Source organism: Kitasatospora sp. NPDC023120, from assembly GCF_055560835.1.
In genome coordinates this window covers 138,151-193,395 of sequence record NZ_JBVHHY010000018.1, presented here as the reverse complement: position 1 = coordinate 193,395, position 55,245 = coordinate 138,151, and the positions used below count along the sequence as shown (strand labels likewise).

Sequence of the window (55,245 nt, the reverse complement as noted above, 5' to 3'; positions counted from 1 at the left end):
GCGTTGACCTCGGCGGTGCCCTCGTCGCCCGCGAGGTAGGCGGTCACCCGCTCCCGGTCCAGGCCGACCGACACGGCGACGTCGGCCAGCGCGGTGCGGTCGCCGACGTCGACGCCGTCGGTGAAGTGCGCCTTGAGCAGAGCCTCCTTCAGCCGCCCCTGGACGGCCGCGCCGTACTCGGACTCGGCGAGGTGCAGCAGCCGGTGCCCCAGGAAGGTGTTGGCGTGCAGCGCGGCGTCGAAGTCGTACCTGATGTCCTCGGCGAGGCCCAGCTCGGCCACCCGGGCGTCCATCGCCACGGACTGCGGGCCGTAGCGCTCGGCCAGCCAGGCGCGGTGCGGGCTCGCCGTCTCGGGGGCGTCCGGGACCAGCTGGTACGGACGGTAGACGACCTCGACCTGCTCCCGGCCCGGGAAGTCCGCGAGGGCCTGCTCGAAGCGGCGCTTGCCGATGTAGCACCAGGGGCAGGCGATGTCGGACCAGATCTCGACCTTCATGCGGGGGTCTCCAGGGGGCGTCTTGTCAGATGCGTACGAGATGGGTGAACGATGAACCATCTCGGTACATTCCCGACAGGCCTCTGGCCTGGTGTTTCAGCCCGCGGGCGGCGCCGGGACCACCAGCACCGGGCAGGCCGCATGGTGCACTACCGCCGAACTCACCGAGCCCAGCAGCAGCCGGGAGAAGCCGCCGTTGCCCCGGGTGCCGACCACCAGCGTGTGCTGCCGGGTCGCCGCCTCCAGCAACACCTCGATGACGTTGCCCAGCACCACGTGCAGCGACATCTTCCCGGTGTACGGGGTCGGGCGCTGCCGCTGCACGGCACTCACCGAACGGCGCAGCCCGTCCGCCGTGCTCTCGACCAGCGTCTCCACGCTCTCCTGCACCAGCTCCGCCATCCCCGGCGGGTAGCCGGCCGGCGCCGGGTTCACCACGGCGAGCACGTACAGCGGCAGGCCGAACAGCTCCGCCTCCGTCATCGCCCGGTCCAGCGCCCACAGCGACCCGTCCGACCCGTCGCACGCCGCCAGCACCCCCGCCGACCGCCCCGTCGGCGGCCGCCCGAGCACCGACAGCACCACGGGCACGTCCCGCCCCGCGCTCCCACCGGCCACCGCACGCCCTCCTCGCCCCGGATCCACACCTCCGCCATCATGACCCGCCCGCACGACGCCGTCCCCGCAACCGCGCCGAGAGGAGGAGCCGGGCGCGGGCGGCCCGCCGGGAAGGACCTGCGGAGGCCGGGGCCGGAGGGTTGTCGGCGGACCGTTCGGCGGGGGAGCTGGCGGAGGGACGGCGCGCGGGCCCCGGGGTGGGGGCCTGGAGGCGGCCCTCTACGGGTGGTCAGGGGGTGAGGGCGGGGGGTTGGGGGTGGGGGAGGCCGGTCCAGCAGGCGCCGTGGCGGCGGGCGCGGACGCGGCGGAGCCAGAGTTCGGTGGACACGAGGTCGGCGAGGCCGGCGAGGGCGGAGGGGGAGAGGGGGTCGGCGGAGGGGGCGAGGTCGGCGCGGAGGGCGGGGAGGTCGATGAGGCCGGCTTCGGCGAGGAGGGGGGCGTCGAGGAGTTCGGCGAGGCCGTCGGCGGCGAGGCGCAGGCCGGCTCGGGCGGGGGCGGTGCGGTCGGGGCGGGGGCCGCGGCCCCAGTCGGGGGGCAGGTCGGTGCGGCCGGCGCCGGTGAGGACTGCGTGCAGGAGGGCGTGCCGGGCTCCGGGCTGGAGGCGGACGTCGTCGGGGAGTAGCCGGGCGGCGCGGACGACCTGGTTGTCGAGGAAGGGCGCGTGCAGGCGTTGGCCGGGCTGTTCGGCGGCGTGGACGAGCGTGCGGAAGGAGCGCGCCTGGCGGTAGAGGGCGTGCCGGGCGCGGTGTGCGCCGGGGTGTTCGTCGGGCGCCGGTTTGCGCGCCGCCAGGCGCAGCCGCAGGGCGACCGAGGAGAGCGCCTCGTCGGAGAGCCAGCGGGCGGCCGGTCCGGGGACGCACCAGGCGAGGTCGACGGCGGAGCGGGCACCGGCCGTCCCGCCGCCGTCCGGGACGTGGCGGGCGGTCAGTTTGGCGGCGGCCTCGTCCAGCGCCTCGGCGTAGCGGACCCGGGAGAGCCGGTGGGCGGCCCGGACCACGGTGAGCGGGGTGCGCAGCGCGCCGGTCAGGACGCCGGCGACGGCCCGGTCGGCCCCGGCCAGTGCGGCGACCGGGGGCAGGAGTTCGCGCGGGCGGCCGGCCCGGATGAGGTCGGCGAGCCGGGCCGGGTGGCCGTCGAGGACCTGCCGGGCGCCGTAGCCGGTGAGGTGGTCGGTGCCGCCGGCGTCGAAGCGGGCCTCGGCGCGGGCGGCGGCGACGAGTTCGGGCCCTGGCTCGTCGGTGAGCCGGCCGGCCTGCGGGTCGGTGCGCAGTCCGGCGTACGGGAGGGTGTCGGGGCCGGGGTCGAGCACGGTGTGCCGCAGGCGCGGGGTGTCGGGGGCGAGCGCGAGGGTGGCCGGGGGCTCGGTCTCGCCGAGCGTGACGGCGGCCAACTGCTCGGGGGCGGCGGGTTCCCGGACGGCGGTGCGGGCCCAGGAGCCCTTGACCGCGCCGTTCCTGGCCGCGCCGGTGCCGGTGCCCGTGGCGTCCGGGGCGGTGGTGGCGGCCGCGGTCACGGGGCTCGGCACCGGCGGCAGGGGTACGGCGGCGGCGAGCAGGGCGACGGTGGCGGAGGCCGTGCCGTACGAGAGGTCGACGCCGAGCCGGGCGCGTCCGGCGGGGTCGGGGGCGGGGGCGGTGGTGCGGACCCGGGAGCGGACGGACTCCAGCAGGGCGCGGGTGAGTTCGCGGACGGCGGGCGCCTCGTCGCGGGGCTGCTCGGCGCCGACCGGGTCGTCGTAGGAGGACTGGTACGGGCGGCCGCCGCGGATCGCGAGCACGTGGCCGGGCGGCACCTGCCGGACGCCCAGGTACGGGGTGCCGGTGCCGAGCGCCTCGGGGGACTCGGGGCAGGCGAGGCGGGCGGCGAGGTGGCCGGTGTCCAGGGCGGCGCCGACCAGGTCGGCCAGCGGGAGGGCGGCGGTGGCGTACGCGGTGCCGCCGCCCCAGGGGGTGTGGAAGACGGGCTGGGCGCCGGCGAGGTCGGTGAGCAACAGGGTGGAGCGGGTGCCGGAGCGCAGCACGACGGTGTAGCTGCCGGGCCAGGCGGTCAGGTGGCGGACGGCGCCGCCGCGGGCGGCGGCGAGGCCGGCGGCGAGCTCGGCGTCGGTGGCGCCGCAGTGGCCGAGGACGGCGAGCCGGGTGGTGGCGGGGGTGTCCTCGACGGGGTCGGGGGCGGTGGGTCCGGTGCTGACCACGGCGGGGGCGCCGGGGCGGAGGGTGACCAGGCGGATCTCCTCGGGCCGCCAGTCGCCGACGGCCCAGAGCGGGTCGGGCCCGGTCCACAGGGGGCGTGCGGCGATCGGGGCGACCGTGCCGAGCGCCTCGTGGGCGGGCGTGCCCGCCCTGGACGCGGCGCCCGTGCACCAGCCCGTCAGCCACCGCATCGCGCCTCCACCGGACGAGGACCTGCACCCGGGCGGCGCGTTCGCCACCGGGCGGGCGGCCGGGTGGGGTGTGCCGTGGCGGTCCGCGCGCGCGTCCGGACGTGGCCCCGCAGCTCGACGCGCCGTCAGGGGACATCGTGCCACCGCTCGGCGCCGCTGTGGCCGGTGTTGCGGGTTCCGCTTCGGCGGCGAGCGCGCGGGCGGCTCCGGGGGTTGCGCGTGCGGGCGGCTCCGGGGACGCGCGTGCGGGCGGCTCGGGAGGGGGCGACGGGCCCGCGGTGGACGGGGCCGGGCGGGCCGGGCCTTCCCCTCCTTGGCCCGGACCGCCCGCGGGCCGCCTTTGGCATGGGCATCGCGAGATGGCCGAAAGGCGTCGCCCGGCCCGGGAGGGCATCCGCATGCCCTCCCGGACCTCACCGCCGCCCGCGGGGATTGAGGCGGCGGCATCCCCCGGCCCGCCGGGTCCTCGACGGCGGGCCGACCCACGACCACCAGCGAATCGCCGACCAGCCGGTCGGGCCAGGGGGCACGGCCGGGCGCACGTGAACACGGGACCGGAGCACGACGCTCCGGCGCGCGGCGCGATCGGCCGGATCCGAGTGGTCCGGACCAACCCCCGTGCGGCACCGCCGAGCGCGCGATCCCGCCATCCGGAATGCGACCTCTTAACCGTCGGAACGCGTCCGACTACTCTAGGTACAGCAGCTACGGCCCGGTGCCGCCCGGGCCCCGCGCACAAGGCCGCAGGAGGTGCCGCCGCCACCATGACCGTCAGCCCACGAGGACCGAACGAACGGCTCGGCACGCTCCTGACCCTCGCCCAGATCAGCAACGCCGGACTGGCCCGCCGGGTCAACGACCTCGGCGCCCAGCGCGGGCTGACCCTGCGGTACGACAAGACCTCGGTGGCCCGCTGGGTCAGCAAGGGCATGGTGCCGCAGGGGCCCGTCCCGCACCTGATCGCCACCGCGATCGGCGGCAAGCTCGGCCGGCCCGTCCCGCTGGAGGAGATCGGGCTGGGCGACACCGACCCGGCGCCCGAACTCGGCCTGGCCTTCCCGCGCGACGTCGCCGAGGCCGTCCGCTCCGCCACCGACCTCTGGCGGGTCGACCTCGACCTGCGCCGGGGCCCCGGCGGCGGCCGGTGGAGCGACAGCCTGGCCGGCACCTTCTCGGTCGCCGCCTACGCGACGCCCGTCTCCCGCTGGCTGATCACCCCGGCGGACGGCACGGTGGCCCGCGAGGTGCCGCGCTCCCCCAGCGACACGTCCTCCTACCGGGTCGGCCACTCGGACGCCGCCAAGCTCCGCGAGGCCGCCCAGGAGGCCCGCCGCTGGGACTCCAAGTACGGCGGCGGGGACTGGCGTTCGTCGATGGTCCCGGAGTGCCTGCGGGTGGAGGCGGCACCGCTGCTGCTGGCCTCGTACAGCGACGCGGTCGGCCGGGCGCTGTTCGGCGCGACCGCCGAACTGACCAGGCTGGCCGGGTGGATGGCCTTCGACACCGGACAGCACGAGGCCGCCCAGCGGTACTACATCCAGGCCCTGCGGCTCGCCCGGGCCGCCGCCGACGTGCCGCTCGGCGGCTACGTGCTGGCCTCGATGAGCCTGCAGGCCGGCTACCGGGGCTTCGCCGAGGAGGCGGTCGACCTCGCGCAGGCCGCCCTGGAGCGCAACCGGGGCCTGGCCACCGCCCGCACCATGAGCTTCTTCCACCTGGTGGAGGCGCGCGCCCAGGCCAAGGCCCGCAACGCGGCGGCGTGCGCGACGGCGCTCGGGGCGGCGGAGAGCGCACTCGAACGGGCGCGCGCCGGGGATCCCGATCCGGCGTGGATCGACTTCTACGCCTACGACCGGCTCGCCGCCGACGCCGCCGAGTGCTTCCGCGACCTCGGAGTGCCCTCCAAGGTCCGGCAGTTCACCCGTGAGGCGCTGGCCAAGCCCACCGAGGGCTTCGTCCGCTCGCACGGCCTGCGGCTGGTGGTCTCGGCGATGGCCGAGGCGGAGGCGGGCAACCTGGACGCCGCGGTCGCCGCCGGCGAGCGTGCCGTCGAGGTGGCCGGCCGGATCTCCTCGCAGCGCAGCCGGGAGTACGTGGTGGAGATGCTGCGCCGACTGGAGCCGTTCCAGGGCGAACGGCGGGTGCGGGAGCTGGCCGAGCGGGCGCGGGCGGTGATCGTCGCTCCGGCGTGAGCCCTGCGGCCGACGCGACCTGACGGTAAATGAGGTGCACCCGCGAGAGCGGCCTGGCTATGGTCTCTCTCGTCCAGGTGCGCAGGCAGAGGTTACTTCCACTTCCAATGGGCAGGTCGCGGGTTCGAATCCCGTCACCGGTTTCGGACCGGTGTAGCTCAGTGGCCAGAGCAGCTTCGTCACCTCAGCCGCCTTCGACCTCTGGACACCCATACCTGAATAGTCTTTCCGCACCTCCCGGTGCGACGGCAGCGGTTACTTCTGGTAGACGCCGGTTCTCCGGCGTAGCGGTTCGAGCCCGCGAAACACCGCCGCCACCATGATCTCGGGAGGCAGTGCGCTTCGGAGTGCCCGGTGCGCAGGCGGGGGTTACTTCGGATCTTGCTGTTCCGGGTTCAAATCCCGGGCGGTCGCACGCGAGTGCGGCCGGTAGCTCAATCCGGTAGAGCACAAGGCATATACCTCCGCCGACGTCGGCCGTCCCACGGCCGGCACGATCTCGGGCACCCCTCACCGCGGCACGCTTCCCTCCCACTGACACCAACAGGCCGAGGGGGGCTGTCGCATGTCCAGGTTCAACGTCCGCAAGGCCAAGACGGGTCCGAGTTCGCCCGTGACCACGACCGGGCAGCTCACCCGCAACCACAACGGCGGCGCCGGCCACGTCCGGGACCGCAGGTCCGAGCTGTTCCTGCTCGCGGTCGCCAACATGGTCGGCAAGGACACCTACTACGAGCGCGGCGGCGACCGCGACGACCGCTACACCGCGCTGGTGCGCGAACTCGCCGTCGCCGAGCCGGAGTGGACCCTCGGGCTGCTGCGCTGGCTGCGCCACGGCGCCCACATGCGCACCGCCGCCCTGGTCGGCGCCGCCGAGTTCACCCGCGCCCGGCTGGACGCGGGCGCCCACGGGTACTCCCGGCAGGCCGTTGCGGCGGTACTGCGGCGCGCCGACGAGCCCGGCGAGCTGCTCGCGTACTGGACCTCGCGCTACGGCCGGGCCCTGCCCAAACCGCTCAAGCGCGGCGTCGCGGACGCCGTCGCCCGCCTCTACGACGCCCGCTCGCTGCTCAAGTACGACACCGCGGGCAAGGGCTACCGCTTCGGCGACGTGATCGAGCTGACCCACCCCTCGCCGGCCCCGGACAAGCCGTGGCAGGGCGCGCTGTTCGCGTACGCGCTGGACCGCCGGCACCGGCCGGAGGAGGCGGCCCCGCCCGCGTCCGACCGGCTGCTGACCGCCAACCGCGAACTGCTCGCGCTGCCCGTCGAAGAGCGCCGGGCTGCGGTGACCGCCGAGGACGGCACCGCGCGGCTGGCCGCCGCCGGGCTGACCTGGGAGGCGCTGGCCGGCTGGCTGCAGGGGCCGCTGGACGCGCCGGTCTGGGAGGCGGTCATCCCGTCGATGGGACCGATGGCGCTGGTGCGGAACCTGCGCAACTTCGACCAGGCCGGGGTGTCGGACGCGGTCGCGGCCGAGGTGTGCCGGCGGATCTCCGACCGGGGCGAGGTCCGGCGCTCGCGCCAGTTCCCGTTCCGCTACCTGTCCGCGTACCGGCACGCGCCCTCGCTGCGGTGGGGGCACGCGCTGGAGACCGCGCTCGGCCACTCGCTGGCCAACGTGCCGGAGCTGCCCGGCCGCACGCTGATCCTGGTGGACCGCTCCGGCTCGATGTTCGACCGCTCCGGCGGCCCGACCGAGCTCAACCGGGCCGACTCGGCAGCGATCTTCGGCACCGCGCTGAAGGTCCGCGCGGCCGGGGCGGACCTGGTCGAGTTCGGCACCACCAGCCGGGTGGTCGAGGTCGGCCGGGGCGAGGCGGTGCTGCGCGTGCTGGACCGTTTCTCCAGTCTCGGCGGCACCAACACCGCCGAAGCCGTCCGCACCCACTACCGCGGCCACGACCGGGTGGTGATCGTCACCGACGAGCAGACCGGCCCCAACCACTGGGGCGGCGACCCGCTCGCCGCCGTCCCGGCCCACGTCCCCGTCTACACCTGGAACCTGGCCGGCTACGCCACGGGCCACGGCCCCAGCGGCGGCGCCCACCGCCACACCTTCGGCGGTCTGAGCGACGCGGCCTTCCGCCTCATCCCCCTCCTGGAAGCCGGGGCGGACGCCCGCTGGCCCTGGGAGGAGTGAGGGAGCGGCGGCACTGCGCCGCGGACGACGCCGGTCGGGGGGCCGGGGGTCGGCCCGGCGTGGTGTCGGCGTACGGGCGTCATGCCGTCAGGCGTACGGAATGGTCCGTGCGCGGGGCGTGTTCGCCGGGGGGCGGGGTGAGCGGCCGGGAAGGGATCCACGGGGGTGGTTCCTTCCCGGCCGCTCGCCGTATGCCGTTCGCCGTTCGCCGTCTGCCGACCACCGTCAGCCGTCAGCCGTTCCGGAGCCGGCCCCACGCGGTCTCGACCCGTCCGGGGTGCCGTGGCAGCATCGGCGGGTGCGGGGGCAGCCGGGCGAGGCGAGGAGCTGGCGGTGGCGGACGAGGTCGACGTGCTGGTGGTGGGTGGCGGGATCGTCGGGTTGGCCACGGCGTACGCGCTGACCAGGGAGCGCCCGGGGCTGCGGGTCGCGCTGCTGGAGAAGGAGGCCGGCTTCGCGGCGCACCAGACCGGGCGCAACAGCGGAGTGATCCACAGCGGCATCTACTACCGCCCCGGCTCGTACAAGGCCCGCTATGCCGTCGCGGGCGCCGCCGAGCTGGTGGAGTTCTGCCGGGAGCACGGCATCCCGTACGAGGTGACCGGCAAGCTGATCGTGGCCACCGGCTCCGCCGAGCTGCCCCGGCTGGCGGCACTGGCGGAGCGCGGGCGGGCGAACGGCATCCCGGTCACCGAGCTGGACCGGGCCGGGATCGCCCGGTACGAGCCGGAGGTGACCGGCCTGGCCGGGCTGCACGTCGGCACCACCGGCATCTGCGACTTCCCGGCGGTCGCCACCACCTATGCCCGGCTGGCCCGGGAGGCCGGCGCCGAGCTGCGGCCCGGCAGCGAGGTGCGGACGGTGGCGCGGCGCCGGGACGGCGTGACGGTCGGCACCGCCCGCGGCGAGCTGCGCTGCCGGGTGCTGGTGAACTGCGCCGGGCTGCACAGCGACCGGATCGCCCGGCTGGCCGGGGACGAGACCGGGGTGCGGATCGTGCCGTTCCGCGGCGAGTACTACGAACTGACGGAGAAACGCCGGGACTTGGTGCGCGGCCTGGTCTACCCGGTGCCCGACCCGGCCTTCCCCTTCCTCGGCGTGCACCTCACCCGGGGCATCCACGGGGACGTCCACGTCGGCCCGAACGCGGTGCCCGCGCTGGCCCGCGAGGGGTACGACTGGCGCACCGTCCGCCCGCGCGACCTGGCCGGGACGCTGGCCTTCCCCGGCACCTGGCGGGTCGCCCGCCGGCACTGGCGGTACGAACTGGGCGAGTTGCACCGCTCGCTGTCCAAGCGGGCGTTCACCACGGCCGTCCGGCGGCTGCTGCCGGGCGTCTCCGCCGACGACCTGGTCCCGGCCACCGCCGGGGTACGGGCCCAGGCGGTGGCCCGGGACGGCTCGCTGCTGGACGACTTCGCCTTCGCCGGCTTCGACCCGGAGGACCCGCGCTCCCCGCGCCGCGCGGTGCACGTGCTGAACGCCCCCTCCCCCGCCGCGACGGCCTCGCTGCCGATCGGCCGGGAGGTGGCCCGCCGGGCGCTGGCCGCGCTGGAGGCGGGTGGCTGAGCCGCGTGTCCGGGGTCCCGACCGGCCGGCGTGTCCGGGATCCCGACCGGCACCCCTCCAGGGCCCGGATGAGCCCCGTCACACACCCCGACGGGTGCCCCGCGCCGCCCCGTAGACTCGGGTGATTGTGACTGCCACCGCCCCGATCCCCCAGCCTTCGCCGTCCGCCCGGCTGTCCGCCGCGCCGGCCGCCTACCCCGCGCCGATGTACCCGCACAAGGCCACCGAGGCCCAGCACCGGGAGCGTCGCATCCGCAGCTTCCAGCCGCGCCGGGGCCGGATGACCAACGCCCAGGCGAGCGCGCTGGACCGGAGCTGGGAGACGTACGGCATCCCGATCGACGGCACCCCGCTCGACCTGGGGGAACTGTTCGGCGGGCTGCCGGTGACCCTGGAGATCGGCTTCGGCATGGGCGAGACCACCGCCGCGATGGCCGCCGCCGACCCGGCGATGGGCATCCTCGCCGCCGACGTGCACACCCCGGGGCACGGCAACCTGCTCGGCCTGCTGGAGCGCGACGGCTCCGAGAACGTGCGGCCGGCCGCCGGCGACGCGATCATCCTGCTGCGCGACATGCTGCCGGACGCCTCGCTGGCCGGACTGCGGGTCTTCTTCGCCGACCCGTGGCCCAAGCCCAAGCACCACAAGCGCCGGCTGGTCCAGGCCGCCTTCCTCGACCTGGTGCTGCCCCGGCTCGCCCCCGGCGCCCTGGTGCACTGCGCCACCGACTGGGAGCCGTACGCGGAGCAGATGCTGACCGTGCTGTCGGCCTCGCCGGAGCTGGAGAACCTGCACCCCGAGGGTGACGGGACCGGCTGGCTGGAGCCCGCGGACCACCCGGACGGCAGCGTCCCCGGTTACGCACCGCGCCCGGAGTGGCGTCCGGTGACCAAGTTCGAACGGGCCGGGATCGCCAAGGGCCACGTGGTCCACGACCTGCTGTTCCGCCGCCGCTGACGCACCGGCCGCCGTTCGAGCGGCGGCCGCGCGGTGACCGTACGGGCGCGCCCCGGACGGACGGTTCGTCCCGAGTCCTCCCGACGGACGGCTGCCGTGGCCTACCCTGTGCCGCATGGGCAGCCCGTCCGGCGGCGGGTCCCGGCCGACCGTTCGGACGACTGTTCGGACGGTTGTTCAGGTCGCCGCCGACGCACCTGAGACGGTCCCGCGCACCGGCGACACCCGGACCATCCCGGGGCCCCGGAAGCGCCGGGCCCGTCGCCTGCTGCCCCGGCCGGGCGGTCCGTCGGCGCCCGCCTCGACCTCCACCGCCGCGCCCTCCGTTCCCGGCGGGGCGCCGAGCCCCCGCAGCCGCTCGGTGGTGCTCTCCTCGGTCACCACGACCGCCGTCCTGACCATGGCCGGCTGCGGGGTGCTGATCCTGCACCTGGTCCAGCGGCAGACCGGCACCGTCGGGCTGCTGGTCGGCCTGGGCCTGGCGATGGTGCCGCTGCCGTTCGTGCTCGGCGCCCTGGCCTGGCTCAACCTCACCGCCCGGGTGCCGCTGCGGCACACCGTGTTCTGCCTCGGCTGGGGTGCCTGCGCCGCCACCAGCGTCGCCATCCTCGCCAACAACTGGACCGCCAGCTACCTGACCAGGCACCGGGGCCCGCTCGGCGAACTGCTCGGCGGCGGGATCGCCACCCCGGTGATCGAGGAGACCGCCAAGGCCACCGCCCTGCTGGTGCTGCTGCTGCCGCTCGGCCGGCGGCTGCGCTGCCACGGCCGCCGCACCGGACGCCCCTGCGCGCCGCTGCTGCACCGGTCGCCCGAGCCCCGGCGCCCCCGCCCGTACCAGCGCCGCCCGGCCGGGCCGCACGCCCGGGGCAGGCTGCGGCTGCGCCCGTACCTGCGGCCGCTGCCCTACCTCTGCCCGGCCCCGCCGTCCGGCGGCGCCCCGCACCGCCGCTCCCGGCCGCGCACCCTGGCCGCCGGGGTGGTGCTCGGCGGGATGACCGCGTGCGGCTTCGCCTTCACCGAGAACGCCCTCTACCTGGGCCGGGCCTTCACCAGCGACCAGCGCCAGCGGCTGGACAGCATCGGCCTCGGCGATCCGCCCAGCCTGCGCGACTTCGACAGCACCGTGCAGACCTTCGTGCTGCGCGCCCTGCTCTCCCCCTTCGCCCACCCGCTGTTCACCGCGCTCACCGGGATCGGCTTGGCCGTCGCCCTCACCACCGGGCGGCGCTGGCTGGCCCGACTGGCCGCGCCGACCGGGCTGCTGCTGGCGATGGTGCTGCACGGCACCTGGAACGCCGCCGCCGACCTCGGTACGGACGGTTTCCTGGTGGTGTACGGGGCGCTGATGGTGCCCTGCTTCATCGCCCTGGTCTGCTTCGCGGCCTGGGCGAGAGCCCGCTCGGCCCGGCACGCGCCCCGGGGCGGACGGCGGCCCGCCGGGCACTCCGCCGAGGCGGTCTGAGGCCCACGGCGAGGGGTTCTCGAAGAACCGATTTCCCATCTCGGCGACTTCCACGTATTGTTGTGTTCACCGACGCGGGGTGGAGCAGCTCGGTAGCTCGCTGGGCTCATAACCCAGAGGTCGCAGGTTCAAATCCTGTCCCCGCTACTCAGTAGCCGAAAGGCCCGGAGGATCTTCCTCCGGGCCTTTCGCGTTCCCGGGTACATGGAGAGCACGGTCCTGCCACGAACCTGTAACAGCGGCCGGATGGAAGATCCGCTGCGAGGCGCCTGACAGATACTGAGGAAAAATTCATCCAGTTGGGGGAGGCCCGGGGCCACCCCCGGGACAAGGAAGCACCACATGCTCTCGAAGCGCCTGGTCAGCACCGCCGCGATCTGCCTCCTCCTGGCAGCCGGCACCGCCGCTTGCGGCGACAACAAGGGCGACGGCAAGGGCGGCGACGCCAAGGCGGCCGCGCCGCAGAAGCTCGACACCGACAAGCTCAGCGCGCAGGACATCGAGAAGCAGGCCAAGGACGCACTGGCCGGCGCCACCTCCCTCAAGATCAGCGGCAACATGGTCGACGAGGACGGGAAGATGGAGATGAACCTGTCCCTCGACAACAAGAGCCAGTGCACCGGCACCATGTCGATGCCCGGCATGGGCAAGTTCGAGATCATCAGCGACGGCAAGACCTCGTACATCAAGCCGGACGCGGCCTTCTGGACCGCCATGGGCGGCCCGAACGGCGCCAAGGCCGCCGAGCTGTTCAAGGGCCGCTACCTGACCGGCTTCGACAGCGACCCGGAGATGAAGAGCCTCAGCAGCGTCTGCAACCTGGCCGACTTCAGCAAGAAGCTGACCGACGGCGACGGCACCGGCAACGACAAGAAGGTCGAGAAGGGCTCCGCCGGCAACGTCAACGGCACCAAGACCTTCACCCTCAAGGCCACCGACGACAAGGGCGAGGTGTCGACCATCCACGTCGCCACCGAGGGCAAGCCCTACCCGGTCCGAATCGAGCACGCCGGCACCAAGGGCGGCAACGGCCAGATCGACTTCTCGGACTTCGACAAGCCGCTGACCATCCAGGCCCCGTCGGCCGACAACGTCATCGACTTCGCCAAGTTCAAGGACCAGGTCAAGACCGCCTGAGCAACCGGCTCGAATAATCCGTTGCCCTCCGGCCGGTGGGCTGCCTATGGTGGCGGCACACTGAAAGGAGGTGATCCTGAATTGAGTTCCATCAGGATGCGTGAGGTGGCTGCTCGCTAGAGCCGCCCCTGCCTGCGCAGGGTGAGGCCCCTGGCCTCCGGCAGGCGAAATCCATAGCAGTCACCCGGCCCGCGGGCTCACCGGTACATCCCCGGTGCCTCGGCGCCTGGCCAGTGCACGGGCCGGCGCGGAGGAGCAGCCCGCGGGCCGTCTGCGTTTTCCCGGACGGTATTCCGGGGCAGCTTTCCGGAGGGTTTCCGACGCGGTTTTCCGGCACGGTTTTCCGGACGGTTTCCGGCACGGTCTCCCGGCACGGAAGTCGCTAGAGTCTGCGCCGGGTTCCGGAGCGGAGCGGCGCGGGCGCAGGGGGTAGGCGATGGCGATGGCGAAGGCGCGACGGCTGGGCGGCGGTTCGGCGCTGCGGACGGTGCAGTGGGGTGTCGCCGGCGTGTCAGCCGGGACGGGCCTGATCGGACTGCTGCTGTTCGCGCTCGGCCGGGAGCAGACCTGGCAGGCGCTCGGCGGCGGACTGGTGGTCGCCGGGGCCTCGGTGGTGCTCGGCGGCGGGCTGGGCTTCCTGTTCGGGGTGCCCCGGGTGCGCAGCGGCTCGGACGAGCCGCAGGGCTCGTACGCGCCGAACACCAATCTGGAGCAGGTCTCGGACTGGCTGACCAAGGTGCTGCTGGGCGTCGGGCTGACCCAGCTCGGCTCGCTCGGCGCGCGGTTGCACGAGCTCGGGACGGCGGTGGCGCCGGTGCTCGGCGGGGGCGACGCCGCGGTGCCCTTCGCGGCGGCGCTGGTGCTCCACTTCCTGGTCTTCGGCTTCCTGGCGGGCTGGCTGGTGACCAGGCTCGCGCTGCCGCGGGTACTGAACGACGCCGACCAGGCCCTCGACCTCTTCCTCGCCGGGCAGGACCGCGACCGGCACGGCGACAAGGTCGGCGCCGACGACCTGCGGGTCCGCGCGATGCAGCAGCTCGGGCTGCTCGGCGGCAGCGCCGAGCACCCCGCCGCGCTGGCCGGGCAGCTGCCGCCCGCCGCGGGCTCACCGGGCGGGCCGGAGGGCGTGGTGGCCGAGGTCCGCTCGACCGCGAGGCGCTCGGCGCTGACCGCCGACCAGGTGCGGGACCTCTTCGCGGACGGCTCCGAGGGGCGGCGGATCCAGGCGCTCGCGCTGATGCAGGGCGATCCGGCCCTGGCGGACCTGGCGAGCGTGCTGGCCGCGATCGAGCACCCGCGCTCGGGCTTCGAGCAGTACCACGCGCTGCTGGCCGCCCGGGGCCTGCTCTCCCGGCTGCCGGTCGCCGAGGCGCAGCGGCTGCGGGACGCGGTGGCGGCGCAGCTGGTCGATCCGCGGGGCATCCCGTACGGGTCGGACCGCAGCTGGCTGGCGGAGAAGATCCTCTCCCGGCTGCAGGTGACGGCCTTTGTGCCGGCGCAGCCGACGGGACCCGTCGCCGCCGCCCCGGTGACGTCGCCTACCGCGGACGGCTCCTGACTCCTGGTTCCCAGGCCCCGGCGTCTGGTTCCTAGGCCCCGGCGTCGCGCGCCCGGCGGGAATTGTCGGACACGCCTTGGACGGTGAAGCGCAGTTCGGGCTGCTCCCAGGGAGTCTTGAGCCGCGGCGGCCGGGTGCCGGTGCGCTCGGCGCCCACCCGCAGGTAGAAGCGCTCGGCGGGCGGGTGGGACACGACCTTCACCGAGGCGATCCCGCCCGCCCGGGCGCGGTCGAGCATGTCGGCGATCAACCGCCGTCCGATGCCCAGGCCTTGGGCTTCGTCGGCGACGAACATCAGGTCCAGCTCGGCGGGTTCGCGGATCAGCGCGTAGAAGCCGAGCAGGCGGTCGTCGGCACTGTCCACGGCCAGCCGCACCTCGTGCCGCGCGAGGTAGTCGGGTGTCACCCGGTAGCCGTCGATCATCGCGAAGTACGCGCCGCGGTAGGCGGAGGAGGCCTGGATCAGTGCGGTGAGCCGGTCGGCGTCGTTCGCCTCGGCGCACCGGATCGTCGTCTCGGTCATACCGCGAGTATAGGAGTGAAATGGGGTAGTGACCATTACATACTTCTCGCCCGCGCCGCCCGGCGGCTGCGGTCGGCGGCCCGCAGCACCAGGATGCGGCGGCTGCGGCCGTCCCCCGCCCGGTGGAAGCGGTGGACCTCGCTGGCTATCCGGCGCTCGCCGAGCGCGTACCGCAGCCGGTCAAGGTGCTCGCAGCGCCGGCCCCGCCCGTCGTGCAGCGGCTGGACACGGACCTCGCCGTCCGGGGAGGTGACCCGGACCAGCTCGGTCAGGGCGGCCAACTGGTGCTCGGGGCCGAACAGTTCGGGGTAGGCGAAGATCAGGTAGCCGCTCAGGGTGAGGGCGAAGGCGCTGTCCGCGAAGGGCAGCTCGGGCAGTGCGGCGGCCACGTACCGCTGCGGGTGCGCGGCCGAGTCGGCGGCGAACAGCCGCCGGGCGCGGTCCCAGCTGCGCAGGTAGCGCTCGGGGCGGTCGGGTCGGGGTGCGGGGTAGAGGTGCGGGCGGTCCGCCATCGCGACGGCCATCGCCGCCCGGGCGGCCCGGGCGCGTCCGGCGACCACCGGCGGCGGCAGCGCGTACGCCGGGTCGGCGGCGATCACCCGGCAGCCCAGCTCGCGGGCCTCGGCGGCCAGGCCGGCCGCGCCGGCGGGGCAGTCCAGCAGCGGCCCGGACAGGGCGGCGAGCCGGGCCCGGGTGAGGTCGAACTGGGCGCAGTACTCGTCCAGCGGACGGGAGGTGACCAGGACCTCCGGGGGTTCGGGGGGAATGCCTGCGGCGGCCACCCGGCCATCCGAACACGGAGCGGCCCCGTCCGCACCCGGAGGGCGGACGGGGCCGGAGGGCCGGGCGGGGCAGGGCAGAGCCAGGGGGCCTGCAGGGCCGGCAGTCGGCTCAGCGGCCGAGCAGGCCCTGGGCGGCGGCCCGGTTGACGTTGGTCAGGCCGCGGACCAGCTGCGCGGTGAGGAACACCAGCGCCACCCCGGCCAGCGAGAACGCGGCGATCTGCCAGGTGCCCTCGATGTAGTAGGCGTGGCGGACGTGGTGGCTGTCGGTGAAGTCGAACACCCGGTACCCGCGCCAGTCGGTGTAGGTCGGGAAGACCCAGTGGTAGACCGGGTAGAACGCCATCGCCCAGCCGAGCAGCAGGAACACCAGCGTCATGGTGAAGCTGAAGATCGCCCAGGGGAACATCACCATCTGGTACAGCGCGGCCTTCCAGCCCGCCCCGTCCGCCAGCCGCGCGGTGATCGCGCCCCAGCTGCCCGGACGGACCTGGCGCACCGGCTCCGGGCCGGGGACGTCCAGGGCCAGCATGCCGCGTGCCCGGGCCCGCTCCAGCCGGCCGAAGCCGCGGCCGGCGGTGGTCAGGGCGGCCAGCACGGGCAGGCCGAGGACGGTGACGAAGGTGCCGAGGCCGAGGCAGAGCAGGGTGATCGCGACGGCGAAGCCGGCGATCGCCACCGGCAGGCCGCTGAGCACGTAGCCGACCTCGCGGTAGTAGTGCGCGGAGAACGGCGCCAGCCAGAACGCCGGCGGGCGCTCGGTCGGATGGGCCCGGTCGGTCCGGTGGGCCCGGTCGGGGCGCGGCTCGGCGCCGTAGCCGTCCAGGACGTCCCACTCGTGGCCCTGCGTGCTTCGGCTGCTGCTCATGTCCCGGCCCCCGGCCCCTCGTTCTGACGGTCGTTCGTGCTCGCTGGCGTCGTCCAGTCTGGTCGAAGGGCCGGTCCCGGGGCATCCGGAGACCTGGCGGATCGGGGGTGGGGTTAACCCCCCTCCCCCGCCCTGCCAGGCCGGTCGAGCGGGCCCGGCCACTCGTCGACGAGCAGCGCGTAGAGGTACGAGTCGGACCAGACGCCGTCCTTGAGCCGGTCGTGACGTGCCCGCCCCTCCAGCCGGAAGCCGAGCCCGGTGAGCACCTTGGCGGCGGCCGCGTTGTCCACGTCCGACCTGGCCGTCAGCCGGTGCAGGCCCAGGGTGCGGAAGGCGAGGTCGCAGAGCAGGCTGGTGATCTCGCCCGCGTAGCCGCGGCCCCAGTGCTCGCGGCCGAGGACGCAGCCGAGGTCGGCGGCGCGGTGCCGGCCCAGGGTGAGCGAGGCCTGTCCGATCGGGGTGGCGTCCTGCGGGTCCTCGGCGTCGGCGAGCCTGGTGACGGCGAGCCGGTAGGTGTCCCGCTCCTCGGCCATCGCCTCCTCCAGGTAGAGCTCGATCTGGTCGGCGCAGGTCTCGCGGTCGTGCGGCTCGAGGTCCAGGTGGCGGGTGACCCCGGGTCGCCGAGCAGGGCGTGCAGCGCGTCCACGTCACCGTCGGTGTGGTGGTACTCGCGGATCGCGAGCCGGGGGCCGGTGAGTCGTACGGGGACCATGGCTGCCGACCCTACCGGCCCCCGGCGACTACCGTTCGGACTATGAACGACGAAGACCTGCGGCTCGCCCCGCGCACCAGGGCCGCCGACCTGCTCGCCTGGGCGGCCGAGCAGGGCCGCACGCCGGTGGCCGAGGAGCCACTGCGCGCGGTGCTGGCGCTGCTGGAGCTGGGCGAGAGCAGGATGCACGACGGCTGGCCCGAACTGACCTCCGACGCGGTGGAGCACCTGCTGTACGAGCGGCTCCACCTGTACGTCCAACCCGCGCCCGAGGAGGACCCGCTCGCGTACGGCGACGCCGTCCGGCTGCTGATCGACCACCAGCGGGCGGCCCGGCGGCTCAACGCCAAGCGGCAGGAGCGACTGCACGCGGAGGCCGAGTGGCAGGGCGAGGTCGCGGCCGGGCTGCTGCGCCGCGCCGACCTGGTGACCTGGCCCCGGCTGTACGCGCTGCTGCTGCACGCGCACGGGGTGGACGTCGCGGACGAGGCGGCGGTGCGGGACTGGCTGGCCGGCTTCGGCGAGCTCGCGGAGGAGGAGCGGCTGGCCGCGTACGAGGCGCTGGTGCCCGCCGGCTGGCTGGACGAGCCGGACGAGCAGGGCTGGGGGCCCGGCCGGGTGCTGTCGGTCGGCATGGCCACGGACGGCGCGCGCCGGCTGCTGGAGCAGGGCCTGATGCGGCGCAGCTACCGCAACCTGGCCGAGCTGACCGCGCTCGGGCGCCCGATGCCGGACGAACTGGCGGGGGACTTCGGGCAGTTCGAGAAGGCGGCGGCCGACGCGGCACTCGACCTGTTCGGGACGTGGACGGTCCCGGGGCTGCCGCGGCTGCTGGTGGAGGAGTTCCCGGAGCTGGCACCGGAGCCGGGCCAGGAGGAGATCGACGCGTACCTGGCGCAGCTGCCCGCGGAGGACTGAGACGCCGCACCGCGAAAAGCCCCCGGCCACGTGCGGCCGGGGGCTTTCGGGTGTTCGTTCGGGGTGCCCGCCACGGGCAGGCCGTTACGGGCAGGGCGTTACGGGCAGGCCGTTACGGGCAGGGCGTTACGGGTTGAGGCCGCGCTGCTGGAGCCAGGGCTCCGGGTCGACCGGGGCGCCGCCGCCGGGGCGGACTTCCAGGTGCAGGTGCGGGCCGGTGACGTTGCCGGTCGCGCCCACCTTGCCGATCTGCTGGCCGGCGGTCACCTTGCCGGAGCCCTTGATGATCGAGGAGAGGTGGCAGTACCAGATCTCGGTGCCGTCGGGCAGGGTCTCGACGATCCGGTAGCCGTACGAGCCGGACCAGCCGGCCGAGGTGATGGTGCCCTGGCCGAGCGCCAGCACCGGGGTGCCGGTGTCGGCGGCGAAGTCCAGGCCGGTGTGCAGGTTGGCCCAATAGCGGGCGCTCTGGCCGTAGTGGGCGGAGAGCCGGTAGTCCGTCACCGGGAGGGTGAGGGCGGTGGCGCGCTTGGCCTCGGCCTCCGCGGTGGCACGCTTGGCCTCCGCCTCCTTGGCGGCGGCCTTGGCTTCGGCCTCCTGCGCGGCCTGCACGCGGGCGCTCTCCTCGGCGGCGGTGCGCTGGCTGTCGGCCTGCTGCTGGATGCGGGCGGCGAGCGCGAGGCCGGGGTCGGCGGAGAGGGCGACCGGGGTCTCGTCCGGGGCCTCGATGGCGGGCGCGGCGGCCGGGGTGGCCGAGGTGAAGCCGGTGGCACCCAGGGTGGCGGCGACGGCGGTGACGCCGAGCAGCGGGGAGGCTCCGCGCGTCTGACGCGGCATCCGGTGGCGGTTGGTCTCGGCCTCGGGGCCGAGGACATCGGGTCCCAGGGCTTCGGGGCCGTCCGCACCGGGGTGGTCGAGCAGCTGGGTACCGGCCGCGGGGCCGGCCGGGTGTGCCGGAGTGTGCGTCGACGCCACGGAGGCGCGCTCCTTTCCTTCCTTCGCGCCTACCGGGTTAGCTGACGGGTTCGGAGCAGGAAGGTCTCCTACGGCCGGGCCGGAGCCCCGCCGATTCACCCCAAGGAACGTGGTTCCCCGGCTCCCTGACCTGCCCGGAGGCCGGTCGGTGGGATTAGGCGACGGCGCACGGTGCCGTCTGGGTACGGCGTTGACGACCGCGCTGCGTTATCAAACGTTAATCCCAGGACGCTCTGATTCCAAGCCATCCGTCCGGGGCCGCTGTGGAGCGGGTGATCGGACGTCAACGAACGACCCCTCATCCGGGCGCCCGATCCGAGTACCGGCTCGCACCCCGATCCGAGCACCCCATCTGAGTACTCCTACTCATGTGCGTCCCGACCGGGCATCGCATCCTGACGCCATGACCGCACCGATGCAGAACCGCACCACGTCCGCCTACTACATCCAGGCCATCCTCTCCTTCGCCCTGTCGGGCGTCTCCCTCGCCGCCGGGATCGCCTACCTGCCGGTCGGGGGATGGGTCCGGGCGTTCCTCGGGGTCGGCCTCCTCTACACCGTCACCTCCGCGTTCACCCTGGCGAAGGTGATCCGGGACCGGCAGGAGTCGAACGAGATCGTCAGCCGGGTCGACCAGGCGCGACTGGAGAAGCTGCTCAGCGAGCACGACCCGTTCAAGGTCGAGGGAGTCTGAGGCCCCTCCGCCCCCCTCTCTTCGGGCGAACGCTTGACGGCTAAGGCTATTAGCCTTAGCTTTATGGCTATCAGCAGCACGGAGATGGCCCGCGGCAGCGGACCGAGGAGGCCCACCATGAACGCCACCAGCACCCCGGACACCCAGTACCTGACCGTCCCCGGCGGGCGGATCGCCTTCGACGACACCCGGCAGGGCGACGGCACGCCCGTCGTCCTGCTCCCCGGGATGCTCGACAGCCGGACCGCGTACCGGCACCTCCGCCCGCTGCTCACCGCCGCCGGCCACCGGGTCGTCACCATGGACCTGCGCGGCTTCGGCGAGTCCTCCATCGCCTGGGACGACTACGGCCCGGCCGCCATCGCCGACGACGTCCTCGCCCTGCTCGACCACCTCGGCATCGAGCGCGCCGTCCTCGCCGGGAACTCGTACACCGGCGCGACCGTCGTCAAGGTCGCCGGGGACGCGCCGGAACGGGTCGCCGGGATCGTCCTGATCGACGCCTTCGTGGAGAACCCGGAGCCCGGCGCCCTGATGCGCGGCGTCCTGAGCCTGATGGGCGCGGCACTCGTCCACTGGCCGGCCTTCTGGGGCTTCTACCTGCGTCGGATGGCCTTCCCCGGCGCCAAGCCCGCCGACTTCGACGAGTACGTGAACGGGCTGGTCGCCGCACTGCGCACCCCCGGCCGGAAGACCGCCACCCGCGGATACGCCACCGGGGACTCGGCGCCGACGGGCTGGACGGCCGCGGTGCGGTGCCCGGCGCTGGTGGTCATGGGCAGCAAGGACCCCGACTTCCCGAAGCCCGAGGTCGTCGCCGACCGGCAGGTCGCGGCGCTGGGCGCGCGGAAGGCGATGATCGAAGGGTCCGGGCACTACCCGATGGCCGACAACCCGCAGGCCACCGCGGACGCCCTGCTGCCCTTCCTCGCCGACCTCGCCTGACCGACTGCCCACACGGAGACCCGAACCATGCCCCGCATAGGACTGACCCCCGACCAGGTCGTCGACCACGCCCTCGCCCTCATCGACGAACAGGGCGCCGAAGCCCTCACCCTGGCCGCCGTCGCCGCCCGGGCCGGGGTGGCCACCCCCTCGCTGTACAAGCACGTCAGCGGCGGCCTCGCCGAACTGCGGCGGCTGATCGCCGTCCGGGTCACCGAGGAACTCGCCGACCGCCTCGCGGACGCCGCGGTCGGCCGCAGCGGGGACGACGCCGTCGCCGCCGTCCTGCGCAGCTACCACGCGTACGCCACCGAGCACCCGCACCGCTACAACGCCCTCCCCCAGGCCCCGCAGGCCGACGACGACCTGAGCCGAGCGGCCGGCCGGCTCGTCGGCGTCATCGTCGCCGTCCTGCGCGAGTACGGCCTCGACGGCTCCGAGGCGATCCACGCCGCCCGCCTCGTCCGCTCCCTCGCCCACGGCTTCGCCTCCCTCACCACCATCGGCGCCTTCCGACTCGCCGAGGACCTCACCACCACCCAGGACCGCCTCATCACCACCCTCACCACCGGCCTCCGCTCCTGGCCCGCCTAGCCGCGGGCCGGCTGCCGGCCGCCGCCGAGCCGGTGGTGCGCACGCACCGGACGCAACAGCAGCCGGACCGGGGCGCGGCGCGGCGGCCGGCGCACGCGGTCGCGGAGGACGTCGCGGACGACCGGACCCTGGTGCTGCTGCGGCGGCTCGGCCATCGTCCACCGGCCGGGGAAATGGGGTATTAAGAATCAGTGCCCCCCGCCGACGAGTACCGGACGCCGCTCAGCAGTACGACCACGCGCAGTGCGATGCGCTGCGTGCGTCTGCTGCTCGGCTGCACCAGTGCCGCCGAACTGCTCGGCACCGTCCTGGCCGAGGGCCCGGGGTGGATCACCGGCGAGGGTTCCGCGCTCTACCTGCTGGATTCCGCCGGGATGCTGCGGCTGACCGCCTCGCACGGGCTGCCGGAGTGGGCGCACGAGCGCTACGGCGTGGTCGATCCGGCCGGTGAGCTGCCCGCGGCGATGGCCCTGCGGCTGCGCCGCCCGTACCTGCTGAGCCCGGAGCACACCAGCGTCGACTACCCGAACCGGAACGTCGGGCTGGGCACCGGGATGGTCGCGGTGATCGCCCTGCCGATGGCCGTGGACGAGCGGCCGGTCGGCGTCCTCGCGCTGGCGCTGGCGCACCGGGGGACCGTCCCGCGGCGCGACCTGGACGTCCTGGAGACGATCGCCGAGGCGTGCGCGCACCGGATCGACCACCTGCTGGGCCACGCCGACGTCCGGTTATCCGGCGGCCCGGCGCCGGAAGGGGAGGACGGCCGCCCGACCGGGCCGGCCCCTCCGCTGCTGTCGCTCGCGGTCCGGGCCGCCGGGCACGGCGCCTTCGAGCGGGACCTGGTCACCGGGGAGAGCTTCTGGGACGCCGAGGCGTTCCGGGTGGTCGGCCGGCCGGTGTCCGCGGACGGCTCCGCCCCCGAGCTGGACCGGCTGCTCCACCCCGAGGACCTACCGGACGTGCAGGCCGCGCTCGCCGAGGCGCTGGCCGCCGGCGGGCGCTACCGGATCGGCTACCGGGTGCTGCGCCAGGGCGGCGGGGTGGCGCGGGTGGAGGAGTCCGGCGAGGTGCTGCTGGACGTGCACGGCCGGCCGGTGCGGATCGCCGGGCTGCTCGCGGACGTCGGGCACCGGGAGCGCCCGCCGACCGACGAGGGCGGTTCGCCCGCCGCCGCCCGGACGGCGCTGCTGCTGACGCTGACCCGGGCGCTGTCGCGGGCGGTGACCGTCCGGGACGTCACCACCGCGGTCACCGACATCGTCCGTCCGGCGCTGGGCGCCGCGGGCATCGTCCTCGACCTGGTGGACGAGGGCCGGCTGCTGCCCGTCTCGCACACCGTGTACGGGGGGCCGCGCCGCACCGAGCTCACCCGGCTGGCGGACCTGTCGGAGGACGTGATGCGGCATTCGCTGACCCGTTCCGCCCCGCTGTTCAGCGAGCCCTCCGCCGCCCGCACCCGGCGCGACCCGCTCGCCCCGGCCGCCTGGGCGGTGCTGCCGCTGGTTGCCTCGGGGCAGCAGGTCGGCTCCTGCCTGATCACCTTCGCCGCCGAGCGGGCCTTCAGCCGCGAGGACCGCACCCTGTACTCGGCCTTCGCCGGGATCCTCGCGCAGTCCCTGGAGCGGGCCCGGCTGTACGACACCCACCACCAGCGGGCCACCGAGCTGCAGCGGGCGATGCTGCCGCGCACCCTGCCCCGGCTGCCCGGGATCGCCAGTGCCGCCCGCTACCTGCCGAGCACCGAGGGCATGCAGATCGGCGGCGACTGGTACGACCTGCTGCGACTGCCGGACCGCCGGATCGGGCTGGTGATCGGCGACGTCCAGGGGCACAACGCCGAGGCGACCGCCGTGATGGGCCAGCTGCGCAGCGGACTGCGGGCGTACGCGACGGACGGGCACGACCCGGCCGCCACACTGACCCGCACCAGCCGGCTGCTGGCGGAGCTGGACACCGAGCTGTTCGCGACCTGCCTCTTCCTGGCCCTGGACCCGGCCGACGGCACGCTGACCGCGGCCCGGGCCGGGCACCCGGCGCCGGTGCGGATCACCACCGGGGCCCGGGCCGTCGAGCTGGACCTGCCGGGAGGGCCGCCGCTGGGCGTGGCCCCGGAGCAGCCGTACCCGCTGGCGGTGGACCGGCTGGCGGTCGACGAGACGCTGCTGGCCTACACCGACGGGCTGGTCGAGGACCGCGAGGAGGACTACGACGAGTCGGTGCAGCGGATGCTGGGCGGGCTGGAGCTGTGGGCCCGGCAGGCCGGGCCCGAGCGGATCGGTCCGGGGCCCGCGCTGGAGCGGCTGGCCGACCTGCTGACCCTGAACGTGACCGAGCGGCGGTCCCGGCCGGACGACGTAGCGCTGCTGCTCCTGCACCGGACGTCGCCCCTTCCGCAACACCCTGCACACATGCCCCACACATCCCGGGACGCGATTCGGCCATCAGGTGCACCGGAGTCGGAGTGCGGTCGGCCCAGCGGCGCCGGTCCGAGGCCGCGCCAGGCGGGGTGGTCGGGGGCGAACGAGGCCGGATTGAGGCCGGATTGACTCGATTTTGACGAGATCCGGTCACCTGGCGAGATTCGTTCACACCTTCGTAGGATCATCACCCTAGAATTCGCCGCGTGACGATGACTCAGTGGTCCGTAACGGCAACCGGCGTACTCGCCGTCCTCGCCCTCGTGGCCGCCGCGCGCTACCACGCCGTCTCCGTCACCCAGCGCCGCCGCGGCGACCGGCTGCAGCGCGAACTCGCCCGGCTCCAGGAGCAGCTCGGCGCCGAACTCTCCCGCCGCGGCGCCGAACTGGCCGTCGTCCAGCAGGAACAGGAGCTCACCGCCTCCACCCAGCGGGCCTTCCTCAGCGTCGCCCGCCGGATCCTGGTGATGGCCCACGACCAGCAGGCGCTGCTGGACGAGATGGAGCGCACCCACGACGACCCGGCGCTGCTGGAGGGCCTGCTCAAGGCCGACCACGCGGCGGCCCAACAGGCCCGGCTGGCCCAGACCCTGGCCGTGCTGTGCGGCGCCCGGGCCGGACGGCACTGGCCGGAACCGGTCACCCTGGAGGACGTCGTCCGCGGCGCCCAGTCGCGCATCCTGCCGTTCCAGCGGGTGGTCGTCCGCAGCCGGATCGAGACCGCGGTGGTCGGCGCCGCGGCCGAGGCTCTGATCCACGCGGTCGCCGAGCTGCTGGACAACGCCACCCGCTACTCCCCGCCCAGCACCCAGGTGTTCGTCACCCTCATGCCGGTGCACAACGGCGCCGTCATCGAGATCGACGACGGCGGTGTCGGCATGCCCGAGCAGGCCGTCGGAAAGGCCGCCGCCGCGCTGGCCGGGGGCAGCACCCTGGAAGTCTCCCGGCTGGGCGAGGTACCGCAGTTGGGCCTGGCGGCGGTCGGCCGGCTCGCCGAGCAGTACGGCTTCCGGGTCACCCTCAGCTCGGCGCCCTCGCCGTACGGCGGGGTGCGGGTGGTCGTCCTGCTGCCGAACGCGCTGCTCACCGAACCGCTGCCGCCCACCGTCCCCGGTCTCGGGCCGCACGACCCGGCGTTCCACCCCGACCCCCGGCCCGCCTCCCCCGCCAGCCACCCCCTGGTGGAGACCCCACCGCCCGGCCTCGCCCCCGCCGCCGGCGACACCCCGCCGCCGCTGCCCCGCCGGAGCCACCGACGCAACCGCGCGGGCCGCCCCGCCCAGCACGCCGCTCCCCAGCCGCCGCCCGCACCGCCGTACCGCTCGGCCCTGGACGCACAGGCGTTCATGGCGATGTTCCAGGCCGGCACCGCCAGCGGCCGATCGGCCGCCCAGGCCCAGGCGCAGCACCCGCCCGGCCAGCACTGACCCTTCCCCGCCCGCTTCCCCCGAGTTTCCCCCGACTTCCCCAGCGCTCCGGAGAGTTCCATGACCACCACCCCTGACCTCGGCTGGCTGCTCGCCGACATCATCGCCGTCCCGCAGGTCCAGCACGCCGTCGTCGTCTCCAACGACGGCCTGGAGATCGGCCGCAGCGCGGGCATCGCCCGCGAGGACGCCGAACGGCTCGCCGCCGCCTGCTCCGGGCTGCAGTCACTGGCCCGCGGCGTCGCGACCGGCTTCGGCGGACCGGGCAGCGCCACCCGCCAGATCATCATCGAGTACGGCGGCGGCTACCTCTTCATCGTCGCCGCCGGAGCCGGGGCGCACCTGGCCGTGGTGACCAGCGAGGCCGTGGACGCGGGCCTGGTCGCCTACCAGATGCAGGTCCTGGTCGAGCGGATCGGCACCCACCTCACCAGCCCGCCGCGCGTCGACCACGCGGCGGGGGGCCACCGGTGAGCGGGCCGGTCCGGCCGTACGTCATCACCGGTGGGCGCAGCCGCTCCACCCGGGCCGAGCTGGCCGTGGAGAGCCTGGTCAGCGCCTTACCCGGACGACCGGAACTGCCCGAGCCGCCGGAACTGCCCGAGCACGCCCTGCTGAACCGCGAGCACCGGCGCATCCTCGGGCTCTGCCACAGCCTGCTGTCCATCGCGGAGGTGGCGGCCCACCTGGGGCTGCCGCTCGGCGTCGTCAAGGTGCTGGTCGGGGACCTGTGGGACCTCGGCGCCGTGCAGGTGCTCCCGCCCGTCCCGCAGGCCGAACGCCTGCCCACAACCCTCCTGGAAGAGGTGCTCGTTGGCCTCCGCCAACTCCGCTGAAGCCGCCCCCGACGCCCCCGACGCCGCCGGGTCCGCCGGTGGGCCGCAGTACCTGCCGTCCTCGGTGCAGGGTGCGGTCAAGATCCTGGTCACCGGCCCGTTCGGGGTCGGCAAGACCACCCTGGTCGGCTCGTTGAGCGAGATCACCCCGCTGCGCACCGAGGAGACCATGACCGCCGCCAGCAGCGGCGTCGACGACCTCACCGGGCGCGGCACCAAGACGACCACCACGGTCGCGCTGGACTTCGGGCGGATCACGCTCAACCCGCGGCTCGCGCTGTACCTGTTCGGCACGCCCGGGCAGCAGCGGTTCTGGCCGCTCTGGGACGACCTGTCGCGCGGCGCGCTCGGCGCCATCGCCATGGTCGACCTGCGCCGCCCGGACGAGAGCTTCGACGTCCTCGGCCGGCTGGAGGAGCAGCGCATCCCGTTCGCCGTGGCGGTCAACACCTTCCCGGACACACCGAGTTACCCGGAGGAGGAGCTGCGCTCGGCGCTGGACCTGCTGCCGGAGGTGCCGATCCTGTTCTGCGACGCCCGCGACCGGCGGCAGTCGTACGACCTGCTGATCGACTTCGTCGACCACCTGCACCGCAGCTCGATCCTGGAGCTGCAGGGATGAGCGCCCCCGAACCCGGCGGCGGACTGCCCGGCGCCGCACCCGCCCACGGCTGTCCCGTCGCGCACGGCGGACTGTCCGGCGGTCTGCCCGTGGGTGTACCTCTGACCCCGCTGTACGGACCGGCCGTCGCCGAGGACCCGCACGGCCTGTACGCCCGGCTGCGCGAGCGCTACGGCCCGGTCGCTCCGATCGAGCTGGAGCCCGGGGTCGAGGCCTGGCTCGTCCTCGGCTACGCGGAACTGCTCGAACTCACCCGCAACGAGGCGCTGTTCTCCAAGGACTCGCGCCGCTGGCGGGTACCCGCCGAGGGCCGGCTGGCCCCCGACTCCCGGCTGCTGACGATGACCTCCTGGCGGCCGACCCTGCTCAACCTGGACGGAGCCGAGCACCAGCGGCTGCGCTCCGCCGTCTCGGACACCCTCGCCCAGATCGACCACCACCAGCTGCGCGAGACCACCGAGGCCGCCGCCAACGGCCTGATCGACAGCTGGGGTCCGGACGGCACCGCCGACCTGATCGCCCAGTACGCGCGGCGGCTGCCGCTGCTGGTCTTCACCCAGCTGATCGGCCTGCCGGTCGAGGCCGGGCCCCGCCTGGTCGAACTGATCAGCCACTTCGTGGACAGCAGCGCGGAGTCGCAGCGGGCCGGAGCCGAGTTCCAGTCGATCCTGGTCGACCTCGTCCGGCGCCGCCGGGCCGCGCCCAGCGCCGACCTCACCTCCTGGCTGCTCGCCCACCCGGCCGGGCTGACCGACGAGGAGGCGGTGCACCACCTGGTGGTGCTGATGGTCGCGGGCAACGAGACCTCGATCAACTGGACCGGCAACACCCTGCGGCTGCTGCTCACCGACCGGCGCTTCCGGGCCACCCTGACCGGGGGCCGGCTCACCGTCTCCGACGCGCTGGAGGAGGTGCTCTGGCGCGACCCGCCGACGCAGAACTTCCCCGGCCGCTGGGCCACCGGCGACACCGTGCTCGGCGGCCAGTACATCACCGCCGGCGACATGCTCGTCCTCGGCCTCGCCGCGGCCAACGGCGACCCGGCCGCCCAGGGCGTCTCCGCCGCCGCGCAGGGCTCTCTCGGCGGCAACCGGGCGCACCTCGCGTGGGGTGCGGGCCGGCACGTCTGCCCGGCCCAGCAGCCGGCCCGGATCATCGTCGAGACCGCCGTCGAGACCCTGCTGCACCGCCTGCCGGACCTCCAACTCGCCGTCCCGGCGGGCGAACTGACCTGGCGCCCGTCTCCGTGGTCGCGTGCCCTGACCGCCCTGCCGGTGCTGTACAGCGCCTTCACCCCGCCCCGCCCGCCAGCCCCCGAGAGGCCCGCATGGACACCGCCGCCGGCTCCGCAGGAACCCGCCCCGAGCCCGTCAGACTCGACCCCTACGGAGGCGACCAGCACGCAGAGAACGCCCGCCTCCGAGCGGCCGGCCCCGCGGTCCTGGTGGAGCTCCCTGGCGGGGTGGTGGTCTGGGCGATAACCCACCACGACACCCTCCAGTCGCTGCTCACCGACCCCCGCGTCGGCAAGAACGCCCGACTGTGGACGACCTTCCGGGAAGGACGGCTCCCCGAAGGCTGGCCGCTGACCAACTTCATCTCCGTCCCCGGCATGGTCACCGCCGACGGCGAGGACCACCGGCGGCTGCGCGGACTGGTCTCGCAGGCCTTCACCCCGCGCCGGATCGCCGACCTGGCCCCCGCGATCGAGGCCAGGACCATCGCGCTGCTCGACGACGTCGCCGAGCTGGACGGCGAGTTCGACCTGCGCGAGCACTTCGCCTACCCGCTGCCGATGCAGGTGATCGGCGAGCTGCTCGGCCTCGCGCTGGAGCAGCAGGACGAACTGCACGCGCTGTCCGACACCCTGGTCTCCAGCTCGGCCACCCCGGCCGCGGCCATCGCCGCCCAGAGGGACCTGAACGCGCTGCTGGCCTCGGTGGTGGCGGCCAAGCGGGCCGCGCCCGGCGACGACCTGACCACCGACCTGATCGCCGCCCGCGATGCCGCCCACCGCCCCGACCGGCAGCGGCTCAGCGAGGCCGAGCTGGTCGGCACCCTGCTGCTGATGCTGGTCGCCGGGCACGAGACCACGCTCAACCTGATCACCAACGCCGTCCGCGCCCTGCTCGCCCACCCCGAGCAGCTGCGGCTCGTCCTGGACGGCGCGCAGCCGTGGTCGGCGGTGGTCGAGGAGACGCTGCGCTACGACTCGCCGGTCGGGCAGTTCCCGTTGCGCTACGCCATCGAGGACATCGAGGTCGGGGACGTGGTGATCCGGCGCGGCGAGGCGCTGCTGGCCTCGTACGCGGCGGCCGGCCGGGACTCCGGGCACCACCCCGACGCCGACCGCTTCGACCTCACCCGGCAGCCCGCCCGGCACCTGTCGCTCGGCCACGGTCCGCACTTCTGCCTCGGCTCCGGACTGGCCCGGCTGGAGGCCGAGACGGCGCTGCGGCACCTGTTCACGCGCTTCCCCGGACTGGCCCTGGCGGAGGGGCGGACGAACGAGCCGATCGCGTCGTTCGTGAGCAACAGCGTGCGAACTCTGTGGGTGACCGTTCGATCCGGCCGGTGACCTGAGGGCGGCCGGGTCGTTCGGCAGTGCATGACGAACCACGGAATGACGAACCACGGAATGACGAACCCCGGCGTGAAGAACCACGGCGTGAAGAACCGCGGCGTGAAGAAGCTCGCGACCCTGGCCGCCCTCACCATGGCGGGTCTCGCCCTCGCCGCCCCGGTGGCCTCGGCCACCACCCAGACCGCCTCCTCGCCGGACGCCACCAACGGCCTGACCGACGGGCTCAACCTCTCCCCCGCCGACCTCGCCCTGCAGACCGCGGGCAAGCTCCCGGTGGTCGGGCACACCGCCAACGAGGTGGAGGCCATCGGCACCAACCAGATGAGCCACCCGGGCCTCAGCGGGCAGATCGGCTGACCTGCCCGTCGACTGACCTGCCCGTCGGCTCCCCCGCGACCGGTCGGCCGACCCCCGTCCGGTCGACCGGTCGCGGCTCGGGTCCGTCCTCACCCCGCAGACGGGGTTCCGAAGACGGTCCCTGGTCAGCCCGTGAAGAGGCCGTTGAGCTCCGGGTAGGTGAGCCCGCCGTCGAGGGCGGTGTACGTACCGCTCGCGTACACCTCCTCGGCGGCCCGGCGGACCGCCGCGTAGGCCGCCTTGGCCAGGCCCGGGCCGAGGCTGATCCGGGCCACGCCGAGCTTCGCCAGCTCGGCGACGGACGGGGAGCCCGGGCCGGCGAGCACGTTCAGCGGCGCCGGGACGGCCGCGACCAGGGCGGCGACGGTCTCCGGGTCGGTCACGCCGGGGACGAACACGCCGTCCGCGCCCGCCTCGACGTACGCCCGCAGCCGGCGGACCGCCTCGTCCAGCCGGCCCTCCGGGGCGCCGATCCCCAGCAGGAACACGTCGGTGCGGCCGTTGACGAACAGCGGGACGCCGACCGCGTCCGCCGCCGCCCGGGCCGCCGCGATCCGCTCGGCGGCCTCCGCCAGGGGGCGTCCGCCGTCCTCCAGGTTCACCCCGACGGCACCGGTCGCGAGCAGCGCGGTGACGGTCTCGCCGACCCCGGCCGCGGTGGCGGCGTAGCCGTCCTCCAGGTCGGCGGTGACCGGCAGGGCCACCGACCGGACCACCTCGGCGGTCCGGGCCAGCACCCGCTCGCGGTCGGCGCGGCCGCCGTCCGGGCTGCCGAGCGACCAGCAGACGCTCGCGCTGGCCGTCGCCACCGCCCGCGCCCCGGCGCCGGCCACCAGGCGGGCGCTCGCCGCGTCCCACACGTTGGCCAGCACCAGTGGCGCGCCCGGGCGGTGCAGCTCGCGCAGCAGCCGGGCCTTCTCCTGCCGGGCGGTCGCGTCGCCGTGCGTCGTCATCGCCTCGGCCCCGCTCACTTCGCGGCCGGGCTCATGCGGGTGCTGACACCGATCCGGTTCCAGGCGTTGATGGTGGCGATCAGCGCGACCAGCTGGGCCAGCTCCGCCTCCTCGAACTGCTCGGCGGCCTCCGCCCACACGGCGTCCGGCACATGGCCCTGGGTCAGCAGGGTGACCGACTCGGTGAGGGCCAGGGCGGCACGCTCGCGGGCAGTGAACCAGGAGGTCTCGCGCCAGGCCGGGAGGGAGAGCAGGCGGTGCTCCTGCTCGCCCTGCTTGACCGCGTCGGTGGCGTGCATGTCGATGCAGAAGGCGCAGCCGTTGATCATCGAGGCGTGCACCTTGACCAGCTCGGCGAGCACCGGGTCGAGACCGGTCCGGGAGGCCTGGTCCACGGCGACCATCGCCTGGTAGTAGGCGGGGGCGAGCTTCGGCAGCACGATGCGCTGGGCCGGGGCGGGCACGTGGGCGTGGGGCGTTCCGTCGGGGGTCGTCACGGTCTCGTTCGTCGTCATGAGCGCCAGCCTAGGCGCCCAGTGGCCCGCCGCTCTGGTGCATTCGGCACCGGGTTCCTTGGGCCACTTCCGGGTGTACGAACAGCCGTGCGAGGATCGCTGGCAGGAAGAGGTCAGGGGGAACAGGGTCGTGTGCACGGCATTCGTCAGCATCGAACCGGCAGCGGCGGTGCCGGTGCTGCTGCTGTCCGTCCGGGACGAGTACCTGGGCCGCGCCTGGCTGCCGCCGGACCACCACTGGCCGCAGCGGCCCGGGCTGCTCGGCGGGCTCGACCTCGCGGCCGGCGGCACCTGGCTGGCCGTCGACCCCGCCCGGCGGACCGCCGCCTGCCTGCTGAACGGCTTCGGCCCGCCCGTCCCCGCCGACTCCCGGCTCACCCGCGGCCAACTGCCGCTCACCGCCGTCACGCAGGGCGGGATCGGCCACCTCGACCTCACCCCGTACGACCCCTTCCACCTCGTCCTGGTCCGCCCGGACGGCGCCACCCTCGCCAGCTGGGGCGGCGGACTGCTGGAGGAGCGCGAACTGCCCGCGGGCCTCAGCGTGGTGCTCAACGACGGGCTGGAGGGCCTGGCCGCCAACCGCTCCGCCTCCGAGCGGATCAGCGCGCTGATGACCGCGCGCGCCGACCACTTCCGGGCCCGCTTCACCGCCGCACCCCGGCCCGAGCCGACCGGCGACGGGCCGGCCGAGCGGGCCTGGGGCGCGTGGCTGCCGATCGTCGCCGGGGACGGGCTGGCGCCGGACGCGGACGCGGCGCTGGTCCAGCGGCGGGACTTCGGCGACGGGCGGATCTGGGGCTCCTCGTCGATCTCGCTGCTGGCGCTCGGGCCGGACCTGCTGCGGTACGACTTCGCGGCCGCGCCGGTGGCGGCGGACGGGTCGGGCTGGCGGCGGGTGGCGACGGGCTGACCCTCGGGCACCCAGGGCGTGTCCCGGCCCGCCCGGGGCCGCGGCGAAAAGGACTTGAACCTGACGCTGCGGGAGGCGGCATCGTGGCGTGCGTCGACCCCGCACCCCAAGGTCGGCCCCGCAGTCGACTCCGCGGTCGACCTTGCCGACGAACCCGCAGCCGAACCCGAACCCGAGCCCCCGGGGAGCCACGATGCACCGCCTGCCCGCCGTCCTGACCGTCGCCCTCCCGCTGGTGGGCACCCCGCTGGCGGTGACCGCCGCCGTCGTGTTCGGCGACGCGGCGCACCGGGCCGTCCCGTCCACCACCGTGCTGGCCGCCGTAGCAGGGGTGCTGATCCACCACCTCAGCCCCGGTGTCACCCGGACGTACGGTCGGTGAACTTCTGGCGGCGGGGCTGCCGGGCGTCTACATGCCCGTAGTAGCTTCGCGGGGGCCACCGGATCCAGGCCGGCCGCCGACCCCCGAGCGAAGGTGCGCGATGTCCACCCTGACCTACCCGGAAGCGATAGGCGTCGGCCTGCTGCAGGGTGTGACCGAACTCTTCCCGGTCTCCAGTCTCGGCCACAGCATCCTGCTGCCCGCCCTGATCGGCGGGAAGATCCAGCACGACCTCGACATGACCGCCGAGGGTTCCTCCTACCTCGCCGCCCTGGTCGCCCTGCACCTGGCCACCGCGCTCGCGCTGGTCGTGTACTTCTGGAAGGACTGGGTCCGCGTCGTCAGCGGACTGTTCACCTCGATCCGCCACCGCCGGGTGGAGTCCCGCAACGAGAAGCTCGCCTGGCTGCTCATCCTCTCCACCATCCCGGTCGGGGTGGCCGGCCTCGTACTGGAGAAGGCGCTGCGCAACGCGCTCGGCAAGCCCGTCCCGGCCGCCGTCTTCCTCGCCCTCAACGGGCTGGTGCTGCTCGGCGCCGAGCGGCTCAAGCGCGGCGGCACCGGCCGCCGCCGGGCCGGGCACGCCGCCCCCGTGGACGAGCCGGGCCTGGACCCGGCGGTCGCCTCCGACCACCGGCTGACCAAGCTCGGCTACGGGCAGGGCGCCTGGATCGGCGCCGCGCAGATCCTCGCGCTGTTCCCCGGCATCAGCCGCTCCGGCGTCACCATGAGCGCCGGCATCCTGCGCGGGCTGCACCACGAGGACGCCGCCCGGTTCTCCTTCCTGCTCGCCACGCCGGTCATCCTGGCCGCCTCGGCGCTGAAGGTCCCCGAGCTGTTCAAGCCGGAGAACTCCTCCGTGCTCGGCCCGGTCGTCGCGGGCAGCGTCGCCGCCTTCGCCGTCGGGTACGTCTCGGTGCGGTTCCTCACCAAGTACTTCGAGACCCGCAGCCTGACGCCGTTCGCGGTCTACTGCTTCCTGGCCGGCGTCGGCAGCGCGGCCTACCTGTCGTTCTGAGCCAACCTGTCGTTCTGAGCCGGCCTGTCGGCCTGAGCCGGACCGCCGGCCTCGGACCCGTCGGTCCGAGCCGAGTCCAGCAGGATCCGGGCGAGTTCGGCAGGCCGGGAGAACATCGGCCAGTGCCCGGTGTCCAGTTCGACCAGCCGCCAGTGGCCGTCCGCGACCAGCCCGGCCACCCCCGGGGGCGGCTCCGGCCAGTCCAGCAGGCACTTCACGTACACCACCGGCAGAGCGCTCACCGGGCCCTCCAGTACGGCCGGCTCGGTCAGCGAGGCGCCCGGGTGCGGGGTGGCCCGCTCGGCGATCCGGGCGATCTGCCCCGTCGTCAGCCCCTGCCCGGCGAACTCGGCGGGCGGCAGCGGCGGCCACCAGCCCCCGTGGGCGGCGAGGTCGGCCCGCAGCGCGGCCGGCTCCGGTATCCGGTCGGCGAAGGACTCCCCCGCCACCGGCACGTCGGCGTCCACCAGGACCAGCCGGGCCAGCCGGTCGCCGATCCGCTCGGCGGCCTGGCCGACCGGGACGCCCGAGTAACTGTGCCCGACCAGCACCACGTCCCGCAGGTCACGCCCCTCCACCTCGGCCACGACGTCCGCGACGTGCGCCTGCTGCCCGGCGGGCTCACCCCGCCTCTCCGCGAGGCCGGAGAGCGTCAGCGGGTACGCCCCGTGCCCGGCCGCCCTCAGCTCCGACACCACCTCGTCCCAGGCCCAGGCTCCGAGCCACGCGCCCGCCACGAGTACAAAGTTCGCCATGCGCGGCACGGTAGCGCGAGAGTGTGACAACTCACCCGTCGAACACGTGGAGGAAGCATGGCGGAACCACTGGCGCTGGGCGGCAAGGCCGCGGTCGTCACGGGCGGCTCGCGGGGCATCGGGCGGGCCGTCGTCCGACGACTGGCGCGCGACGGCGCGCAGGTGGTCTTCGGCTACGCCCGCGACGAGGAGGCTGCCGCCGAGACGGTCCGTGCCGTGGAGACCGAGGGCGGCCGCGCCTGGGCCCTGCGGGCCGACCTCGGCGAGGCGGGCGCCGCCGAGCGGCTGATGGCCGAGGCGGAGGAACGGCTCGGCGGGCTGGACGTCCTGGTGAACAACGCCGCCAGGCCCTTCGTCCCCACCCCGCTCGCCGAGATGGACGACGACGCCCTGGACGCCGTCCTGGGCGTCAACACCCGCGCCGCCTTCACCACCGTCCGCTACGCCGCCCGCCGGATGCGCGACGGCGGACGGATCGTCAACATCTCCACCGCGAACACCGTCCGGCCCGTCCCCGGCATCGCCGCGTACGCCGCCAGCAAGGGCGCCGTCGAGCAGCTCACCGCCGTCGCCGCCGTCGAACTCGGACCGCGCGGGATCACCGTCAACACCGTCTCGCCCGGCGCCACCGACACCGACCTGCTGCGCGGCACCAACCCGCCCGAGGCGCTCACCCGTGTCGCCGGGCTCACCCCGCTGCGCCGTCTCGGGCTGCCCGAGGACGTCGCCGACGTCGTCGCCTTCCTGGCCGGGCCGGACGGCCGCTGGCTCACCGGCCAGAACCTGCGCGCCACCGGCGGCCTGGCCTGAACGCTCCCGGGCCGTCCGGCGGGGTGCCGGACGGCCTCGGGGCACCCCGGGTCCTCAGGCCGTCAGGCCCAACGCGGCCAGCCGGGTCGGGTCGGTCAGGATGTTCATCTCGGTGATGCGGCCCGCGTGGATGGTGAAGGACATGACCGACAGCGGACGGCCGTCGGCGAAGGACACCACCCCGGGCGAGCCGTTGACCAGGACCAGTTCGCCGCCGGCCGCGAACCGGGCGAAGGCGATCGCCTGCGAGGCGACGTCCGCCGCACCCCGGCGCAGCACGCTCGGCACCAGCGCGCCGCCGTCGGAACGGGCCGCCACGTCCGGGTCCAGCACCGTCAGCAGGGCCTCGAAGTCACCGGCCCGGGAGGCGCTGAGGAAGGCCTCCACCACCTCGCGCTTGCGGACGTTGTCGGTGTCCGCGGGCGGGGTCGCGCCCTGCACCCGACGGCGGGCGCGACTGGCCAACTGCCGGGTGGAGGCGGGGGTGCGGCCCAGCACCTCGGCGATCCCGTCGTAGGGCACCTCGAACATGTCGTGCAGCACGAAGGCCACCCGCTCCGCCGGGGACAGCGCCTCCAGGACCACCATCAGCGCGATCCCCACCGAGTCGGCGACCAGGATCTCGTGCACCGGGTCCAGCGCGGCCAGCCCGCTGACCACCGGATCCGGCAGCCGCACCTGCCCCTCCTGCTCGGGCAGCGGGTCCTCCCGGCGGGAGGTGCGGGAGCGCAACTGGTCCAGGCAGACCCGGCCGACCACGGTGGTGAGCCACGCCCCGAGGTTCCGCACCCCGCTGACGTCGCTGCGGCTCAGCTTCAGCCAGGCCTCCTGGACGGCGTCCTCGGCCTCCGCGATCGACCCGAGCATCCGGTAGGCCACCGAACGCAGTTGGGGGCGCTCGGCCTCGAACCGCGCTGCCAGCTCTGCCAGCTCTGCCGGCTCTGCCAGTCCTGCCGGCTCTGCCGGCTCTGCCGGCTCTGTCGGAAAGCTTTCTCCGGTCACCTGTCACATCCTCGCATCGGGATCCGTCGGTTCGGTGGGGACGCCAACCGACGAGGAGGAGAACGCAGTTACCACCGCCCACACTACCGCCCGCCCGAGCGGCCCTCCGCGATCGTCCCGATGACTGCGGAGACGGACTCCACCTGGTGAAATGGGGCCCGTGACCAGTTCCTGGACCTCCTTCGGCGGCGACCTGCACCTGGACCTCACCGAACGGCGCGCCGCCGGCACCGGACTGCGCGCCGCCCTGGAGGACGCCCTGCGCGAAGCCGTCCAGGACGGACGGCTCGCGCCCGGCACCCGGCTGCCCTCCTCACGCGCCCTCGGCGAGGACCTCGGGATCGCCCGCAACACCGTGGTCGAGGCGTACGGCCAACTCACCGCGGAGGGCTGGCTGAACTCCCGGCAGGGCTCCGGAACCACCGTCGCCCGGCGGGCCGCGGCCGACACCCCCGCCCGCGGCAGGCGGACCGGCGCCCCGGTGCCACCGCGCCGGCGGACCGCCCGGCACGACCTGACCTCCGGACGGCCCGACCTCTCGCTCTTCCCCCGCACCGCCTGGCTCGCCGCCGCCCGCCGCGCCCTCGCCACCGCACCCCACGAAGCCCTCGACTACGGCAGTCCGCTCGGCCGGATCGAACTGCGGCAGGCGCTCACCCACTACCTCGCCCGGGTCCGCGGCGTCCGCACCGACCCCGACCACCTGCTCGTCTGCACCGGCGTCACCCAGGGCCTCGGCCTGCTCTGCGCCGCCCTGCGGGAACGCGGCGCCCGCGCCCTCGCCGTCGAGGAGTACGGGCTGCCGCCGCAGCACGCCGTCGTCCGGGCCGCCGGCCTCACCACCGTCCCGCTGCCGCTGGACGAGGAGGGCGCCCTGGTCGACCGGCTCGACACCCGCCCCGGCGCCGTCCTGCTCACCCCCGCCCACCAGTTCCCCACCGGCGCCCCGCTGTCCGCCGAACGCCGGGCGGAGGCGGTGCGGTGGGCGCGCGAGCACGACCGGTACGTCATCGAGGACGACTACGACGGCGAGTTCCGCTACGACCGGCAGCCGCTCGGCGCGATGCAGGCCCTCGACCCGGAACGGGTGGTGTACGCCGGCACCGCCGCCAAGAGCCTCGCGCCCGGCCTGCGGCTGGCCTGGCTCGCCCTGCCGGACGCCCTGGTCGAGCCGGTCGCCCGGCTGAAGGAGCTGGCCGACACGATGTCCCCGGTGCTCGACCAGCTGACGCTGGCGGAGCTGATCACCTCCGGCACCTACGACCGCCACGTGCGGCGCTGCCGCCTGCACTACCGGCGCCGCCGCGACCGGCTGGTCGCCGCACTCGCCGAACACGCCCCGCAGGTCCGGGTCACCGGCATCGCGGCGGGTCTGCACGCGGTCGTCCGGCTGCCGCCCGACTCCACCCCGGAACCCGAACTCCTCACCCGCGCCGAGGCCGCCGGCATCTCCCTCGGCGGTCTCACCCGCCACCGCGCCACCCCGGGGCCCGGCACTGCCCCGCCCTCCCTGGTCATCGGCTACGCGACCCCGCCCGACCACGCCTTTCCGGCCGCGGTGCAGGCCCTCTGCGAGCTGCTGCGCAGGGCGTGAGAAAGGAGGGGGCGGGGGAGGGAGGGGGCGGGAGCGTCGACCCAGGCCCTCGGCGAGCTCCTGCGCAGGACGTGAGTGAGGTGAGGCGGCGGGTGGAAGTGGTCCGCCCGCCCTCGGGGGTGGGGGCGGGCGGCCGGCCGAGGTGCCGACTACTTGTTGCGGCTGCCGAGTTCGAACAGGAGCATGATGAAGCCGGCGAAGACGTGGATGCCGGCGGTGTAGATCACCAGGCGGAGGTAGACCCGCTTGTTGGCCCACTTGCCGGCGTCCATGGTCTTCGGGCCGGTGGGGGTGTCGGCGGCGCCGGCGGCGCCGGCAACGGCGGGGGTGGCGGTGGTGGGATCGGCCATGGTGATCTCCTCCGAGGTGTTCTGACGGCAGGTCAGTGGGTCGCGGCGGATCCGCCGCCGAGGCAGAGTTCGCCGCCGGGGCTCTGCAGCAGGGTGTGGATGAAGAGCAGTTCGACGCCGTGGTCGGATTCGGCGGCGATGCAGTGCGGGGTGAGCGAGTCGTAGTGGGCGGAGTCGCCCACGCCGAGGTGGTGGACGCGGTCGCCGAGGGTGAGCCGGAGTTCGCCGCGCAGGACGTACAGCCACTCCTCGCCCGGGTGGACCCGGACCACCGCGTCCTGCACGCCCGGCGGGACGTGCACCCGCAGGGCCTGCATGGCGCGGCCGGGGGCCCCGGCCCGCCGGTAGCCCCAGCCGCCGGCCCGGCCGGGCTCGATGGCGCCACCGCGGACCACCGGGTCCGGTTCGGCCACGGTCTCGCCGAGCAGGCCGGACACCGAGGTGCCGTAGGCGCGGGCGAGGCCGAGCAGGACGGGCAGCGAGGGCTGCCGCCGACCGGTCTCCAGCCGGGACAGATACGCTGGGGAGAGTCCGACCCGCGCGGCGGCTACCTCCAGGGTGAGGCGGCTGCTGAGCCGGTGCTCGCGGAGGCGGGCGGCGAGGCCGACGACCTCCTGGTCGTCGAGCTGGTCGCCTGCGGCGGGGGCGCCGGTGGAGCTGCTGGTCATGTGCCCAGTGGACACCCGCCGTGCCGCCCGGGCAAGAATTTTGCCTCTGAGGCAAACCCGCCGCGGAACTCAGGGCCGGGGGATGTTCCGCAGGTTGCTCCGGGCCAGGTCGACCATGCGTCCGACGCCACCGGAGAGCACCGTCCGCCCGGCAGCCAGCGCGAAGCCCTTCACCTGGGCGGCGGTGATGTGCGGCGGGATGGACAGCGCGTTGGGGTCGGTGACCACGTCCACCAGGGCCGGGCCCGGCCGTTCCAGCGCCTCCGCCAGGACCTCCCGCACCCGGGCCGGCTCGGCCACCCGCTTGGCCGGGATCCCCATCGCCCGGGCGATCCCGGCGTAGTCCACGTCACCGTTGTCGATCTCCGACTCCGGGTAGCCGGAGACCAGCATCTCCAGCTTGATCATGCCGAGCGCGCCGTTGTTGAACACCACCGTCTTCACCGGCAGCCGGTGCTTCGCCACCGTGAGCAGTTCGCCGAGGAGCATGCCGATGCCGCCGTCGCCGGCCATCGCGATCACCTGGCGTCCGGGGTTGGCGAGCTGGGCGCCGACGGCGTGCGGGAGGGCGTTGGCCATCGAGCCGTGCAGGAAGGAGCCGATCACCCGGCGGCGGCCGTTGGGCTGCAGGTAGCGGGCGGCCCAGACGTTGTTCATGCCGGTGTCGACGGTGAACACCGCGTCCTCGGCGGCGACGTCGTCGAGGACGGAGGCGACGTACTCGGGGTGGATCGGCAGGTGCTTCTCGATGTCGCGGGTGTAGGCGCCGACCACGTCCTCCAGGGCCCGGCAGTGCTTGCGCAGCATGGCGTCGAGGAAGGCGCGGTCGCGCTTGGCCTCCAGCAGCGGCAGCACGGCCCGCAGGGTGGCGGCGACGTCGCCGTGGACGGCCAGCTCGAGCGCGGTGCGGCGCCCGAGGCGGGTCGCGTCGTGGTCGACCTGGACGGTGTGCGCCTGCGGCAGGAAGGAGTCGTACGGGAAGTCGGTGCCGAGCAGCAGCAGCAGGTCCGCGGAGTGCAGCGCCTCGTGGCAGGCGCCGTAGCCGAGCAGGCCGCTCATGCCGACGTCGTACGGGTTGTCGTACTGGATCCACTCCTTGCCGCGCAGCGAGTGCCCGATGGGCGCGTTGAGGGCCTGCGCCACCTCCAGCACCTCGGTGTGTGCGCCGCGCACCCCGGCGCCGCAGAACAGCACCACCTTGCGGGCCGCGTTGAGCAGCCGGGCCAGCTCCTGCACCTGGGACCACGGCGGTGCGGCGACGGCCTGCTCGGTGAGGAAGTGGCTGGTGCCGGTGGGCCCGGCGGCGGGCAGCGCGGCGACGTCCCCGGGGAAGGCGAGCACCGAGACGCCGTGCGAGCCGAGCGCGTGCTGAACGGCGATCCGCAGCAGCCGGGGCAGCTGCGCGGGGGTGGAGAGCATCTCGCACCAGTTGCTGCAGTCGGTGAACACCCGCTCGGGGTGGGTCTCCTGGAAGAAGCCGGTGCCGATCTGGCCGGAGGGGATGTGCGAGGCGAGCGCGAGGACGGGCAGGCCGCTGCGCTGGGCGTCGTAGAGGCCCTGGATGAGGTGGGTGTTGCCGGGGCCGCAGGAGCCGGCGCAGACGGCGAGCCGGCCGGTGAGCTCGGCCTCGGCGGCGGCCGCGAAGGCACCGGCCTCCTCGTTGCGCACGTGCACCCACCCGATGCCCTCGGCCCGGCGGATGGCGTCCACGACGGGGTTGAGGCTGTCGCCGACGACGCCGTAGACCCGCTCCACCCCGGCCTGCCGGAGCACCTCCACCATCTGTTCGGCCACGCTCGCCACGGGTGCGACTCCTTCGCTGGGCGCCGGTTGTCCTAGGGCGTGTCTGACCATTCCAGTCGGGCTCGCGACGCGAATTGCCAGATACGCCCTGGGCACCTGCACCCTCCGCCCGGGTGAGCACCGACGCAGCCGGGGTGGGCCGAACGGGTGACGACGCGGGCGGGCGCCGGGAGGCTACTCCGCTGCCAGGTGGTCCTGTTGGCCGAGCTTGCCGGCGGCGAGGCCGGCGTGGGGTTGGCGGCGGGAGGGTTCGCGGCCGGGGGGTTGGGCGACGCGCTCCTGGGCGGGCGGCGCGGTGGTGGGCAGGGTGACCGGCTTCCCGGCCTTGACCTGGACCGCCTCGCCGTCGTGCCGCAGGTGGATGATCTCGCCGCGGCGCAGTGTGTACGTCGTCCCCTCGTGGGTGATCCGGACGCCGAGGAGGTTTCCGCGCACCATCAGGGAGAAGCTCAGCCGCATCAGCCCGGAGGGCAGCCGGGGGCGGAACGAGAGCGTCTCGCCGTGGTCGCGCAGTCCGCCGAAGCCCGCCACCAGGGCGACGCAGGCACCGGCGAGGGAGGCCATGTGCAGTCCGTCGCGGGTGTTGCCGCCGAGGTCGTGCAGGTCCATGAGGGCGGCTTCGGCGGTGTAGTCGTACGCGAGGTCGAGCTGGCCGACCTCGGCGGCGATGACCGCCTGGGTGCAGGCGGAGAGGGAGGAGTCGCGGACGGTGAGGCGTTCGTAGTAGGCGAAGTTGCGGGCCTTCTGCTCGTCGGTGAAGGCATCACCGCGGACCTGCATGGCGAGCACCAGGTCGGCCTGCTTGACTACCTGCTTGCGGTACAGGTCGAAGTACGGGAAGTGCAGCAGCAGCGGGTACTTCTCGGGCGGGGTGTTCTCGAAGTCCCAGACCTGGTGGTCGGTGAAGCCGTCGGCCTGCGGGTGGATGCCGAGGTCCTCGTCGTACGGGACGAACATCGCCGCGGCCGCGTCCCGCCAGGCGGCGCTCTCCTCGGTGTCGACGCCGAGGGCGGCGGCCTCGCGCGGGTGGCGGACGGCGGCTTCGGCGGCGGCGCGCAGGTTCGTCTGCGCCATCAGGTTGGTGAAGACGTTGTTGTCGGCGATGGCGCTGTACTCGTCGGGGCCGGTGACGCCCTCGATCCGGAACTTCCCGGCGACGTCGTGGTGGCCGAGCGAGCGCCACATCCGAGCGGTCTCGACGAGGAGTTCGAGCCCGTACTCGCGCTCGAACTCCTCGTCCCCGGTGGCCCGGACGTAGCGGGCGACGGCGGCGGCGATGTCGGCGCCGATGTGGAAGGCCGCGGTGCCGGCCGGCCAGTACCCGGAGCACTCCTCGCCGTGGATCGTCCGCCACGGGAACACCGCGCCGGACAGCCCGAGTTGGGCGGCTCGCTCGCGGGCCAGCGGGAGGGTGGTGTGTCGCCAGCGCAGGGCCTGGTTGACGGCGGCGGGCAGGCAGTAGGTGAGCACCGGCAGGACGAAGGTCTCGGTGTCCCAGAAGCTGTGCCCGTCGTAGCCGGGACCGGTCAACCCCTTGGCGGGGATGGCCCGTTCCTCGCTGCGGGCACCGGCCTGCAGGACGTGGAAGACGGCGAACCGGACGGCCTGCTGGAGTTCGACGTCGCCTTCGATCTCGATGTCGCTGGTCTCCCAGAACTCCCGCAGGAATTCGGCCTGTTCGGCGATCAGTCCGTCCCAGCCGGTGTACCGGGCGGCGGTCAGCGCGGCCTCCACCTGGTCGCGGACGGCGGGCAGCGACCGGGTGGCGGACCAGCCGTAGGCCATGAACTTGGCCAGCCGCAGCCGCTGTCCGGCCTCGAGCACGGTGGTGACGCTGATCCGGCAGTGGTCGACCTCGGCCTCGGCGACGGTGTCGGACTTCTCCGGGCCCTCGATGATGTGGTCCATGCCGGCCGCGACCCGGATGCCGCTGTAGCGGGTGCGGTGCACCAGGACGGCCTTGGTGCCGCCGGCGTGGTGCGCCTCGGGCTGCAGCGGCGCCTCCAGGACGGCGGCGGCGCGCGGGTCGCCCTCCGGGCCGCCGGGCAGCTGCTCGTTGGCGACCAGCTCGGACTGCAGCACGATCCGCACCGGGCCGTCCACCGCTTCGACGCTGTAGTCGACGGCGGCGACGGCGCGCTGGGTGAGCGAGACCAGCCGCGAGGAGCGCACCCGGATGGTCCGCCCGGCCGGAGAGGTCCATTCGGCCTCACGGTGCAGCAGCCCCTCGCGGAAGTCCAACCAGCGCTTGTGGCTGACGAGTTCGCCGTAGCGCAGGTCGAAGGGCTCGTCGTCCACCAGCAGCCGGATGATCTTGCCGTTGGTCACGTTGATGACGCTCTGGCTGGACTCCGGGTAGCCGTAGCCGCCCTCGCCGTACGGCAGCGGACGCAGTTCGAAGACGCCGTTGAGGTAGGTGCCGGGCAGGCCGTGCGGCTCGCCCTCGTCCAGGTTGGCGCGCAGGCCGATGTGCCCGTTGGAGAGCGCGAACACGGATTCGGCGCGGGCCATCGCGGCCAGGTCCAGGCCGTTCTCGGTGATCTGCCAGGGGTCGATCGTGAAGTTGTCCGTCGGACTCATGCCTTCTCTCCTTGATCTCCCAGGAGCTCGGAAAGGTCCTCGACGACCACGGTGGCGCCGTCGCGGCGCAGTTCGGCGGCCTGCCCGGTGCGGTTCACCCCGACCACCGCGCCGAAGCCGCCGGCCCGGCCGGAGGCGACCCCGGCGAGCGCGTCCTCGAAGACGGCGGCGTGCGCGGGCTCCACGCCGAGCGCGCGGGCGGCGTACAGGTAGGTGTCGGGAGCCGGCTTGCCGGGCAGGCCCTCGGCCTTGGCGACGTTGCCGTCCACGATCACGTCGAACAGCTCCTCGATGCCCGCCGCCCGCAGCACGTCACGGCAGTTGGCGCTGGAGGAGACCACCGCACTGGGCAGCCCGGCCGCGCGCAGCCGCCGCACGTAGGCGACCGAGCCCTGGTACGGCTGGACGCCCTGCTCCCGGATCAGCCGCAGCACGGTGTCGTTCTTGGCCCGGCTGATCCCTTGCACGGTACGGGAGTTGGGCGGGTCGCCGGGCGTGCCCTCGGGCAGGTCGATGCCGCGGCTGTGCAGGAACGCCCGGGCGCCGTCGAGGCGCGGGCGGCCGTCGACGTAGGTGTCGTACTCGATGACGGCGTCGAAGGGGACGAACGGCCCGCCGGTGCGGGCGGCTTCGGCGCGCAGGAAGGCATCGAAGGTGTCCTTCCAGGCCGCGGCGTGCACCTTCGCGGTCTGGGTGAGCACCCCGTCGAGGTCGAAGAGGAAAGCGCGGATGTCGTCCGGTAGCCCCAGCATGGGTGCAGTCTTACCCGGGAACGGGGGGAAGCCGCCGATTCCCGGCGGCGCGTCGCGGGAACGGCGGCCGTGGCGAGCCGGGCAGGCGGCCACGGGGAGCCGGGCGGCCGCTACGGGGAGTCGGGCGGCCGCTACGGGGAGTCCGGCAGCTGCGCCTCGGGCGCCTGGATGACGGCGAAGACCGCGCCCTGCGGGTCCGCGACCACGGCCATCCGGCCGGACTGCAGGTCGAAGGGCGGCTGGAGCACCGAGCCGCCCGCCTTGACCAGGGCGTCCACGGTGGAATCGGTGTCGTCCACCGAGAAGTAGGTCATCCAGTGCGAGGGCGTGCCCGGCGCCAGGTAGTCGGGGATCGGCTGCATGCCGCCCACCGTGCGGTCCCCGATGTTGAGCGAGTAGCAGCCGTCCATGCCCTGGATGGTGGCCGGGCGCAGTCCGAGTGCCGGCAGGTAGAAGCGGCCGGCCGCGCCGGTGTCGGCGGTGTTGAGCTCGTTCCAGACCAGCGCTCCCGGCTCGTTGACCACGCCGGCGCCGATGAAGTCCATCGCCTGCCAGACGCCGAACACCGCTCCGGTCGGGTCGGCGGCGACCAGCATCCGGCCGATCGTGCCGAGGTCCATCGGCTCGTAGAGGATCGTGCCGCCGGCCTCGGCGATCGCCCGGTGGCTGGCGTCGGCGTCGTCCGAGGCGAGGTAGGTGGTCCAGGCGACGGGCGGGGCCGGCTGGCCCTCGGGTACCACCCGCGCCATGATCCCCGCGACCGGCCGCTCGTTGAGCGTGCACACGGCGTAGCCGCCGAACTCGGGCGGTCCGACCTCGCCCTGCCAGCCGAAGAGGTCGCGGTAGAAGACCAGCGCGGCCTGCTGGTCGCTCGCCATCAGGTCGACCCAGCAGGGCGTGCCGGGCAGGTAGGGGTCGGTGACTACGGGCATGTGCGGGGCCTCCCGGGCGACGGCGGTACACCGCCACCATCGGCCCGCCGCCGCGATCCCGCCACCGGACGCCCGTCCCGGGGCTCAGAGGGCCGGCGGCGGGTTCACGGGGCGTCGTGGCGGTGGGCGGTGACGAAGTACGGCTGGACCTTGCCGCTCTGCGCGTAGTCCTTGAGCCGCACCAGCAGTTCCGCCCAGGTGCCGGCGACCGCCGGAACGCCCTCCTCGCTGCCGGGCTGCCAGCCGCCGTGCCGGAACAGCAGCCGGGTGCGGTCGGCCGCTTCGGGCTGCTCGGCGAGCTCCCAGCTGATCCAGGTACCGGCCCAGTGCGGCGGGAAGGCCCCGGCGTTGGTCCACACCACCCGGTCCTGGTCGGCGCGCTCGACGCGCAGCCGGAACGGCTCGGGGACCTCGGGGAAGTCGAACAGCAGGATGTCGTCCTCCCGGTCCACGGCGGTGGTCCACCAGGAGGTCAGCCCGTCGTGCGTGGTGAGCGCGGCGAGGACGACGGCCCGGGGCGCGGCGACGTCGAACTGCAGGGCGATCTCGGGCATGGGGTCCGCCTTTCGAGACCCGGGACGACCCGGGACGGGGCCCGGGACAGGGCCCCACGGCCACCATGGCACGACCCCCGGGCCCACGCGCCCCGGGGGCGCCGGTCCGGGGGTCGTGCCCGTTCGCCGGTGGGTGCGGTCAGCCGCCGCTGCCGTACGTGGTGTTGGCGCAGATGTCGTCGTCCGCCGAGCGGGCGTCGTTGGTGACGGTGGTGGGCAGCGGCTGCGGCGGGGCCTGGACGCCGGGGGTGGCGCCGGCGGTCCCGGCGGGCGATCCGGCGCCGACGGTCGCCGCGAAGTCCTGGCCGACGATCACCGAGATGCCCCGCGAGCTGCCGGAGGACAGCTCGGCGCCCGGGAACAGCGCGGCGATCTTCTCGGCGTTCGCCTTCTGCCCGGAGCCGTACTCGATCGTGGTGGTCTTGTACTTGGTGCTCGCCGCCTGGCCCGCCGTCTGGGCGCTGAACTTGGCGGCCTTCAGCAGGTCGGTGCCCTTGCCGGCCAGGCCGTTGGCGGTCGTCCCGTTGTAGACCGAGACCTTGATCGCGGCGTTGGACGCGTCCCCGACCGGGGCGGGTGGGGTGGTGGGCGCGGGCTGCTGCGGAGCCGGGCTGCTGCTGCCGGCGGCCGCGTCCGACTGCTGGCCGGTGGCGTTCTGACCGTCGATGGTCTGGTCGGCCTTCAGGGTGTCCCAGAGCTTGTTGACGTCCGGCTGGACGAGGTCCAGGTCGGCGTCCTGGGTGCGGTAGCGCCAGGGGGCCGTCACGAACTTGAGGTCGTGCATGTCGATGTTCTTCAACGACAGCCCGAAGGAGAGCAGCTTGTCCGCCGAGTCCAGTCCCGGGTCGACGGTCAGGGACTTGGTGGCGGCGTCGGCCAGCGGCAGCAGGTTGGTCGGGCTCATCCCGTCCTTCTTGATCTTGCTGGCGAGCGAGCCGAGGAACGCCTGCTGGCGCTTCATCCGACCGATGTCGGAGCCGTCGCCGATGCCGTGGCGCAGGCGCACGTAGTCGAGCGCCTTCTGCCCCTGGACCGTCTGCTTGCCCTGCGGCAGGACGAGCTCGCCCTTCTTGTGCAGGTTGGGGTTGATGTCGCCCTCGTAGATCGGCTTCGGCAGGCAGATGTCGACGCCGTTGACGGCGGCGGTCATCGAGGCGAAACCGCTGAAGTCGACCACCAGGGTGTGGTCGACCCGGATCCCGGTCAGCTTCTCCACGGTGTTCTGCGCGCACGCCGGGTTGCCGTCGTCGGTGGCGCCGGTGGCGAAGGCCTCGTTGAAGCGGGTGTTGGTCCGCTCCTTGGTCCACTTGCCGCTGGGGAGCTTGCAGGACGGGACGGTGACCAGGGCGTTGCGCGGGATCGAGATGCCCACGGCGTGCTTGTGGTCGGCGTAGACGTGCAGCAGGATCGTGGTGTCCGAGCGGGCGCCGCCGTCCTCGCCGCCGCCGAGGTCGGCGTTGTTCTTGCCGCGGCTGTCCGAGCCGATCAGCAGCACGTTGACTGGCCTGTTGCCGTCCGCGTCGGCCTTCGCCTCGGGCGGGCGGTCGGCGGCTATCGCGTCGGCGTCGAAGGACTTGATGTTGGCGTTCAGCTTGAAGTAGATCGCGCCGCCCGCGCCGGCGATCAGCACCAGCACGCCCGCCGCGGACCAGGCGACGATCTTCTTCACGTTCTTCTTCGGCTTGGCGTTCTTGCGCGCTGCCGCCCGTCCGCCGGCCCCGGAGTCCGCCCTGCCCCCGCCGCGGCCGCCCTTGCCCTGGGTTGCGGCACGACGGGCCTGCGCCCGTCCGCCCGAGCGCGGGGACGGCACGGCGCCACCGCTCCCGGTGCCCTCGGTCGTGAGCGCACCGGACGGGTCCTCGCCCCGGGCCGGGCCCTCGTCCCACTGACCTGACATGCGCGTACCTTTCACCGACGGAAGCGACGCCCCGGACGATCTGGCGCACCGCACACAGAGAGACGGCCCCAACCGTTCCCAGGTTGCACATACGACCGTCGACACCAGCCGACAATCGTGGCTTCCGATCATATTTTGGCCCGACGCGATCACCGACCTCCGGTCGGCGGACAAGGCCACCGGCACCCGGGCAGCCACCGGGCAGAACAGCCGAAACCACCCCATTCCGGCGTGACTTACGCCACTCCGGCGCTCCCCTCCCTGAAGTCCCCGTTCACGCACACCGCTGACGCATGCGCACCGCCCGCCGACCGGGCAGGGCGACGTGCACCGGATAGGGCAGGACGGCGACGGCGCACGGGTCCTGGTCGAGCAGGACGGCGGCCGGCGCGTGGCCCTGGGCGCGCAGGGCGTCGAAGGGGCGGGACCACTGCGCATGGGCGGGGCGCCGGGGGCGGCGAGCCGCTCGGCGATCAGGGCCTCGCACTGCCCGCCGAGGCCCGCCTCCAGCGCGCCGAGCCAGGTGAGGCCGGCCGACCACCGGCCGACCGCCACAGCCGGTGTCCGGAACAGGGCTCCGAAACGCGACAGCACCCCGGCGCTGGAACGAGCCGGGGTGCTGCATCGCGGTGGGGCACCAGGGGCTCGAACCCTGAACCTACGGATTAAAAGTCCGCAGCTCTGCCAATTGAGCTAGTGCCCCGCGGCCTTGGTCCCGGTGGGGAGGGCCACGGTGATCCTACCCGGTGGGGCCCAGGGCTCCGCCAGTGGATTGCGCGGGCGCGCCGGGTGTGCGGGGCGCTTCCCGGGGCGGGGTGCGGGTGCCGTCCGGCGGGGCGTAGTGGGCGGCGCGGACCCGGCGGAGCCAGTCCTCGGCGGGGCGCGGGTCCGGGGCGTCCGGGAGGACGCCGGGGCCGGCCAGGCGGTCGGCCGCGTCGGCGAGCAGGGACTCGGCGACCGCGGGCCGGTCGGCGATGCGTTCGCCGAGTTCGCGGATCCGTTCGGGGTCGGGCAGCCGGATCAGGTTCCGCCCGCTGCGGTGCAGGAGGACGGCCTGCTCGACCAGCCGGACCAGGTGGCGGGCGTGCTTGGCGGCCCGGCGGCGGGTGGCCGGGTCGGTGGTGTCACGGGTCAGCAGCTTGCGGAACTGCTGGTCGGCGTACCCGAGATAGGCCTTCCGGACGGCCGGTGCGCTGAGGAAGGCCGCGCGGATGCCGATCAGTTCCTCGCCGAGCGGGGTGCGGGTCTCGTACAGGTCGTCGGGCAGCCAGACGAGTTCCGAGGCGGTCGGGTTGCAGCCCAGCGCGAGCCGGCACCACTTGGCGGCCTCGTGCAGGGTGACGTCCGGCTCGGTGCCGACGTGCGACTCGGCCGGGCGCCGCAGACCGTGCAACTCCTCGGTGGGGGTGGCGAACAGGCCCAGCCGGTCGAGGTCGGAGCCGGCGTGGGCGAAGCCGTACGCGGTGGATCCGACGATGCCGGAGAGCAGGACGGTACCCGGGGTGTCGGCTACGGGCAGGGCTGCGGGCACGGGCGGTCTCCTCCCGGGAGGCCTACGGGCGGGCTGCGGAACGGGCAGAGGGGCATCCTCTCCGGAACGGGCCGCGCCGGGCGAGCGAATTCCGGTGCGGGGCCCGCCCCGCCGCCGATACTGGGCCCCATGGAGCACGATCCCCACGTGGAAGCGGCGGCAGCCGTCGGCGTCGAGAAGCTGCGGGCCTGGTGGTCGCACCGGCAGTGGCTGGACCGCCCCCACACCGGCGCGTCCGCCGCCGGGGTGCTGGCCGCCACCGGCTGGGCCCGTTCGGTGGGCGGCGCGGCGCCGTACCTGGGCCTGTTCGCCCGGGCCGGGCTCGGCCGGGCGGCGGTGGACGCGGCGGTGGCCCGGCTGGAGGTGCACGAGCTGCCGTCCGCGCGGGGCTGCACGTACGTGCTGCCGGCCGCGGACTTCGCGCTCGGCCTGGCCGCCGGCGCGGCCGCGCCGGTGGGCGAACTGGTCGCGGCGGAGAAGCACCTGGGGGTCGGCCGGGACGAGGTGGAGAAGCTCTGTCTGGCCATCGAGCGCGTGCTGTCCGAGGACGAGCCGCTGGATCCGACCACGATCCGGGAGTCGGTCGGCGACGCCGTCCGCCCGCTCGGCGAGGCGGGCAAGAAGCGCGGCCTCGCCACCACCCTGCCGCTCGCCCTCGGGCTGATGCAGTCGCGCGGCCGGATCCGCCGGGTGCCCGTCAACGGCCGTCTGGACCAGCAGCGTTACGGCTACGTCGGCTGGGACCAGCCCGCCGCGGGGGACGCCGTCGACCTCGCCCGGCGCTACTTCTCCTGGGCCGGTCCGGCCACCCTCAAGCACTTCCGCTGGTTCTCCGGCTTCACCGCCGCCACCGCCCGCCGGGCCGTCGCCGAGGCGGGCCTGGTCCCGCTCGGCCCCGGCTCCGAGCTCCTGCTCCCGCCCGAACTCGCGGAGGAGTTCACCGAGTTCACCGTGCCGCGCAAGCCGCACTACACCCTGCTGGCCGGCATCGACGGCATCCACCTGCTGCACCGCGACCTGCCCCGGCTGCTCGACCCTGCCGACGCCGCCCGCCCGCTGCCCGCCGGCCGGGCCGGCCGTGCCTTCGGCACCGAGGCCGACCCGCAGACCCACGTGGTGCTCGACCGCGGCCGGATCGTCGGGCTCTGGGAGTACGACACCGAGCGCTCCGAACTCGTCCTGCTGCCCTTCGTCCCGCTCGACGACGCCCTGCGGGAGGCGGTGGCGCGCACCGAGACCTTCGTCCGCGAGGAGCTCGGCGACGCCCGCGGCTTCAGCCTCGACTCGCCGAAGAGCCGGGCTCCGAAGATCGCGGCGCTGCGGGCCGCCGCGGCGGGTGGATCCGGCCCAACGACCGGGTAGCGTACGGACCATGTCGACCACCACCACCGACGAAGTCCTGCTCGTCACCGGTGCCGGGCGAGGCATCGGCGCCGCCACCGCCCGGCTGGCCGCCCGCCGCGGCTACCGGGTCTGCGTCAACTACCGTGCGGACGAGGCCTCCGCGGCCTCCGTCGTGGACGCCATCCGGGCCGAGGGCGGCACCGCCCTGGCCGTGCGCGCCGACGTCAGCCGCACCGCCGAGGTGGAACGGCTGTTCACCACCGTGGACACCGAACTCGGCCTGCTCACCGGCCTGGTGAACAACGCCGGCACGCTGGAGAAGCAGTGCCGGCTGGAGGAGATCGACGAGGACCGGCTCAACCGGATCTGGGCCGCCAACATCACCGGCCCGTTCCTGTGCGCGGCCCAGGCCGTCCGCCGGATGTCCACCCGCCACGGCGGGCGCGGCGGCGCCATCGTCAACGTCTCCTCCGCCGCCTCCCGGATCGGCTCGCCGAACGAGTACGTCGACTACGCGGCCGCCAAGGGCGCGGTGGACTCGATGACCCGCGGCCTCGCCCTGGAGGTCGCCGCCGAGGGGATCCGGGTCAACGCGGTGCGCCCCGGGCTGATCCACACCGACATCCACGCGCTCGGCGGCGAGCCCGGACGGGTCGACCGGGTCGCCCCCGGCCTGCCGATGCGGCGCGGCGGGCAGCCGGAGGAGGTCGCCGAGGCGATCCTCTTCCTGCTCTCCCCGGCCGCCTCGTACACCACCGGGGCCTTCCTGGAGGTCTCCGGCGGACGCTGAGCTCCGACCCGCACCGCGTCGGGGGCCGATTTCGGACAGCGCCGCCCCGCCACCGAACGGCCCCCTCCGGTTTCCTTCCGCGCGCCCACCCCCGCCCGTACCGTGGAGGCCATGACCGACGCCTTCATCGACATCCCCGGTGTGCGCAACTTCCGTGACGCGGGCGGGATCGGCTCGCTGCGCCGGGGCGTGCTCTACCGCTCCGGGTCCTTCCACACGCTCACCGAGGAGGGCGCCCGGCGGGTCAAGGCCCTCGGCCTGCGGACGGTGATCGACCTGCGCAGCCCGTTCGAGCTGGAGGTCTGGCCCGACCAGCGGCACGGACTCGACCACGAGACCCTCCACCTGCCGACCCTGCCCGCCGACCGCGGCGACACCGACCGGCCCTGGCCGGAGGACCAGGCCGCGCTCTACCCCTTCATGGCCGAGACCGCCGGCCCCTCGCTCGCCGCCGTGACGCGCCGCCTCGCCGCGCCGACGTCGCTGGCCGTCCTCGTGCACTGCGCCGTCGGCAAGGACCGCACCGGCCTCACCATCGCCGTCCTCCAGTCCCTGCTGGGCGCCTCCGAGGCCGACATCACCGCCGACTTCCTGCTCTCCAACCTCGGTCTCGGCCTGGACAAGGGCCCCATCCCGTACCTCGACGAGACCGGCACCGAGCGCGTCTCCCGCCCGGTCAGCGCCGAGCTCCTCGCCTCCTCCCTCGGCTGGATCCACACCCACCACGGCACGGTCGCGGCCTACCTGCACCACCACGGCGTCACCGAGGCCGAACTGGACGCCGTCCGCACCAACCTCTCGGCCTGAGACCGGACGGTCCTCAGGACCGCCGCTCGAAGCGCCACCACTGGGTCGGCGCGTCGACGTCCTCCCACTGCTGCACGACGCCGTCCGGGGCCTCCGGCGCCGTCAGGGGCTTGCCGCTGATGAAACTGGTGACCGTGTACGTCCCTGGGGCGTCCACGTGCGCCTCCAGCAGCCACTCCTGGGCGCCGAAGGCGTTGGCGCCCCACTGCTGGATGGGCACGCCGTCGTCCGGGCAGGCGCCGGTGACGTCGAGGCGCTTGCCGCTGCCGGCGTTCTCCAGGTGGAACAGCGCGCCGCCCGGGTGGACGGCGGTGAGGTGCCAGAGCTGGGCGTCGCTGCCGTCGTCCGCGCCCAGGACGATCCGGGCGCCGCTGCGCCGGGAGGCGTCGGCGACCTGCAGCAGCAGGCCGCTGCCGACGTTGCGGACGAGGTAGCTGCCGTCGGTGATCGCGGAGTCAGTCACGGTCGAAGTCTGCCACCGGGCACCGACAGGCCCCACAGCCGAGGAGGGCGCCGCTACGGAGCGTGCGGCACGGGGCGTTTCGACCGGATCGGCTCCGCCGCCTATGCTGCGGCGAATGTCCACCGAGCAGATACCGTCGCACCGTCAGCAGCCCAACCTCCTCGAAGTCGTGGCCGAACTGGAGGCGGTGGTCGCCGCCGGGGACGACGAGCGCTTCGGCCCCGTCCTCGGCCTGGTCGGCGGGCTGTTCGGGGCGGCCGGCCCGGACGAGCGGGTGGCGGCCGGCCCCCGGCTGGCCGCGCTGCTGCCGGACGCCCCGCCGTTCCCCCGCTCCCACCTGGCCATGGTGGTGGGCGCCTGCGTGGAGCACGGCGCCGACCCGGTCGCCTGCGCCGGCCCGGTGCTGGCCGGCCTGCGCGGCGCGCTGACCGGCGCGCAGCTGCTGGCACGGCGCTGGGCCGAGACCGGCGGCGGCCCGCTGCCGGACCCGGAGCACGACGACCCGGCCGAGGCGCACGAGCGGATCGCCGACCCGGCGCACCTGGACGAGTGGAACGCCCACCTGGCCGTGGTCGGCTGGTGGACGCTGCACCTGTGGCAGCAGGCGTCCTGGGCGGTGTACTCGCACGCCCCGGTCCGCGCCGAGGCCCGCGCCGCCGGGGTGACCGAGGTGCTCGTGGAGCTGTTCGGCCGGTACGAGGGCGAGCAGCACGACTTCAAGGGCCTCGCCCACCTGGCGCTGGTGCTGGACGACGAGCCGCTGCTGGTGCTCGACCGCCCCAGCGGCACCGGCTACCTGCTGCGGATGACCGGCCTGAGCGACACCTTCCAGCTGCACACCCTGCTCGCCGACGTGCTGATCGGCGGCGGCCACCTGCCGGGCGCGCGGCAGGACCCGGAGGTGGTGGCGCTGGCCCGCACGGCCTACCTGGAGGGCCGCCGGCTCATCGCGACCGGCGCCTTCAACCTGGTCGCCCCGGACGGCTCCTGGCTCTGGAACGAGGGCACCCCGAGCGACATCCCGGTGCTGGACGGCGTGCGCACCCTGGTGCTGGAGCCGCTGCCGTACGAGCGCACCTGGTCGGCCGGGCGGTTCATCCAGGAGGTCCCGGGCGACCTGCGGCTGGAGCGGGTGCTCGACCCCGCGGAGGCGGCCCGGTGGCTGGCCCGGACCGTCCCGGGGAAGTCCGCCGCGGAGGCCTTCCGGTAGACCGTGTGCCGGTAGGACGTGCCGGGAGGAGCCGCCGGGAGGCCGCGCGTCAGGTCGGGTTATGGTCGGAATCCGACACAGCCCCGAGGAGTGGAGTCGACGATGGCGAAGGTCCCGAACGTGCTCTCGGCCGCCGCGCCCGCCGCGCTGACCGCGGCGAGCGGTCTGGTCGGCGGCTACGGCGTCGCCCGCTGGACCGGCCGGCGCGAGCTGGGCGGCGCGGTGCTGGCGGTGGCCGGCGCCGGGGCGGCCGCGCAGTGGCGCCGGAGCTCGGGCACGCGCGCCGCGGCGGCGCTGACCGGGTTGTACGTGGCGGCCTTCGGCGGCTCGCACCCGCTGGCGAAGAAGATCGGCGCCTGGCCGGCCGTCTTCGCCGTCACCGGTGTGGTCGCGGCGGCCTCCACGGCCGCGACGGCGCTGTCCGTCCGCAACCGCAAGACCCGCTAGGACCCGCCCGCCGTACCGGGCCCCGCTAGGACCCGCTCGCCGCACCGAACCGGGCCTCGAAGGCGGCCCGGTTCGCCGAGACCGGCGAACGGTCCCAGACCGCGAACACCACCCGCTCGAATGCCGCCCCGTACCGGGCCAGCGCGCCCTCGAAGGCCTCGGCGACCTGCGCCGGGTCGTTGCGGAACACCCCGCAGCCCCAGGCGCCGAGCACCAGCGCGCGCACCTCGTGCCGGGCCGCCGCCGCGAGCACCCGCACGGCCCGCTCGGCGAGCACGCCCCGGACGTCGGTGCCGGCCGAACGCCGTTCCAGCTGCCCGGCGTTGGGCGCGGGCGAGGTCAGGAAGGTGACCGGGTACGGCTGCGCCAGCAGCTCGCCGCGCCCGTCGCGGATCACCGGTACCCCGGGCGAGACGATCACCCGGTGGCTGTACCGGAGGTCGGTGGAGGCCCGGTGCGCCTCGTAGTAGTCCGGCGCCTCCACCAGGCAGCTGTACAGCAGCGCACTGCGGCACAGGTCCTCCTCCTGGGCGCGGGCGCCGCGCAGGTACCCGCCGCCGGGATTGCGCGCGGAGGCGAAGTTCAGCACCCCGACCTGGCCCTCCCCGGCCGCCACCAGCCGCCGGGCGGCCTCGACGCTCCCCTCGGCCGTCACCTCGGTGCTCCCGCGCGGCCCGGGCCCCGGCTCGCCCGCCGCCACCAGCGCGTCCAGCGCCGCCGGGGCGTACGACACCGTGCCGGCCTGTGCCGCCGTCAACTGCTCCCCCACCCGCACGAGTTCGCCCCCGGTCGTCCGGTAGCTCCCCCGCGCGGCGATCTCCTCGTTCACCCGTGCCACGTCATGCAGTCTGTTGCTCATGCCCCGGACGCTACGGGACTACCGCGCCCGCGCGCCACAGGTTATTCTCACTTCCAGAACAACACCTCGGGGGTATGACGGGGTGTCGGGGGGATCGGGGGGCATCGGGGGAACGCGAAGGGCCCGCTCCGGAGACGGAGCGGGCCCTTCGCGTGTTCAGCCGGTACGGGCGGTCGGCTACCGCCCGTACCGGGTCAGTTCTTCCAGCGCGGCTTGCGGTCGTCGCGGTTGAAGCCGCCGCGGTCGCTGCTGCGGTCGCGGTCGAAGCCACCGCGGTCACGGTTGAAGCCACCGCGGTCGGCCTGCGGACGGCCGCCGGAGCGGTGGTCGTCGCGGCGCGAGAACGGACGGCTGCTGCCGCCGCGCTCGTCGCGGTCCCGGCCGAAGGACGGACGGTCGCCGAAGGAGCGGGCCGGACGGTCACCGAAGGAGCGGCCGCCGCGGTCATCGCGGTCGCGGTTGAAGCCACCACGGTCGCCACCGCGGTCACGGTCGAAACCGCCCGAGCGACGGTCGTCACGGTCACGGCCGGCGAAGCCGCC

Annotated in this window: 53 protein-coding genes, 2 tRNA genes, 2 pseudogenes and 1 riboswitch (1 of these 58 only partly in view); of the genes and pseudogenes, 30 read left to right on the top strand and 27 right to left on the bottom strand. The window is 74.5% G+C overall.

From position 1 onward, the window contains the following. The 3 genes from ACZ3TI_RS26210 to ACZ3TI_RS26200 form a co-directional block, all read right to left on the bottom strand. Positions 1-497, bottom strand: the 5' portion of a protein-coding gene (locus ACZ3TI_RS26210) for a DsbA family oxidoreductase (RefSeq protein WP_465730193.1). The gene continues 208 nt to the left of window position 1, outside the view; only the first 497 of its 705 coding nucleotides appear in the window; it begins with the start codon at positions 495-497; the stop codon falls past the left edge of the window. 96 nt (positions 498-593) lie between these two features. Further along, positions 594-1,115 (bottom strand): universal stress protein, encoded by a 522-nt coding sequence (locus tag ACZ3TI_RS26205; RefSeq protein WP_465730191.1) that lies wholly within the window; start codon positions 1,113-1,115, stop codon positions 594-596. A gap of 229 nt (positions 1,116-1,344) precedes the next feature. Beyond that, positions 1,345-3,498, bottom strand: coding sequence for an asparagine synthase-related protein (locus tag ACZ3TI_RS26200; RefSeq protein ID WP_465730189.1), 2,154 nt, complete (start codon positions 3,496-3,498; stop codon positions 1,345-1,347). Positions 3,499-4,262: 764 nt separating this feature from the next. On the opposite strand from ACZ3TI_RS26200, the gene ACZ3TI_RS26195 reads away from it, so the two are divergent. The 8 genes from ACZ3TI_RS26195 (at position 4,263) to ACZ3TI_RS26160 (ending at position 14,520) form a co-directional block, all read left to right on the top strand. After that, positions 4,263-5,690 carry an MFS transporter gene (locus ACZ3TI_RS26195; protein ID WP_465730187.1) on the top strand — a complete coding sequence of 476 codons (1,428 nt, stop codon included), beginning with the start codon at positions 4,263-4,265 and terminating at the stop codon, positions 5,688-5,690. 565 nt (positions 5,691-6,255) lie between these two features. Then, a complete protein-coding gene (locus ACZ3TI_RS26190) occupies positions 6,256-7,833 on the top strand; it encodes a TROVE domain-containing protein (protein ID WP_465730185.1) in 1,578 nt (525 codons plus the stop codon). Between the two features lie 333 nt (positions 7,834-8,166). Next, a complete protein-coding gene (gene lhgO / locus ACZ3TI_RS26185; RefSeq protein ID WP_465730183.1) occupies positions 8,167-9,402 on the top strand; it encodes an L-2-hydroxyglutarate oxidase in 1,236 nt (411 codons plus the stop codon). A 127-nt stretch (positions 9,403-9,529) separates the two neighbouring features. Next, positions 9,530-10,360 carry a tRNA (guanosine(46)-N7)-methyltransferase TrmB gene (trmB, locus tag ACZ3TI_RS26180; protein ID WP_465730181.1) on the top strand — a complete coding sequence of 277 codons (831 nt, stop codon included), beginning with the start codon at positions 9,530-9,532 and terminating at the stop codon, positions 10,358-10,360. A gap of 115 nt (positions 10,361-10,475) precedes the next feature. Then, positions 10,476-11,825, top strand: a complete 1,350-nt coding sequence (locus ACZ3TI_RS26175) for a PrsW family intramembrane metalloprotease (RefSeq protein ID WP_465730179.1) — start codon at positions 10,476-10,478, stop codon at positions 11,823-11,825. 73 nt (positions 11,826-11,898) lie between these two features. Next, a tRNA-Met gene (locus ACZ3TI_RS26170) sits at positions 11,899-11,972 on the top strand. Positions 11,973-12,167: 195 nt separating this feature from the next. After that, entirely contained in the window at positions 12,168-12,962 is a 795-nt protein-coding gene (locus ACZ3TI_RS26165; protein WP_465730177.1) for a hypothetical protein, read from the top strand. Between the two features lie 442 nt (positions 12,963-13,404). Next, a complete protein-coding gene (locus tag ACZ3TI_RS26160; RefSeq protein ID WP_465730175.1) occupies positions 13,405-14,520 on the top strand; it encodes a hypothetical protein in 1,116 nt (371 codons plus the stop codon). A 31-nt stretch (positions 14,521-14,551) separates the two neighbouring features. Here the strand turns inward: ACZ3TI_RS26160 and ACZ3TI_RS26155 are convergent, their stop codons facing one another. From ACZ3TI_RS26155 to ACZ3TI_RS26140, 4 genes and pseudogenes are all read right to left on the bottom strand, one after another. Then, positions 14,552-15,043, bottom strand: a complete 492-nt coding sequence (locus tag ACZ3TI_RS26155; protein ID WP_465730173.1) for a GNAT family N-acetyltransferase — start codon at positions 15,041-15,043, stop codon at positions 14,552-14,554. A 35-nt stretch (positions 15,044-15,078) separates the two neighbouring features. Then, positions 15,079-15,825 carry a class I SAM-dependent methyltransferase gene (locus ACZ3TI_RS26150; RefSeq protein ID WP_465730171.1) on the bottom strand — a complete coding sequence of 249 codons (747 nt, stop codon included), beginning with the start codon at positions 15,823-15,825 and terminating at the stop codon, positions 15,079-15,081. 109 nt (positions 15,826-15,934) lie between these two features. After that, the gene (locus tag ACZ3TI_RS26145) at positions 15,935-16,693 is read right to left on the bottom strand and encodes a sensor domain-containing protein (RefSeq protein ID WP_465730169.1); all 759 of its coding nucleotides are present in this window, start codon (positions 16,691-16,693) and stop codon (positions 15,935-15,937) included. A gap of 113 nt (positions 16,694-16,806) precedes the next feature. Next, positions 16,807-17,298, bottom strand: a pseudogene (locus tag ACZ3TI_RS26140) (GNAT family N-acetyltransferase); the annotation flags it as partial. 149 nt (positions 17,299-17,447) lie between these two features. On the opposite strand from ACZ3TI_RS26140, the gene ACZ3TI_RS26135 reads away from it, so the two are divergent. Further along, positions 17,448-18,323: a hypothetical protein gene (locus ACZ3TI_RS26135; RefSeq protein WP_465730167.1), complete on the top strand. Its 876-nt coding sequence runs from the start codon at positions 17,448-17,450 to the stop codon at positions 18,321-18,323. Between the two features lie 126 nt (positions 18,324-18,449). Here ACZ3TI_RS26135 and ACZ3TI_RS26130 read toward each other — a convergent pair whose 3' ends face one another. After that, positions 18,450-19,298, bottom strand: coding sequence for a M23 family metallopeptidase (locus ACZ3TI_RS26130; RefSeq protein ID WP_465730165.1), 849 nt, complete (start codon positions 19,296-19,298; stop codon positions 18,450-18,452). A 12-nt stretch (positions 19,299-19,310) separates the two neighbouring features. Then, a riboswitch (cyclic di-AMP (ydaO/yuaA leader) is annotated at positions 19,311-19,469 on the bottom strand. Positions 19,470-19,701: 232 nt separating this feature from the next. Between ACZ3TI_RS26130 and ACZ3TI_RS26125 the strand changes: the two genes are divergently transcribed. The 3 genes from ACZ3TI_RS26125 (at position 19,702) to ACZ3TI_RS26115 (ending at position 21,531) form a co-directional block, all read left to right on the top strand. Next, positions 19,702-19,992, top strand: coding sequence for a YiaA/YiaB family inner membrane protein (locus tag ACZ3TI_RS26125; protein WP_465730162.1), 291 nt, complete (start codon positions 19,702-19,704; stop codon positions 19,990-19,992). A 117-nt stretch (positions 19,993-20,109) separates the two neighbouring features. After that, entirely contained in the window at positions 20,110-20,937 is an 828-nt protein-coding gene (locus ACZ3TI_RS26120) for an alpha/beta fold hydrolase (protein ID WP_465730160.1), read from the top strand. Between the two features lie 27 nt (positions 20,938-20,964). Beyond that, positions 20,965-21,531 carry a TetR/AcrR family transcriptional regulator gene (locus ACZ3TI_RS26115; RefSeq protein WP_465730158.1) on the top strand — a complete coding sequence of 189 codons (567 nt, stop codon included), beginning with the start codon at positions 20,965-20,967 and terminating at the stop codon, positions 21,529-21,531. On the opposite strand, the gene ACZ3TI_RS26110 is transcribed toward ACZ3TI_RS26115, so the two are convergent. Then, the gene (locus ACZ3TI_RS26110) at positions 21,528-21,686 is read right to left on the bottom strand and encodes a hypothetical protein (RefSeq protein WP_465730156.1); all 159 of its coding nucleotides are present in this window, start codon (positions 21,684-21,686) and stop codon (positions 21,528-21,530) included. The two genes, ACZ3TI_RS26115 and ACZ3TI_RS26110, sit on opposite strands and share 4 nt — an antisense overlap. Before the next feature lie 36 nt (positions 21,687-21,722). Between ACZ3TI_RS26110 and ACZ3TI_RS26105 the strand changes: the two genes are divergently transcribed. The 8 genes from ACZ3TI_RS26105 (at position 21,723) to ACZ3TI_RS26070 (ending at position 29,774) form a co-directional block, all read left to right on the top strand. Further along, entirely contained in the window at positions 21,723-24,077 is a 2,355-nt protein-coding gene (locus ACZ3TI_RS26105) for a SpoIIE family protein phosphatase (protein WP_465730154.1), read from the top strand. Between the two features lie 83 nt (positions 24,078-24,160). Continuing rightward, positions 24,161-25,375 carry an ATP-binding protein gene (locus ACZ3TI_RS26100; RefSeq protein ID WP_465730211.1) on the top strand — a complete coding sequence of 405 codons (1,215 nt, stop codon included), beginning with the start codon at positions 24,161-24,163 and terminating at the stop codon, positions 25,373-25,375. Between the two features lie 60 nt (positions 25,376-25,435). Further along, complete coding sequence (locus ACZ3TI_RS26095; protein ID WP_465730152.1) at positions 25,436-25,849, top strand: roadblock/LC7 domain-containing protein; 414 nt, start codon at positions 25,436-25,438, stop codon at positions 25,847-25,849. Then, positions 25,846-26,211, top strand: coding sequence for a DUF742 domain-containing protein (locus ACZ3TI_RS26090; protein WP_465730150.1), 366 nt, complete (start codon positions 25,846-25,848; stop codon positions 26,209-26,211). The genes ACZ3TI_RS26095 and ACZ3TI_RS26090 overlap by 4 nt, the downstream gene beginning before the upstream one ends. Next, a complete protein-coding gene (locus ACZ3TI_RS26085) occupies positions 26,189-26,833 on the top strand; it encodes a GTP-binding protein (protein ID WP_465730148.1) in 645 nt (214 codons plus the stop codon). The genes ACZ3TI_RS26090 and ACZ3TI_RS26085 overlap by 23 nt, the downstream gene beginning before the upstream one ends. Continuing rightward, entirely contained in the window at positions 26,830-28,314 is a 1,485-nt protein-coding gene (locus ACZ3TI_RS26080; protein ID WP_465730146.1) for a cytochrome P450, read from the top strand. Before ACZ3TI_RS26085 ends, ACZ3TI_RS26080 begins: the two co-directional genes overlap by 4 nt. Beyond that, complete coding sequence (locus ACZ3TI_RS26075; RefSeq protein WP_465730144.1) at positions 28,299-29,411, top strand: cytochrome P450 family protein; 1,113 nt, start codon at positions 28,299-28,301, stop codon at positions 29,409-29,411. The genes ACZ3TI_RS26080 and ACZ3TI_RS26075 overlap by 16 nt, the downstream gene beginning before the upstream one ends. A 45-nt stretch (positions 29,412-29,456) precedes the next feature. Beyond that, entirely contained in the window at positions 29,457-29,774 is a 318-nt protein-coding gene (locus ACZ3TI_RS26070) for a hypothetical protein (protein ID WP_465730140.1), read from the top strand. A 125-nt stretch (positions 29,775-29,899) separates the two neighbouring features. On the opposite strand, the gene ACZ3TI_RS26065 is transcribed toward ACZ3TI_RS26070, so the two are convergent. Then, positions 29,900-30,727 carry an isocitrate lyase/PEP mutase family protein gene (locus ACZ3TI_RS26065; RefSeq protein ID WP_465730138.1) on the bottom strand — a complete coding sequence of 276 codons (828 nt, stop codon included), beginning with the start codon at positions 30,725-30,727 and terminating at the stop codon, positions 29,900-29,902. Positions 30,728-30,741: 14 nt separating this feature from the next. Continuing rightward, positions 30,742-31,242, bottom strand: a complete 501-nt coding sequence (locus ACZ3TI_RS26060; RefSeq protein WP_465730136.1) for a carboxymuconolactone decarboxylase family protein — start codon at positions 31,240-31,242, stop codon at positions 30,742-30,744. Between the two features lie 130 nt (positions 31,243-31,372). On the opposite strand from ACZ3TI_RS26060, the gene ACZ3TI_RS26055 reads away from it, so the two are divergent. The 3 genes from ACZ3TI_RS26055 (at position 31,373) to ACZ3TI_RS26045 (ending at position 33,555) form a co-directional block, all read left to right on the top strand. After that, positions 31,373-32,155 (top strand): NRDE family protein, encoded by a 783-nt coding sequence (locus ACZ3TI_RS26055; protein ID WP_465730134.1) that lies wholly within the window; start codon positions 31,373-31,375, stop codon positions 32,153-32,155. 193 nt (positions 32,156-32,348) lie between these two features. Next, a complete protein-coding gene (locus ACZ3TI_RS26050; protein ID WP_465730132.1) occupies positions 32,349-32,537 on the top strand; it encodes a hypothetical protein in 189 nt (62 codons plus the stop codon). Between the two features lie 100 nt (positions 32,538-32,637). Next, the gene (locus ACZ3TI_RS26045) at positions 32,638-33,555 is read left to right on the top strand and encodes an undecaprenyl-diphosphate phosphatase (RefSeq protein WP_465730130.1); all 918 of its coding nucleotides are present in this window, start codon (positions 32,638-32,640) and stop codon (positions 33,553-33,555) included. Here ACZ3TI_RS26045 and ACZ3TI_RS26040 read toward each other — a convergent pair. After that, complete coding sequence (locus ACZ3TI_RS26040) at positions 33,540-34,310, bottom strand: alpha/beta fold hydrolase (RefSeq protein WP_465730128.1); 771 nt, start codon at positions 34,308-34,310, stop codon at positions 33,540-33,542. The genes ACZ3TI_RS26045 and ACZ3TI_RS26040 overlap by 16 nt on opposite strands. A 57-nt stretch (positions 34,311-34,367) precedes the next feature. Between ACZ3TI_RS26040 and ACZ3TI_RS26035 the strand changes: the two genes are divergently transcribed. Then, entirely contained in the window at positions 34,368-35,120 is a 753-nt protein-coding gene (locus ACZ3TI_RS26035) for an SDR family oxidoreductase (RefSeq protein WP_465730126.1), read from the top strand. A 54-nt stretch (positions 35,121-35,174) separates the two neighbouring features. On the opposite strand, the gene ACZ3TI_RS26030 is transcribed toward ACZ3TI_RS26035, so the two are convergent. Beyond that, complete coding sequence (locus tag ACZ3TI_RS26030; protein ID WP_465730209.1) at positions 35,175-36,050, bottom strand: sigma-70 family RNA polymerase sigma factor; 876 nt, start codon at positions 36,048-36,050, stop codon at positions 35,175-35,177. Positions 36,051-36,282: 232 nt separating this feature from the next. Between ACZ3TI_RS26030 and pdxR the strand changes: the two genes are divergently transcribed. Continuing rightward, entirely contained in the window at positions 36,283-37,716 is a 1,434-nt protein-coding gene (gene pdxR / locus ACZ3TI_RS26025; protein WP_465730124.1) for a MocR-like pyridoxine biosynthesis transcription factor PdxR, read from the top strand. A gap of 149 nt (positions 37,717-37,865) precedes the next feature. On the opposite strand, the gene ACZ3TI_RS26020 is transcribed toward pdxR, so the two are convergent. From ACZ3TI_RS26020 to ACZ3TI_RS25970, 11 genes are all read right to left on the bottom strand, one after another. After that, entirely contained in the window at positions 37,866-38,066 is a 201-nt protein-coding gene (locus ACZ3TI_RS26020) for a DUF6126 family protein (RefSeq protein ID WP_465730122.1), read from the bottom strand. 32 nt (positions 38,067-38,098) lie between these two features. Beyond that, entirely contained in the window at positions 38,099-38,734 is a 636-nt protein-coding gene (locus ACZ3TI_RS26015) for a helix-turn-helix domain-containing protein (protein ID WP_465730120.1), read from the bottom strand. Between the two features lie 69 nt (positions 38,735-38,803). Beyond that, on the bottom strand, positions 38,804-40,516 hold the full coding sequence (locus ACZ3TI_RS26010) for a pyruvate dehydrogenase (protein WP_465730207.1): 1,713 nt from the start codon (positions 40,514-40,516) through the stop codon (positions 38,804-38,806). 195 nt (positions 40,517-40,711) lie between these two features. Beyond that, on the bottom strand, positions 40,712-43,117 hold the full coding sequence (locus tag ACZ3TI_RS26005; protein ID WP_465730118.1) for a glycoside hydrolase family 65 protein: 2,406 nt from the start codon (positions 43,115-43,117) through the stop codon (positions 40,712-40,714). Next, entirely contained in the window at positions 43,114-43,869 is a 756-nt protein-coding gene (locus ACZ3TI_RS26000; RefSeq protein WP_465730116.1) for an HAD family hydrolase, read from the bottom strand. Before ACZ3TI_RS26000 ends, ACZ3TI_RS26005 begins: the two co-directional genes overlap by 4 nt. Positions 43,870-44,000: 131 nt before the next feature. After that, a complete protein-coding gene (locus ACZ3TI_RS25995) occupies positions 44,001-44,801 on the bottom strand; it encodes a VOC family protein (protein ID WP_465730114.1) in 801 nt (266 codons plus the stop codon). Positions 44,802-44,905: 104 nt separating this feature from the next. Then, the gene (locus ACZ3TI_RS25990) at positions 44,906-45,355 is read right to left on the bottom strand and encodes an SRPBCC family protein (RefSeq protein WP_465730112.1); all 450 of its coding nucleotides are present in this window, start codon (positions 45,353-45,355) and stop codon (positions 44,906-44,908) included. A gap of 139 nt (positions 45,356-45,494) precedes the next feature. Continuing rightward, the gene (locus ACZ3TI_RS25985; RefSeq protein WP_465730110.1) at positions 45,495-47,252 is read right to left on the bottom strand and encodes an LCP family protein; all 1,758 of its coding nucleotides are present in this window, start codon (positions 47,250-47,252) and stop codon (positions 45,495-45,497) included. Between the two features lie 274 nt (positions 47,253-47,526). Continuing rightward, complete coding sequence (locus tag ACZ3TI_RS25980; protein ID WP_465730108.1) at positions 47,527-47,739, bottom strand: hypothetical protein; 213 nt, start codon at positions 47,737-47,739, stop codon at positions 47,527-47,529. Between the two features lie 143 nt (positions 47,740-47,882). Then, positions 47,883-47,955, bottom strand: a tRNA-Lys gene (locus tag ACZ3TI_RS25975). A gap of 36 nt (positions 47,956-47,991) precedes the next feature. Further along, positions 47,992-48,783, bottom strand: a complete 792-nt coding sequence (locus tag ACZ3TI_RS25970; protein ID WP_465730106.1) for a nucleotidyltransferase domain-containing protein — start codon at positions 48,781-48,783, stop codon at positions 47,992-47,994. Between the two features lie 129 nt (positions 48,784-48,912). On the opposite strand from ACZ3TI_RS25970, the gene ACZ3TI_RS25965 reads away from it, so the two are divergent. From ACZ3TI_RS25965 to ACZ3TI_RS25955, 3 genes are all read left to right on the top strand, one after another. Next, positions 48,913-50,145 carry a DNA glycosylase AlkZ-like family protein gene (locus ACZ3TI_RS25965; protein WP_465730104.1) on the top strand — a complete coding sequence of 411 codons (1,233 nt, stop codon included), beginning with the start codon at positions 48,913-48,915 and terminating at the stop codon, positions 50,143-50,145. A gap of 10 nt (positions 50,146-50,155) precedes the next feature. Next, positions 50,156-50,917 (top strand): SDR family oxidoreductase, encoded by a 762-nt coding sequence (locus ACZ3TI_RS25960; protein ID WP_465730102.1) that lies wholly within the window; start codon positions 50,156-50,158, stop codon positions 50,915-50,917. Between the two features lie 111 nt (positions 50,918-51,028). Next, the gene (locus ACZ3TI_RS25955; RefSeq protein WP_465730100.1) at positions 51,029-51,724 is read left to right on the top strand and encodes a tyrosine-protein phosphatase; all 696 of its coding nucleotides are present in this window, start codon (positions 51,029-51,031) and stop codon (positions 51,722-51,724) included. Between the two features lie 13 nt (positions 51,725-51,737). Here the strand turns inward: ACZ3TI_RS25955 and ACZ3TI_RS25950 are convergent, their stop codons facing one another. Further along, complete coding sequence (locus ACZ3TI_RS25950; protein WP_465730098.1) at positions 51,738-52,223, bottom strand: RICIN domain-containing protein; 486 nt, start codon at positions 52,221-52,223, stop codon at positions 51,738-51,740. Between the two features lie 79 nt (positions 52,224-52,302). On the opposite strand from ACZ3TI_RS25950, the gene ACZ3TI_RS25945 reads away from it, so the two are divergent. Beyond that, positions 52,303-53,397, top strand: coding sequence for a hypothetical protein (locus ACZ3TI_RS25945; protein ID WP_465730096.1), 1,095 nt, complete (start codon positions 52,303-52,305; stop codon positions 53,395-53,397). A 102-nt stretch (positions 53,398-53,499) separates the two neighbouring features. Beyond that, positions 53,500-53,844, top strand: coding sequence for a hypothetical protein (locus ACZ3TI_RS25940; protein WP_465730094.1), 345 nt, complete (start codon positions 53,500-53,502; stop codon positions 53,842-53,844). 25 nt (positions 53,845-53,869) lie between these two features. Here the strand turns inward: ACZ3TI_RS25940 and ACZ3TI_RS25935 are convergent, their stop codons facing one another. Both ACZ3TI_RS25935 and ACZ3TI_RS25930 read right to left on the bottom strand, forming a co-directional pair. Continuing rightward, entirely contained in the window at positions 53,870-54,703 is an 834-nt protein-coding gene (locus ACZ3TI_RS25935) for a TIGR02452 family protein (protein ID WP_465730092.1), read from the bottom strand. A 194-nt stretch (positions 54,704-54,897) separates the two neighbouring features. Next, positions 54,898-55,245 (bottom strand): annotated as a pseudogene (locus ACZ3TI_RS25930) (DEAD/DEAH box helicase); the annotation flags it as partial.

Coding starts and splice junctions, on each gene's coding strand:
- ACZ3TI_RS26200 (WP_465730189.1), bottom strand. CDS start 3,498: ATGCGGTGGCTGACGGGCTGGTGCACGGGCGCCGCGTCCAGGGCGGGC.
- ACZ3TI_RS26195 (WP_465730187.1), top strand. CDS start 4,263: ATGACCGTCAGCCCACGAGGACCGAACGAACGGCTCGGCACGCTCCTG.
- ACZ3TI_RS26190 (WP_465730185.1), top strand. CDS start 6,256: ATGTCCAGGTTCAACGTCCGCAAGGCCAAGACGGGTCCGAGTTCGCCC.
- ACZ3TI_RS26175 (WP_465730179.1), top strand. CDS start 10,476: ATGGGCAGCCCGTCCGGCGGCGGGTCCCGGCCGACCGTTCGGACGACT.
- ACZ3TI_RS26165 (WP_465730177.1), top strand. CDS start 12,168: ATGCTCTCGAAGCGCCTGGTCAGCACCGCCGCGATCTGCCTCCTCCTG.
- ACZ3TI_RS26160 (WP_465730175.1), top strand. CDS start 13,405: ATGGCGAAGGCGCGACGGCTGGGCGGCGGTTCGGCGCTGCGGACGGTG.
- ACZ3TI_RS26155 (WP_465730173.1), bottom strand. CDS start 15,043: ATGACCGAGACGACGATCCGGTGCGCCGAGGCGAACGACGCCGACCGG.
- ACZ3TI_RS26145 (WP_465730169.1), bottom strand. CDS start 16,693: ATGAGCAGCAGCCGAAGCACGCAGGGCCACGAGTGGGACGTCCTGGAC.
- ACZ3TI_RS26135 (WP_465730167.1), top strand. CDS start 17,448: ATGAACGACGAAGACCTGCGGCTCGCCCCGCGCACCAGGGCCGCCGAC.
- ACZ3TI_RS26125 (WP_465730162.1), top strand. CDS start 19,702: ATGACCGCACCGATGCAGAACCGCACCACGTCCGCCTACTACATCCAG.
- ACZ3TI_RS26120 (WP_465730160.1), top strand. CDS start 20,110: ATGAACGCCACCAGCACCCCGGACACCCAGTACCTGACCGTCCCCGGC.
- ACZ3TI_RS26115 (WP_465730158.1), top strand. CDS start 20,965: ATGCCCCGCATAGGACTGACCCCCGACCAGGTCGTCGACCACGCCCTC.
- ACZ3TI_RS26110 (WP_465730156.1), bottom strand. CDS start 21,686: ATGGCCGAGCCGCCGCAGCAGCACCAGGGTCCGGTCGTCCGCGACGTC.
- ACZ3TI_RS26100 (WP_465730211.1), top strand. CDS start 24,161: ATGACTCAGTGGTCCGTAACGGCAACCGGCGTACTCGCCGTCCTCGCC.
- ACZ3TI_RS26095 (WP_465730152.1), top strand. CDS start 25,436: ATGACCACCACCCCTGACCTCGGCTGGCTGCTCGCCGACATCATCGCC.
- ACZ3TI_RS26080 (WP_465730146.1), top strand. CDS start 26,830: ATGAGCGCCCCCGAACCCGGCGGCGGACTGCCCGGCGCCGCACCCGCC.
- ACZ3TI_RS26070 (WP_465730140.1), top strand. CDS start 29,457: ATGACGAACCACGGAATGACGAACCCCGGCGTGAAGAACCACGGCGTG.
- ACZ3TI_RS26065 (WP_465730138.1), bottom strand. CDS start 30,727: ATGACGACGCACGGCGACGCGACCGCCCGGCAGGAGAAGGCCCGGCTG.
- ACZ3TI_RS26060 (WP_465730136.1), bottom strand. CDS start 31,242: ATGACGACGAACGAGACCGTGACGACCCCCGACGGAACGCCCCACGCC.
- ACZ3TI_RS26050 (WP_465730132.1), top strand. CDS start 32,349: ATGCACCGCCTGCCCGCCGTCCTGACCGTCGCCCTCCCGCTGGTGGGC.
- ACZ3TI_RS26045 (WP_465730130.1), top strand. CDS start 32,638: ATGTCCACCCTGACCTACCCGGAAGCGATAGGCGTCGGCCTGCTGCAG.
- ACZ3TI_RS26040 (WP_465730128.1), bottom strand. CDS start 34,310: ATGGCGAACTTTGTACTCGTGGCGGGCGCGTGGCTCGGAGCCTGGGCC.
- ACZ3TI_RS26035 (WP_465730126.1), top strand. CDS start 34,368: ATGGCGGAACCACTGGCGCTGGGCGGCAAGGCCGCGGTCGTCACGGGC.
- ACZ3TI_RS26020 (WP_465730122.1), bottom strand. CDS start 38,066: ATGGCCGATCCCACCACCGCCACCCCCGCCGTTGCCGGCGCCGCCGGC.
- ACZ3TI_RS26015 (WP_465730120.1), bottom strand. CDS start 38,734: ATGACCAGCAGCTCCACCGGCGCCCCCGCCGCAGGCGACCAGCTCGAC.
- ACZ3TI_RS26010 (WP_465730207.1), bottom strand. CDS start 40,516: ATGGTGGAGGTGCTCCGGCAGGCCGGGGTGGAGCGGGTCTACGGCGTC.
- ACZ3TI_RS26005 (WP_465730118.1), bottom strand. CDS start 43,117: ATGAGTCCGACGGACAACTTCACGATCGACCCCTGGCAGATCACCGAG.
- ACZ3TI_RS26000 (WP_465730116.1), bottom strand. CDS start 43,869: ATGCTGGGGCTACCGGACGACATCCGCGCTTTCCTCTTCGACCTCGAC.
- ACZ3TI_RS25995 (WP_465730114.1), bottom strand. CDS start 44,801: ATGCCCGTAGTCACCGACCCCTACCTGCCCGGCACGCCCTGCTGGGTC.
- ACZ3TI_RS25990 (WP_465730112.1), bottom strand. CDS start 45,355: ATGCCCGAGATCGCCCTGCAGTTCGACGTCGCCGCGCCCCGGGCCGTC.
- ACZ3TI_RS25985 (WP_465730110.1), bottom strand. CDS start 47,252: ATGTCAGGTCAGTGGGACGAGGGCCCGGCCCGGGGCGAGGACCCGTCC.
- ACZ3TI_RS25965 (WP_465730104.1), top strand. CDS start 48,913: ATGGAGCACGATCCCCACGTGGAAGCGGCGGCAGCCGTCGGCGTCGAG.
- ACZ3TI_RS25960 (WP_465730102.1), top strand. CDS start 50,156: ATGTCGACCACCACCACCGACGAAGTCCTGCTCGTCACCGGTGCCGGG.
- ACZ3TI_RS25955 (WP_465730100.1), top strand. CDS start 51,029: ATGACCGACGCCTTCATCGACATCCCCGGTGTGCGCAACTTCCGTGAC.
- ACZ3TI_RS25945 (WP_465730096.1), top strand. CDS start 52,303: ATGTCCACCGAGCAGATACCGTCGCACCGTCAGCAGCCCAACCTCCTC.
- ACZ3TI_RS25940 (WP_465730094.1), top strand. CDS start 53,500: ATGGCGAAGGTCCCGAACGTGCTCTCGGCCGCCGCGCCCGCCGCGCTG.
- ACZ3TI_RS25935 (WP_465730092.1), bottom strand. CDS start 54,703: ATGAGCAACAGACTGCATGACGTGGCACGGGTGAACGAGGAGATCGCC.